The organism is Candidatus Nitrospira salsa (genome assembly GCF_965152625.1).
In genome coordinates, this window is record NZ_CBCUCO010000001.1 from 1 (window position 1) to 57671 (window position 57671).

Genomic DNA, 57671 nt, shown 5'->3' on the forward strand with positions numbered 1-57671 from the left:
TTGTCCGTCGGCGCCGGAGCCACATTCGACGTGAATGACCTGAATGCCACCGTTGGCTCCTTGGCGGGCGCCGGCACGGTCGACCTCGGCAGCGGTACTCTCTCCGCCGGCGATGCCACCAATACCACCTTCTCGGGGCTCTTGAGTGGCACCGGCGGCTTGACCAAGCTCGGCAACGGCACCATGACGCTTAGAGGCGCCAACACATACACTGGCGCCACGACGGTCAATGCAGGGATATTAGAAGTCACTGGTGCGATAGCAGGAAATACAACGGTCGCCTCTGGAGGGACGTTGTCTGGATCAGGTCAAACGGGGAATATCATTAATCAAGGGACCCTTTCCCCTGGAAGTGGAATTGGCACGCTTACAGTGAATGGGAACTATACCAATAATCCCAATAGCACTCTCGCGATCGATATAAATGGAGACGGGACTGGGGATTTGGTTGATGTCTCTGGAGCTGTAACCATCAATGGAGGAACCGTGCAGGTCGAACCCGCACCTGGCGCTTATCACCGTGAAGAGGAATATACGCTGATCACCGGTGATGGTGGAGTTGCCGGGAGTTTTGACTCAGTGTCGATGAATCATCCAAATTTCACACCCAATCTTAGCCAAAATGGAAATGATGTGATCCTCACATTAAATCGTACCAGCACAAGTTTTCTAGACAACGCCACATCAAGCAATCAACAAGCCATCGCCGAAGCACTAGATTCCAATAGTCCACAAGCCAGCGGAGACTTTGACGAGGTCATTGCGCAACTCATGAGCGTACCAGAAGAATCGGTACAAAATGCCTATACGCAAATCTCAAGTGGCGCAGAAGCTCAAGGAACACTTCCTGATCCCCTTCAATCAACTAATAGTCAATTTCTTCGTGCAATGGCGGTTCGGCCAGCCAACATGCTTCGCGCACCTTTATCTAGCAGCTTGGTTGGACGAACAACCGGAAGCCTCGCATTTGCGGGCACTCCGGTTGCGATGGAAAACAATTTCCAAGATCTATCAAATTCAGTGATAAATCAAAATTTTCAACCAGGGATAGGAACCAATCATGAAATGCATTGGGAACCTGGGGCATGGATGCAAGGCACAGGAATTTTTGGCAAGGGAGATAGCAATAGCAATACGACAGGATTTCACTATCAATCAGGCGGAGGCATGTTGGGCTTTGATCGACGGATCGGGGCAAGTTCTCTGTTAGGAATGAATGTCGGGTTCTCCAAAACGTACGTGAATTTTGATGGCATTTCTAACGAAAATCGAGTCAACACGTACCTTGTCGGCATGTATGGCAGTCACATGCGAAAGCCACTTTATATGGACGTTGCGAGCACCTTTAGCTACTTAAGAAACAAATCCAGTCGAGGGCTAACCTTCGGAACGCTCAATCGTCGGGCCAAAGCACAATTCGACGGATATCAATTTTCCGGCTATCTTGAAATTGGCAGTCGCCATCACTGGCGTAACGATTTCCTTGATCTAGAAATCCAACCACTAACCTCTGTGTCTTACGGCTATCTCCATCAGGAAGGCTATACCGAGACTGGAGCACAAGCACTCAATCTTCGAGTGAATAAATCGAGTATTGAAACTCTTCGTCCATCTCTAGGTCTTCGAGTGGCTGGAGTCATGGCATCTGGTCTTTCATTTGAAATTGTCCCCGAGGTATGGGGTCGGTGGAGTTACGAAGTGTTTAATCCCAATCGTATCGTTGATGCCAGTTTTGCACAAAACCCAAACGTCAAGTTTTCAGTGCAAGGATTTGAACCTGACCGAAGCCGCGGATTACTCGGAGCAGGACTGTCAGCAGAAGTCTTGGAGCAACAGATTTTCAGTGTGAATTACTTTACACAATTAAGTCAAAACTTGACGGCTCATTCTATCACCTTGGATTGGCGACTAATCTTTTAATGCCACGTACGTTTATCATGAGACAATCGAAGAAACATTGCTTCGTTCTAAACAGCGTTCCTTTGCTCAGATGGCCATGACACCGTATTCAAATACACCATATCGAGACGCGAGAGGCAACGCGACTCACACATTCCCAACAGTCTCAAGCCCTTCCCGCTTTTGTTTGTGATTATAGACAAGCGAGACACAATACGAGAGAATTTTGATTTCCATTCAATCTTCTTCAAGGCGTATTCTATCACCAGATCGAATGGTCCCTCCCTGCAAGACTGAGGCATACACGCCGACATTCCCCTGATTCTGTTTGAGCGCCGTACGCAGGATACCGGGATCTTTTGGAAGATCTCCCTGCGATAAGGTTGTAATCACACAACGAGCACATGGTCCGGATATTTTCAGGCGAATGCTGTCGCCAATAGCAAGCGTACACCCAATCCATGCGTTTTCCACAAAGCCCGTCAACTGTTCCGTTGTCTCGATCACGAGGTTAGGGCGAAAGCGAGGCACGGCAAATTCCCCATTGGAATAGCTCGCGCGAAGTTGGTTGAGCGTAGCCGTCGTAAGAATGTGGATCATGGCCGCGTCAAAAAACGTTCCATGAGGAAGAGCGAAATCGGTCACGGTGTCGCGATGATCACGGCCATCCACATCAGGCCAATACTCCTCTGATTGAGCAGACCAAGACGGAGGAAGTGAGGCCTGAACACCTGCAACCCTTCCCTGTTCTGTTGCCACTAGCATAACGTCTCGATTGAGCGCTTGGGACAGTTGGTGATCCACATCGTCGAGATCGCTAGTTACAGTCGTGCCGTTAGGTAAAGTGATACGGACAGGAGAAACGTTTTCAATCTCATGAGTCGTATCAGGGAATTTGGCCTGAAAGGTAAACAATGTCGGCCATTTTCTGGGGTTTTTGGCCGTGGCAATGTTTCCATCAGCGTGATCTAAAATAGCGTACGATCTATCACCCACGATCCCACGATCTGCAACTTGAGCGACAGACAATTCTTCCCCCATCATGGACTTCACGGGGTATCTCCACATTGACGCAAGAGTCCCTATTTCTGCCTGTATTGGATGAGTCAATTTCAGAGCTCCTTTCTCACAACTATTAAGTTCTAATCAAATACGTTCCCAGGAATTTCCACAAGAATATAGGCTTTCTAGCACAGAAGAACAGTTCCACGAAATATGGCTCCCTACCAAGATGAAGTCCATCTCGCAAGGAGCCAAACATCTGAATCAAGCGCAGGAATAGCCGTTACGGTAATTCGACGATATCAGGCTTCATCGACCCCAGAAGGCCAAGTAATTCCTTCTGCTCTGCTTGGGGAACCTTGAAAGTATTAAGTGCTGCAATCAAATCTTCGACCATCGCGTGAAAATCGGCGTTGGTGATACGCATTCCCTTGTGCATCGTCACCATATCTCTACCTGTGTAGGTACAGGGGCCTCCAGTCGCCATGCACACTTGATCCACAAGGTGCCCTTTTAATCGTGGAATATCTGTTGTGGCAAATCGGCCATTAATACGATTATCGTTGGCCACATTCCCCACAAATTCATCCACAACTGCCGTAATAGCGGGCTTCTGCCCTAACCGATCATATAACGATGCAGTTGTCTTGCCGACTGGAGGTTCAACCGTCGAACAGGCTGCAGCGGTTATCAAAAGACTCGCAGCTAATCCCAGATACATTGATTTCACGAATGAACGCATTCTCATTATCTCCTTCTTTCTTGGCGCATATTTTTGATTCTGCCCTGAGCCACCGACCCAGGACAGAATCAACGGTTAAGTAAGCGAAACACATCACAACATACAAAGCGTGAATCGAATATTGTTGTTCGTCAAGAAACTCCTTTCACGTCAGCCATGGATGCTCCGAAATTGATGTGAAAAACCTGATCGTCCAACAGCAACGCTGGAACCGATTTCACCCCTGCCGTTTCAGCTTCGGCGACTCGATTAGGATGTTCGGCAAAATGGACAATCTCAAGCTCATATTGCTTGCGATCAATTGCTTGGGCGACCATTCCTTCGGCCTCGACACACACCGGACATCCTGCATGATAGAAAGTGGCTTTTTTCATTGCGACGCTCCCTTGTAATTGAAAGTTAATATTTAGTATTGACTCGATACCAAATGGAGTATCACAGAATATTTTTCATTTGTCAAATATGTATCGAAGCGATACAATCAGTGCATGAGCGTATCGGAAGTCCATGATCTTCTAGAGCGATTGTGTAACCTTCTCCGGATGGAGATGAGGACGTTTGGCTTAAAATTCGGATTGCAGCCCGTGCAAATCGAGGCCTTGACGTATCTCACACAATGCAATCGCTATTCAGACACGCCGCAAGCGGTCACCGAATATTTAGGGTTGACGAAGGGAACGGTCTCGCAATCACTCAAGGTCTTAGAGCAGAAGGGCTTATTGCGTAAGCAACAAGATCAGCAGGATAAGCGGATTGTACACCTCACACCAACCACGAAAGGGAAAAAGCTGATTGAGCAATCCATTCCGGCGAAAGGCTTAGAAGCAGCACTGAAGATGACCGGTTCGAGCAAGATCCGTGAACTTAAAGAGATTCTTCGCGCAACATTGCGGGGCATGCAGCACAATAACAAACGCAAGACGTTTGCAGCCTGCCACACATGCCGCTTTAACGAACAGCATCGGGAAGGCTACATCTGCGGGTTAACACAGGAACCATTAAGTCGACAAGAAATTCAATTGATCTGCCGGGAACATCAATATCCGGCATAATGGCTTAACAGGAAACTCTGCTGAGCAGTAATCTTTCGCACCTCTTCACGCAAGATCACCAGAAACAGATGCGACACTCAGTATCGTTGTTAATACCCTCATATGACGAACGTTCAATTCGTTACGAAGTGTGTTGAAGACGCAGTGATGGCTGAATTTCTACGCCGTCATCTAACATTTCCAACCCAAAGTGCGGATTCTCATGCATCTCATGGACACTCCTTCGACCTTTGGGAGATTCATACTCAAAATGCTGTTCGACTGTTTCGTGAGGTTTCACACTTATGGTTTTCTTTATAAATTTTTTCATGCCGGCATGCCATGCCGTGAGTAGGTATTCACCTGGAGGAATATTCGAAATTTCAAAACGTCCGTCTTCTTTCGTAATGGCATAGTAGGGATTATCGATCACGACTCCCCAAGAAAACATGTAGGGATGAAACCCGCATTGCATCACAAAGATATTTCGTCCTTTTGTTAAATGAATATTTTCAATCATTGGCTTCCCAGGCAAATGCTTATGATGATTGACAAAATCGAAGGCCTGGTGGAAAGGATTCATCGGAAGTGGGCGATTAAATAACACTCTCGCACCCCGCACTCTGGCGGTTTCATACCCCTGAATGTCGTGCTGGACAGGATCCATATTGATCACGTGAATTTCATCCTGGTCACGTAAGACGTTCACAAATGGGTAGAAATCACAATCTTTCGCTTCGATTTTAACGTTCGGTAATTCAAAAGACTTCCCCTTTTTGATACCTTGCAGCATCACCACGACATCTTTAAGCCGACCGTCAGGATTCACAATAAAGTCTTCAACGATACGCCAACCCGTCCCGGTTGAGATGCGTCCACAATACACCGGATCAGGGATGGTCACTAAATTGAAGGCCATGGGTTTCGGATCGTCTCCTTTTAATACGACCGTTCCCTGAATCATCCCTCCTTGCTCCACCACCACTTCTTCATATGACCACCCTTGAGGAATCGCCATCCCCAATATGACAAACGCACCGACGATAGTCTGCAGTATTCGTTTTTTCATGATCCATTCCTTTATACTATGAACCTCCCCATCATCTTCCACCTCTGTACCACTTAACATCTTTATTCGTGGGAAGGTTTATAGATCAATTCGCCTCATCGAATCTTGTGAACAACACCTTGAAGTTATTTCATTTCCATCGGGTGCATAAGAGCCGCGGACTTTTTCCCTTCATCCATCCGAGCTTCTTTCATGCTGGATGAATCGTCCGCCTTCAAAGGAAGAATTCGTTGATCTCCCTCTGGCAATACGCGGAAGTACCCCCATTGCCCAGACTGAGCGTAAGGTAGCCTTTGATTATTCCAAATGTAATCACCAGGTAACGCATAGGGGCCACCGGCAGCAGGAATAAAGGCGTCGATGTGTTCTGACCCTCCAAATTCCACCACGCTAATCAGATCTGCCCCTGGCATAAATGGTTCGATCGGCCATTCATGTTTCTCAAGACTAAACATTCCATTTTGTTCGCTACTTGCACCAAAAACATGAATCCGAACCGGATCGCCAGCATGGGCTTCAATTAATGGTGTCACAGGGTCTTGCGGATTATCCGCTTCACAGGGTTGGAACATGCGACCCAGTGTACAGCCAGCTTCCTCACGATGCAGGTAGGGTTCTGAACGATAATTCACACCTGTCATCCCTGCGACGTTTTGCACATAGGGCATAAAGCTGGTCCCTATGATGTTATCCTCATCTTGGAAAAACAATGCCACATCTCGATAGTTTTCGCGATGTTCATTTCCTGGAATACTCCGATCAATCAAGACGTCAGCCATCCAACTATTTTTGAGACTGATGTCAGCTCCGGTTTTGGGATCTCGATACATTGAACCCTTCGGTCCGATGATAATCGAACCGAACAACCCATCTCTTGGATTCATCATTAGATTGCCACCATCCCATACGAGTGCAGCGACTTCCCCATGTGATGGGTCGGCATAATAGGTGTACACTCGACTCTCTCCAGGACCAACGGTTTGATCTCCTGGATTCATTCCCAGGTTCACGCCCAATGAATCTTTTGGATCAAAGGCTAACGCAAAGGCCGAAAATGATGCACGACTTGATTTCATCTTATTCGTCAGGTGAACCATGATACAGTCCCCGATGTTCGCTCTAAGGGTTAACGGCATTGGGTGAACCCCTTCGGCTACTTTGGTGACCTCGTCTTCTAATACGTAGACTTTACCGTTCGGATTCTGAAGATCGATGGTTCGTTCAAAGTCTACTTCAATGGACTCAGGAGCTTGGGCATTAAAATTCATCGTCGGATGATCTAGTGCTAACACCTTGAACTCTTTCTTTGGAGCATCCTTTGGACAAACTGGTAAAGACCCTTTCGGCCCCTCCGGTTCTCCTAAGCCACGCGGTAAAGCCTTCAAGTCATCTTGTTTTTCATCGAAGACACGGAAAATCCCCCAGGAGCCTTCCGAAAGTTTCGATGAACGACCATTAAAATAGATGAAATCTCCCGGTTGTCTTCTCGGACCACCGGCTTCAGGTACGACCAGGTCATACCGCTCGGCGATGCCGACGTGAATGGAATTCTTTCTGTTCGCATCACCAGCATATCGTTCGCTGAGAAACGAATGCCCGGATACGGTAAATACATGCGTTTCATTCATTAATGATTCCACTAACCGAAAGACTAGCGTGTCTCCTGTATACGCTCGAAGGAGCGGAGTACTCGGATCTCCATGAACCACACTACTAAAAATTTTCGACGGATCAGGATCGTCCGCCAATCGCAACGCAATCGGTTCAGTTCTAAAGTCAATCCCGCTTCCTGTCGTATGTGTCCCCCCATTGAGGAACGGCATCGGGGTCATATACAGATCGTCAGGCATTTGAAAGGACACCGTTTTCCCAGCCTCCAAGGCCACCTCAATCGGTTGCCCAGGAGGATTGCCTGCCGTGACGATATTGACCGAATGGGGCACCGTATCATGCATTTGAACGGCTAATTCTCGAAAACTATTGTTCACGCCATACCCAATGGGTTCTGTGGTATGGATATCAGCGATGGGACCAGTTCTGATGGGCTTTCCAGTTTTGGGGTCATGATAGGTGGCCCCCACCGGTTCAACCAATAACGAACAAAATCCCCCATGCGGCCATGTCGTGGCTCCGAACGCATGATCATGACAAAAGACTGTGCCAACGTCAGCATCGAGCCAAAACCGTTGTCGAACAAATTCAACCGTCACGATATCTTTTTCTGGATGATCATGCTCCAGCGGTTCAAAAAATGTGATGGACTGCCCTTCAATCTTTTGAATTCGACGGATTTCATTCCCTTTCACATTATCCGCCCCAACCAAGAGCAACGTATTTTCGTGATATTGAGCCGCATTGGAAACGCGAATCGATGGCTCGCCCTTCTTCACTGGTTCAAGCAAGACGGCATTCATGGGAACAGGCAATCCCTTCTTTAACGGCTTTTCTAACATGGTAAAGGGGCGTACCGACTGTTCGTACGACATCCCCGTAATGACCCCGTCGGACGACTGCGTATCGAATTGCACGAAATGAAAATGCGTATTGATTTTCGATGATTGAAAATTCGTAAAATCATCATCTTCCCATTCACTTGTTAACACGTAATCTAAGCAATCATAAATATTCGCTCGAAAGACCAATGGAAGCTTCAGGTCGTTATTCGCACGAATCGCTTCCTCTTCTTCATGAGCTACAAAGATGAGTCCCTTGGGATCAATAACCGCATCTTCGTCACCTTGTTGTGCCGTCATTTCAATTGGTGTTTCGATGAAATGTACATTGTAATAGGCTTGTCGCGCATTGTCCGGACAGAGACTCCACCGACCATTTTCTCCAGGCTTAGCCGGTTGTGTGGACGGGTTACCATTCCCATCTCTTCGTATAGGCTCCAGCCACGGAGCAGGATTATGATCAGGTGAAAACGGCACACGTTTCCCAAAATGAGGAGACATATGTGGCCATGCTAACTTTCCGGTAATCGGATCAAAGAATAACGCCCGCCGCTTTCCTGGAGTTTTAGATTTATATTTTGGGTTTTCGATTGTACTTTCTTTTTCTGCTAAGGCCGTCGTGCCATCCCAGCTCCAATCCCAAACCGATGCATCGTAGGCCATAATCTGACCACGTTCATCATCCGTGTGTCCGGGTTGACCGGGAGTCGGCAACTGCATCGACACCCAATCTTTGATGGTCACCACCACAGGATCAGCATTCCACTCACTCTTGCCTTTTTCGATAATCTTGAATTTCTTGCCAAACCAATCAAGTGTTTCCCCTACCAGTTTGTCAGATGGTACGGCTTGACGCATACGACCGCGACGGTCCGGTAGTTCTTCCAACTTTGGCATAACGTCCGTATGCACCTCAGCCGTTTGTAATGTGTTATAGACCCGCCAGTAGCCCCACATTCCTGCTACATAATGATGGGCAACGTGACAATGATAGAGAAAATCTCCAGCCCCCTGCTGACAAAGGCCAGACCCGCATTCCGTTTCCAAATCTAAGGCCTCGGCTGGACCAATGACTTCGGTATCCACACGATCGGACTTTGTACGAATGACCGGATATTTCACTGGGCCATTTTTTGCTTTGTGCCACAATGGCATTTCATCGGTTGCCCGTGGACTCCGAGCCCAACGAATCGAGCCACCGTGAGGATGGTGGGAATGAAAGATTTCAGACCCACCATGAATGAGCCGCCATTTCGCTGGATCGCCTAAATAACTCCGTGGAATCGGCGTCGGGGCATCACCAAAGGTGTAGGAACTATAGCCTAACGATTCATCTTCAAACCCAAAATATTCATGCTGTAAATGCATAAAGTTGATACCGAATGGTTCACTTCGATAGTTCAAGGCCCTCGCCCCTGGACGATAGACATCGGTCAGAGGATCTCGCTGTGGAAGAAAATCACCATGTTTATTGACTGGTCGAAACGCTTCATCTCCCACCTCATGATAGATGACGACAAACTCTCGAAAGTCTGGACCATTGGCATTATCGATCATTGCTTGCCATCCACTTTGAAGATGAGAATCCTCATCTTCTTTAACTGCAGGGAGATATGTCGATCCCTTTGGCTCAACAATCAAGGCGCCAAACAACCCCATGACCGTCAGTTCTCGATCATTGCTATAACTATGAAACTGGCGTCCTCCTTCTTGCGTGGCAGGGTGGATATACCATTCCAGAGCGATGTCTTCTCCTTCTTCAGCCACCCCATCGGGATTGGTGGTCGTGGCGGCCTGTCCCGTATCCGAGATGATCATGCTCGATCCATGAATATGGAAACTGACTTCTTCCCCAAAGTCTAATTTATTCCGCAACTTGACTTTCAGGCAATCGCCTTGATTTGCGCGAATGACCAAAGGTTGAATCCACCCGCTCTGCAACCCATTGCTCACAGACCCCGTTGGAAATCCTTCTTCTTCCCGGGCTGCAGCATTAGACTTTTCTTCTTCCCGAACTTTTTTAATATTCTCGGTAAGGACATACATATACCCAGGATAATAATCCAGCCATTGATTCAAGGTAATCTCAACATTAATGGCCGAAATATCAAAATCCCTGACCGGCGCACTGGCCGGACATCGACCTGCCTGTCCTGAGACTGGCTCCCCCTTGTTATCTGAGGCAAGAAGATAATCCGTCCCACCGGCTCCGTACTGATGCAGCATGGACATCGTGTTATACGAGCCGTTTGCATTTCCTGCATTCCGATCCATTTGCATTTGATGATTCATTTGGTTCATTAACCGTTGGTGTTGCTTATCAACTTTTGCCGCTCGGTCTGGTCGTCCCTCCATGGCATCTTCAACAATTGTTTGCCCTTTGAGTTGTTCAACCCAATCATTTGTCGCCGTTGAAACTGGTTTGATATTTGAAACATGCTTCCCTATGTCTGGATGATCAGCCGCAACACTCACTTCTCCAATTACAAAAAATAAGCCTTCCCCCGCCAATAAAAGTGCTAACCCCACACAGCAGGTTCGTACGAATCCTTCAAAGCAAGGCATTGATTGACCCTCCTAATAATAAAAATTTATGCTCGATAAATTTTCACGTCGCATCATGATTCAAAATTTCTCATAACAACATTGTCAGCACAAATAGACATCTACGATAATGCTCTTCACAAGAAACACCGTTCATCGTTTCCCGCTTGGTGTACATTTTCGCAATGAGCCTCTATGACTCGTGAGTTCCATGCATGCCTTACGCCAAAAAACATATTTTCCCAGCATGAAAGATTTTCCTAGAAATACAAATGATTTTTCTCTTCCATAAATGCCATATCGTAAAACGCGACATCTTCCACGAAATAACGTGGTGGCAAATCGTCATATTCCACCTGCTTTCGTGGGAAGATTACGAATATTGAGTGGGATAAAAAACAACGGCAGGGTAAATCATTGGATAAGCTTTGAGAGGGAATGAATCTATGACCTCTGACTCAAGAACCGCTGAACTGGAGTGATCCCGCAACGCCTATATTTATAATACTGACACAAGCACACATCCAGGGCCATTAATTGATGCCAGTATAGGGGAATGCAAAACTTGATCTTTGTGTATGAACAAACCGCTACGGATAAGAGAAAGCAAAAAAGAATTTCGAGAAGTCATCAAGAGATGACGACGAATAATAAGGTCCCTCCTCAATTCATTTTATGTCCGGTTTTCTCATAGTGACACCGCGGCCTTTGATGACAGTCCATCATGACAAATATTGTCCTTACATGAGAATGACCAAACTGGACGACACCAATTTGGTCATTCTCAACAACCGTTCTATCTCTACGGTCTTATTAAGAAGACACACTCACCTTCACTTCTCTCACCGAAATACCCTTTGTAATTCTCATCCGGGCTTTATCGTAAATCGGCTCTGGCATACATTTCCTATTTTGCATGATCATGGGATCAAGAACTTCTCCGCAATTGATACACCGCCAAGCTCTAATAAACACTTCTCCCGATTCATTCATATGATCCATCAATATTTGTTTTTGCATAAACCCTGCACATCGTCGACAATCCATCACTTCTCCTGATAGAAATTATATAAAAAAATGGGAGGCCGGGCGACAATGATAAGGAATAAACCTTTCCAATGCCGGTAGATGGAAAGCGTCGGCCGGCCTCCAACCCTCAGTGGCTGTTCAATATCCTTACAGCCAGTTAATGCGTTCGGCCGGGCGGACATAGATGGGCTCTTCCACCTGCTGCCGCACCGCCTCTTTGCCCGACTTGTTGAACCCCAACACGGTGTCGTTATACATCTCAAACTTCTTCCCGTGGATCTGGGTCTCAAACACTTTCGGGCCCGGGATCACATCGTACCGGAACAGAATCTGCTGGCTCGCCCGCCACAACTGCAGCACCGCCAACAACTCCCGACTCGGCACCAGGTACTTCTCAATCGCGTTATCCACCCCTGGCCCAAACATCTGCCGCGTATACCCCCGCGGGGCTTGCCGCGGCGGAATGTAGAACCCATTCGGCTCCGTCCCCCACTGCGGGTACAACGGCAACGCCACCTGCTCCACCCGGATCGTGTAGTACAACGGGTTCCAGCGGTCTTCCGCCCACAACCCATCTTCCCCCACCTTCACCAAGCTCTGCAGCCGGATCTTCCCGACACACGCCGACATACACCGCGTTTCCATCGGCTCCCCACCCGTGAGCGGGTCCTTGCCTTCCACCCGCGGGTAGCACGCAATACACTTCTCCGTCACCCGCGTCGTCCCCCGGTACATCGGTTTCTTAAACGGACACTGCTCCACACACTTCTTATACCCTCGGCACCGGTTCTGGTCGATCAACACAATCCCGTCTTCCGGCCGCTTGTAGATCGCCTTCCGCGGACACGCCGCCAAACACCCCGGGTACGTACAGTGGTTACAGATCCGTTGGAGATAGAAGAAGTACGTCTCATGCTCCGGCAGACTACTCCCCGTCATCTTCCACGGCTCTTCTTTCGTGAACCCCGTCTTATCAACCCCTTCGACTAACGCCCGCATCGAGGTCGCCGTATCTTCATAAATATTCACAAACCGCCACTCTTGGTCCGTGGGGATATACCCGATCGCCGCTTGCCCGATCTTCGCCCCCGCGTCAAAAATGGTCATCCCTTCGAACACGCCGTACGGCGCATGGTGCTTCCGCCCCACCCGCACGTTCCACACCTGTCCCCCGGGGTTGACTTGCTCAATCAACTGCGTGATCTTCACGTCGTAGAACTGGGGATACCCGCCGTAGGGCTTCGTCTCCACGTTGTTCCACCACATGTACTCCTGGCCCTTCGAGAACAACCACGTCGACTTATCCGCCATCGAACACGTCTGACAGGCTAAGCACCGGTTGATGTTGAATACAAATGCAAACTGCCATTTCGGGTGCCGCTCCTCATAGGGATACAGCATCTTTCGGCCTAATTGCCAATTATACACCTCTGGCATGATTTCCTCCGTTAGTTACATGATCCAAAGCTCGTTAATTTAGTGGTCATAAAATTCTTACACGTTTAGACAATCAAAACATCGGCCTGCCTCACGAACAGATTCCAGTTATCGACGCCTATCAAAAATTTAAGCCAATCCCTCATACTGAACCTTGCCGACTGTTAATGCATCTTTGACAATTTGCACTAATCCATCGAGCTCCACGGTTTTGGTCACCACGTCCCATACGCCTGCGTTTCTGGCCGCCTCTTCATTCACGACCCCTCGGTCTGCTGTTAAAATAATCCCCACGGTTTTTGGTCTTTGACTTTTGATGATTACTAACGTTTCCAAACCACTTATTCCTGGCATCTTATAATCTAAAAGAATGACATCAGGATATGTCTGGTGTAATTCAATGAAACGTAAGACAGATTCTCCAGACCCAAAGTCTCGTACCAGAAAATGTTGACGAGTGAGTCGCGTCACGATGCCATGTCGAATCACATCCTCATCTTCGACAACAAACACGCAAGACTTTCGCATGGTTCATTACTCTTGCGTATCAATTTCTATGGTCATAAAGATTAATGATTCATACCTTGACCATCATAAGATTGAAAAAGAGAGGAGCCAGAAGAGAAATGCCTATTCGTGACACACAACATTGAAAATAGGATTCTGGCCCCTACACTTTTTATACTTTAATTCTTATATGATCACCTTTGAGCCATTTAATCATGAACTCATTCTCCTGACCCGGTGTAAACCCGGTCCGGACCGGCTCCCATGGCCCCCGGCCGCCGATACCGCCGTCTTCCGCTTTCGTAATCCGTATCAGACATTCTTTCGGCACCGTATTGACCGCATGATGATCAATTTCAAAGCCCCATTTGAACTTCCACTTGTTGGCACTCTTGCCCGGTAACGAATCGAGCTGATGCATCGGCATCAACCAACTCCGCGTAAACGACTGCTGCGCCCCATACCGGAAGTTTGATTGATACCCCGTATCCGTGGCAATCGCGCGACCATCCGGTCGTGTTTCATGCCCTTTCACCGACTTCGCCGTCGACACAAACGGCGCATGCTTCGCCATCGTCACGTGATACGGGAAGGCCGGGTTATACTTCGCCCGAATCATCAACCGCGCCACTTTGTAGTACGGGTCACTCGGTTTCCACCCTCGATACGGCCGATCCACCGGGTTCCCATCGACGTAGACATAGTCCCCGTCATTGATGCCCCGATCCTTCGCTGCTGCCGGGTTGATGTGCATCTGATGTTCCCCAATCCCCGGCGTCCGTTTGTCCATCCGGTACGCATCCCCGAAGTTCGACTCATACATCTGCACCCAGTCGTTCACCGACCACTGACTATGCACCCGATGCCGGGTCTTGGGCGTCACACAATAGAACTGATACCCTTTCTCCCACAACGGATTCGAGTACCGCTTGATTTCCTGCCACGGTAACTTGATATTCCGCACTGTCTTATCATCGTGATGCTGCGCGGTGATCGGAATCCCGTAGTCATCCGGCCGAATGTACGGATTCGACGACATGATCGCATTCGGCAGATATGGCGTCGCTTCCGTGCCTTCTCGATGTGAAATAAAGTTCTCTCCATACTCAATAGCTTCCGGCTCCACCCGATAGGTCTCCAGCCGTCCGCTGCGCGTCCACTGCGGCTTACTCTCATTGATTTCTTCCCACAGGGGAACACGGGGATAGGTCCGGCACATCACCATCCAACCCTTCTCCGACTTCAACATCGTATCGGCGTTATAGCCGTAGGTGGTCGTCCCGGCATCGAGCAACCGCTGCGCATACACATCCACCCGGTTCTCATAGACGAACTTGAAGTAATCCCGGAACCGCCCGTCGCCAGTGATCTCCGCCAGCTTGGCAGCTACACCTGCGACCGTATCCAAATCATTGCGGCTGTCATAGAGCGGCCGAATGCCCCCTTTCCATATCTGCATCCATGGATTGGATACCGTCGCCGTCATCTCCGGATAGGTAAACTCCATCCATCCATTCACCGCAAACGCCACATCGGCATGATTCACATCGGAGGTCATTTCAATGTCCTGGGTGACGATCGTCTCAATATGCGGATCAACATTCTTCACCATGTCATAGTGATGCTTGGCATTATTCAGAATATTCACGTTGGCTACCCATCGGAATTTACTCGGCGTCGGCATATGCGTCTTTCCGGTAAACACCCGGCGGCCATACTTGGGCGTATTCACAATCAACGCCGTATCGCCATGGTTCCAATACGTTGTCTCTTCACCATAATAATATGAGTGATAGACGATTTCTTTCCCGTGGGCATTCGGATCGGTCGTGATATTAAAAGGATCCTCTCCGGTATGAACACCGGCTCCCGCACCTGACCAGGGTGTCGAAGCCCAAATGCCAACCTTATAATTTCCAGACCAGGTGTGACAGCCACTGCCAAATTTCCCCATGTTTCCTGTCAACATCAACACCATGGCGGCGGCGCGTCCCATACTCGTCATATGGAAATAATGACACACCCCTTCCCCATTATGAATCGCGGCCGGTTTGACGGTTCCGTAATCTCGCGCCCATCGCACAACAAGGTCCTTTGGCGCTCGATTAATCTGATGTACCGTATCTAAATCATAATCCTGTAGGTGTGCCTGATACATTTGGAAAATTGGCATCACATCCACTTCCCGCCCATTGAGCAATTTCACGCGAAACGTCCCCATCAAAGCCGGATCAATCCCGCTTTGCTTAAAGTGCCAGCCCACCAATTCTCGATGAATCGGCACGGCTTGATTCCTATTGAGATCCCACACCATAATTCCACCTAAACGGGCCACGTATTCCGGCTTTAAGGCTTGGATTTTCCCTGAATACGTTTGGGAAAAATCTGGGAATTGATAGTCTGTAATCACTTCACGTGGATCCAAGTATTGCAAGGTATCCGTCCGCACCAACAAGGGCAAATCAGTTGCGGATTTAATAAAACTGTCATCCTGCATATTTTCATCTAAAATAATTTTACATGCTCCCAAAAACAACGCTCCATCAGTTTCCGGTCTCACAGGAATCCAATAGTCAGCACGTTGTGCCGTCGGGTTGTATTCTGGCGTGATCACCACAATACGGCCACCTCGTTCAATGCACTCCAACTTCCAATGGGCTTCCGGCATCTTGTTTTCGACAAAATTCTTGCCCCAACTCGTATTGAGTTTTGAGAAACGCATATCGTTGAGATCGCAATCGATGGACTGCGTACCAGACCAAAAAGGCTGTGACGGATCTTGGTCACCATGCCAAGTGAGATTATTAAAATACCGTCCACCTTGAGCCTTATCTGGCCCAACTTTTCGAACCCAACTATCTAACAACGCTCCGCAACCACCGTTCATCCGAGTGATCCCCATTTTCCCGATGATCCCTAAAATGGGCATCCCCGCCCGGAACTTCATACATCGGACTCCAGAGCCCTTTGACATTTCAATCGTTTCTGGTGCATAGCCCTGTTCGCGTAATCGCCGGGCACCGGCTTCTCCACTATAGCGCTTCGCAATGACGATCATGGCCTTGGCAAGGTAGGTAAACGCCGTGTCCCAGGACACCCGCAGCATGTCATCCAAATACCGCGCATTGAACTTATACTTCGCCATCACGTCCGGGGTGAACTCCGGACTCCCGGCATCCATCCAGGCTTTCCAGCCGCGACGGACCAACGGCCCCTTCAATCGATACGGTCCATAGATCCGCCGATGATACGTATACCCCTTCAAGCACATCCGTGGATTGTGCGCAAACGTTCCTCGATTGCCGTAGAGATCTTCATAGGTTTGATGGTCGTAGTTCTGCTCCACCCGCATGACGATCCCGTTGCGGACGAAGGCCCGAATCCGGCAGGCATGCGTATCGTTGGGCGAACAACACCAGGTAAATGAGGAATCATAGCGATACTGGTCGTGATAGACCCGCTCCCACGACCGGTCCGGATACTCGCCCAGAGGGTTGCCCACTTCAATGACCGGCTGCAAGGCCGTTAAGGCTAACGCCTTATCCGCCAATGCCACCGCGGCCACCGTGCCGGCAGATACCTTCATGAACTGACGTCTCGATAAATGCATCTTCCCTTCCTCCTTTTGGATTGTGTACCGTTCAATTTCTCAAAACCACGAAATGATAAAATTACTCTGAAACATGATGAATCACTGACCGCTAGTTCCTTTCCATGACGTGGGGGAGTTATAAAATTTTTCATATAGACAAACGATATCCATTGTGAAACAAACTCCTCTTGATAAAAATAAATAATGATTCGATTCAGCCATATGGGTCGTCACACTTCTACGATTATGGGTACCTTCTAGTCTTCATGATCTCTCCATCCAAATCTCACTTGATATTGCATCAGATTAGACCGTGCATTTTCCTTGATTAACGTTTCCGGCGGGCACGATAAGACGTTGGCCATCCCTAAAAGCAGCACACCTAAAAACCCAATCAATCCAAGAACGATTTCAATCTCCGAACTTCCAATTGGATAATCAATCATGATTGACCTCCTGTAAATAATGATGAGAGACATTCATGGTGAACTTCAATTCCGAATAGAAGGCTGCGGGACAAGATCAGGCACAGGCACAGCTTCCTGAGCCGTCACTTTCTTATGACCGAACGCGGCCAACCAGAACACAAACAATATCGATATCCAAAACAACAACACATTGAACGAAATCATGTTGGCAGCAAATCCAATGGTATGGGTGTACGCCCACGGAGAGTTGTCACGCATCACTTCATTCACATGCCAAAACAATCTGACCGATGAACGGATATATCCCATCAATGCCATCATCCATGTAAATTCGGTCGCCAATGCAATCAAGGCATATTGAGAACGTGCCGGCATATCGCCCCAACGAATCGCACCGGCAACTTTGGCTCCCTTCAACATGGCAATATTCATTGGCATCATTAAAAATAGGCAAGATAAGGTGGTGACCACCTGCGGGACCGATAACCCAATCCTGACGTTGGCCGGAATGTAGTATCCATATATCGCTAACCAAATAATGTTGAGACTGGCCATGACAAAGAAGCAGGTCATAAAGGTATTTCCGAATTTCCGCCAAGAGACGGACGGAATCATATTGCCTCGCTGATACCAGATAAAACTGATGATGGTCACGATAATGAGCATATTGATGCCACCGTTTTTCGCGGACATCACCCCGTAGTTTCCCAGCACTGGATGCTGCTGCCCTCCCATTGCTTTCAACTCGGCAGGAGTCATGACAATCGTGTGCGGCGTGATAAATACCAACAGACCCACAATTGAGATGAACACGAGATATTTGATATACCGCTGAAAGCGTTCGGCACCGGGCATACGGCCAAAACATTGCCACAAGTAGTAACTCGCACTCAGAAAGAGTGCGCCAATCATTGTGGCTTGAATTATAAATAGCCAAGCGAGCAAGCCTCCCATCAAGGTAATCCCCATCTGCTGACGATAGGCATAGACTTCACGCATCAACCAATATCCGGCGAAGGGCAACGGTATGAGGAAAATCACCGCGATAAACATCGCGACATATCCCATCCAATCGTAATGCGCACGTTCGTCGTCGCTTTTCGCTGACAAAAATCGATAGGCGGCATAGGCGGCGACCACACTCCCACCAAACGCCATATTTCCAAGGATTCGATGAAAATTCAGAGGATTCCAAAGAGCCGTGTGAATCGCATGCCAGATGTTTCCAAGAAATCGTCCCTGCTCATCCACGCCAGCAGGCGACATCATGAATGCAATCCATGAATTCGCCAAAAACATCAGAACGGTCCCGATCACGTTCAAGACGACAGCAATCGTCAGATGAATCCATTTCAGAATTCCCTCTTTCATCCGATCCCACCCATAGTAGTAAATGTACAGCGTTCCACTTTCGGCCACGAACAGAAGGGCGTAGATATGCATGACCGGACGAAAAATACTGGAGAGATACCCGAAAAAAGTGGGATACAGCGTGAGAAATGTAAAGAGGAGAATTCCCCCGAGAATGGCGGTCAATGAATAGGCGGTCAGGCTGATTCTGATAAAATCATAGGCTAAGCGATCATATTTTTTCGCCATTGCCTTATCTTTTGTCACCATTCCGACAAACTCAATAATCATGCAAAAAATGGGAACTGCCAGGACAAAACTGCCGTAATACAAATGCTGTTGATTGGCAACCCATATCAGCACCCGACTTTCAAAGTTGTACCGCGGATAATCTCGTTCATTATTTTCCGCTAAGGGAGCTGGCTCTCCAGACACGACCCCTTCGGTTTTGTAATACACATCACGGGACATTTCTTGACTCTCTTCTTCGGCATCAACCCCTTCCCCGGCTGCCTCTTGCGCCGCGATAACTTCAGCAGGTGGACCACCAGCCGCACTGCCACTACCTCCTCCGGCCAATACAGGAAATGCCATCAAGATAGGGAGGAGCAATAAACCCAGCATGGCACCCAACACCATAATTGAGCCATTTCGCTTTAACGTTAACCGTCTCATCTACTACCTCCTTCAGCACCACTGCTCGCAATAAATATGTTCAGCATCATTCTTCATTACCATTCATTCAGATGCAGATTTCTCAATTCTGGTTCGAACACGCGGTCATCTATCGTTATGTATGTATTAAGATTGCTTTCTTTCGTGGATCTCATATTCCTGCTCATTGCATGCGCTGTACCTAAACCCATTTCATAAGCACCAAGAGAAAATCGCTCGAAAATACAAGGGAAATGACTGTTTGTTGTGTAAACAAGTCCACAATGCAGATCATCGCCCACCAATTACCGTGGTGGGCTCGTGGGCGTTAGCCGCGGGGGCTAGTGGTTAATTGTTCAGATTGAGTGAGGTCAAAACGAAGACGGTGGAAAAACAGAGGAATGATGAAAGGTGCTCCGCAGCCATATCCGATTTAGACACGGTGACCTGAAGCGACTCGACGACTTATCTCTATAAGAATTGATAGAAAAATGGCTCCCGATCAACACAAATCAGGAAGCACCATGCTGAGACATAGCTAGATAGATTTACAATGAATTCTCTATGACGCTCATGTAACGGGACGTCATGAGCGATTTCATGACAGAGAAGGGCACTCCGCAGATATGTACGCCAACCGAAGCAGCTTTAATAACATGCTGAGGGTCTTGCACGCTGGCGAGGAATACTCGAGACGTGATTCCATAGTGACGAAACAGCGTCGCCATCTGACCAATCACATCTATCTCACACACACTGTTATCGCCAAGACAGCCCATAAAAGACGACACATACCACGCTCCTGCATGAGCAGCTAGCAATGCGTGATTTACAGAACAACAAAGCGTCACATTAACACGTATACCCTCAGCAGCCAGCCTTTGGGAGGCCTTGAGCCCATCTGAGGTGAGTGGACATTTGACGACAATATTCTGATGAACACTTGCCAATTCTTTTCCTTCTTTGACCATGGCCTCTGCTTCGACACTTAAGCCCCCGACGCAAATCGGCACATCTACGAAACGACAAATTTCCTGCAATCCCTCGTAAAGACTATAGGCTTTGGTTTCTTTCGACATGAGATACGCATTTGTCGTAATCCCATCAAGAATTCCAAAACTTGCGGCTTCTTGAATTTCACGTATGCTGGCGGTTTGAAGATACGTCTTCATACACTTTGCCGTTCAAATATCGCAATGACGCCCAGGCTAGAAAAGTAGAAACCGCGTCACGGACAGATGTGGTCCAGTTCCAGGAAACTCATCAACTCACACACATTAGTATAGGCTTGAATGGAAGGAAATGATCTTCTCCGGATATCTTCAAATAGATGATGAATCACGCAACAACGGGGGTTAAACTTCAGTTACTGTGCTATGCACGTCTTACACCAAAGTGGTCGCGAACACGACACAGCATAAATTCTTGAAAAATCGAACGGATAGGCATTTCACGAGACAGACCACACTCGTTACCGCATGTATTCCACGAACAGGAGTGGTGGATTCATGAGATTTGCCCACGTTTTCACGTGGCAACCTGTCTTATGAAATCGTATCGAGCAAGGAAATAACGAAAGGGGATGCTGAATCACGTGTGCGTTGTGATTTTGCTGGTCGCTGGATGCGACTGAAGACAGGAGGATTCGTTCATCAACGTATCACAATGACTCGATCCCTGCGATCAAAGTGATTGGGCTCTTGATCCACGATAAGACGTGCACAGAATCCGTCAGCTATCTCGCGAAAGACAGTGCGTCACAAACACTCAATGAAGCGATTTGACTCGCTTTTGCAAAGCCAGATGACAATCTTGTGGACATGACTGCAAAGATTATACACAATACACATCGCACACGAACTAGAGCCCATCTCAACAGGCCCAACGATCTATGAACGGACGTAACCAACTACTATTTTGTATACTAAATTCTGACTACTATTATGCAGGTAAATAGTCACGAGAAACATCAAGATGACAAGTCATCACGGGCAGGGATCAAGACTGTCACGCAAGCAACATTGATCGAATATTGTCTGAAGTCTTGAAAACAGGGTTTATCCTATGTCACACGACAATCAAGATACCAACAAGAACGCTCCTACAGAAATGGATAACTGGCTGCTTGGTCGTGGGGAAATGGCGGAACGGTTGCGTACGTTTGACTGGTCATCTACCCCGCTTGGAGCAATCGAAACATGGCCTCAGAGTCTAAGAACCGCACTCCTTATCATGCTCCGGTCACACTATCCCATGTTTATTTGGTGGGGGCGTGAACTCACCAATATATACAATGACGCGTATATTCCTATGCTCGGGGAACGTCACCCGCATGCGTTGGGTCAGTCGGCATCATCCGTATGGGCTGAATTGTGGCCGGTGCTCGAATCCCAAACCGAGCAAGTGCTCAACGAAGGACGTGCCACCTGGAATGAGTCAATTCTTCTTTTGAGGAAACGGTACGGCTTCACGGAGGAAACATATTTTACTTTTTCTTATAGCCCCGCGCCAAACGATATAGGCGGTGTCGGTGGCATCTTCTGTGCTTGCACCGAAGATACTGAACGTATATTGAGTCAGCGACGGTTGAAAACTCTGCGCAATCTTGGCGAACGCACTCTAGGGATCACAGAAGCCACTGAAGAAGTCTGTCGCATTGCAGCCACCACGCTCGCTGAAAATCCTCACGATTGTCCTTTTGCACTGATCTATTTGCTTGACGAAGACAACAAATATGCGAGGTTGTGTGGAGCAACCCACCTTGCTGAAGGAACCAACGCCAGTCCAGTACACGTTGGCATTGGCAGTAACGAGGACATTTGGAAGTTCTGTCACATTATGGATTTGAGCCAAAGCCAGGTCATAGAGAACCTGGAAGATCATATTGGTCAATTGTTGCCCATTTCTCCATGGGGAAAAAACAGAATCCAACGTGTCTACGTGCTCCCATTGGCGAAAGCGGGTGACCAGGAGATTCCTGCCGGCTTTTTGGTCGTTGGTATCAGTCCTCATTTGATGTGGTCTAGCGACTATATCAGCTTCTTCGAACTCACTGCCGGCCATGTCGCCAACGCTATATCAACTGCTCGTGCTTATCATGAAGAACGCAAACGGGTCGAGGCGCTGGCGGAATTAGATCGTGCGAAGACAGCCTTTTTTAATAACATCAGCCACGAATTCCGCACCCCTCTTACGCTCATGCTTGGCCCTTTAGAAAGCCTACTCAGTCAGAGTGCTTGTGATCTTTCGTCCTCATCCAAAGAGAAATTGCAAATGGTTAACCGCAACGGCGTGCGGTTATTGCGGTTGGTCAATAGTCTGTTGGATTTCTCGCGCATCGAAGCCGGACGTGTGCAAGCCACCTATACACCCACCGACCTCGTCATCTTAACCAAAGATCTGGCCAGTTCATTTCGATCGACCATTGAACTGATGGGATTACAATTTGTCGTAGACTGTCGCCAATTGTCGGAACCGATCTATGTGGATCGAGACATGTGGGAAAAGATCGTCCTCAATTTGATCTCGAATGCATTGAAGTTTACATTTAATGGAAAAATTGAGGTCCTGCTTCATCAAGTCAAAGACACGGTTATGTTGGTGGTCAACGATACGGGTGTAGGGATTCCTCCGGAACAAATATCCAAGATTTTCGAACGATTCCATCGAGTAGAGAATGTGCACAGTCGTACTCACGAAGGAAGTGGTATCGGGCTCGCACTTGTTCAGGAACTGGTCAAGCTACACGGGGGCACCATCCACGTGGGAAGCCGTCTCGGTGAAGGCAGCTCATTCACAGTATCGTTGCCGTTAGGCATGAAGCATTTGCCTGCCGACCAAGTCGATGCGAGCAGCACCATAGCCTCCCCCGTCTCGAGTCCATCTCTCATCGTGGAGGAAGCATTGCAATGGTTGCCAGCTCAACCACGTGCAGAATTCGAAGCGTCATGTCTTCATGTTCCTACAGAAGCTCCTAATTTTGAGGAATCAGCGCATGACGCTCACCCGTCGTACGCGACAACTCAACATTCTCGCCCACAGGTTTTACTCGCCGATGATAATACAGACATGCGGGACTATGTACGACGACTGTTGAGTGACCAATATGAGGTGATCACAGTCTCCGACGGTAAGGCCGCTCTGGAAACCGTTCGTCGAAATCCTCCCGACCTTGTCATCAGCGATGTGATGATGCCGCAACTTGATGGATTCGGCTTTCTGAGAGAACTGCGTAACGATCCCGCCATTCAAACCATCCCAGTGATTCTGCTTTCTGCTCGAGCAGGAGAAGAATCTCGAATGGACGGTTTGGCACAGGGTGCAGACGATTATCTCGTCAAGCCCTTCAGTGCCCGAGAACTACATACGAGGGTGGACACAACTCTGAAGATGCATCAAATGCGATCACAAGTGCAGGCAGAATCTAAAAAATTTCTTGCGTTGGCCGAAAACGTCAACGAATTCGTCTGCATGTTTGACATGGAGTACCGACCATCCTATGTCAACCCGGCTGGCATGGCAATGCTTGGGCTCAATAACGTATCGCATGTGCAACAGACACTCATGAAAGACTTTTTCTTCCCTGAAGATCATGCGTTTCTTATCAACGATTTTTTCCCACATGTCTTACATGATGGACGAGCTGAAGTGGAGATCCGTTTCCGGCATTTTCAAACCGGCGAAGCCCTGTGGATGATCTATAGCGTCTTTTGCCTTTATGACGCCAATGGCCACCCAATCGGGTTGGGAACGGTGAGCCGCGACATTACGAAGCGAAAAGTCGCAGAGAAAGAGATCGTGGAATCGAAGAAAAAGTTAGAGGAAGAGATTCTGCATCACACTCAAGCGTTGCGTCGTTCCCAGGACAATTTACGCAAGCTTGCCTCGGAAGTCATTGTCGCCGAGCATCGTGAACGGCGACGTTTGGCCTCTGAACTACACGACTATCTGGCGCAACTGCTTGTGGTATCACGAATAAAGCTCGGAGAAGGGCAACACTTGGAGTCATCCCTCCCCATCAAAACGCTCCTTCGTGAAACCGATCAGATGATCGAAGAATCGTTAGCCTATACTCGTTCGTTAATCGCCGAACTCAGTCCTCAAGTGCTCTATCAATTTGGGCTCGTGCCCGCTCTGAAATGGCTTGCCGATCAGAAAATGAAAAAATATGACCTCGCCGTGACGGTTGAGAGTGACGTAGAGTCCGTCCTTTTACCGGAAGAGTCTCTCATTCTTCTCTATCAGACTGTACGCGAACTTCTCATTAATGTCGTCAAACATGCTGGTGTGACGGCAGCGATTGTGTCTATCCAGAAACCGTCGATTGATCGCTTGGTGATTAAGGTCAAGGATCAAGGAAAAGGCTTCTACCTAGATGATAGCAGTATGCAACAGAGTCTGACGAAATTTGGGATTTTTAGCATCCGTGAGCGCCTCGAAGCGTTGGAGGGACAATTTATTCTCGACTCGGTGATAGGGCAAGGCACCACGGCAACATTACTCATCCCCCTAGAGAAGACACACAAAGCACACCCACGGTCGAGTCCCGTGATGTCCGCTCCCCGATCCCACAAGGCATTTCCTGAATCGAAGATGATTCGTGTGATCCTCGTTGACGATATGGCGATGATCCGTGAAGGTCTACGAAACGTTCTGCAGAGTTACGCGAATGTGCAAGTCATTGCAGAAGCCGTCAATGGCGAAGAAGCCGTCGAATTGGCGAACATTTTGAACCCCGATGTCATGATCATGGATGTCAACATGCCTGGGATGAACGGAATTGAAGCAACGCGGCTCATCCGACACATCTCCCACACGATCAAAGTGATTGGACTTTCGATCAATGATGATACGAGCATTCGCAACTCGATGTTGCAAGCCGGAGCCGTCAATTATCTCGCAAAAGACAGTGCGTCACAAACACTCTATGAAGCAATCTGTGCCGCTTGTGCAAACCGAAATTTCGAACAAGCAAATAACGAAACGGGACAGACTTAATCAAGTTCCCGTGGTGACTTGGGCGGCCGGTGAATACCAAGCTTTTTAATACGGCTGCGCAGACTGCTAGGCGCAAGACCCAATCGTTCTGCCGCACCACCGGAGCCCTCAATTCGCCAATGAGTCGAGGCGAGCGTCTGTAATATGTGTTGACGTTCAAAATCCATTAACCCCGAAACCGGCTTAGCAGGAGGGGTTGCGGGTGAAGGCATGAGGAGACGCTCATCGATGTGCAATGATGAGTCATGTGAGAGAATCATCGCTCGTTCAATGAGATTTTCAAGTTCTCGGACGTTTCCAGGCCAAGGGTATCGGATGAGTCTTTCCATCGACTCTGGAGCAATCTCTTCACAGGGGCGCCTGAGTTTCACGCGATAATGCTCAAGAAAGTGCTGTGCCAACCCAGGGATATCTTCCGGACGGGACCGGAGCGGAGGAATTGTAATCGGGAAAACATGAAGCCGATAGAACAGATCAGCTCGAAATCGACCTTGCTCAACAGCCGCGGCCAAATCAGCATTGGTTGAAGCAATCAAACGTACGTCGACGGGAATTGGTTGTTTGCCTCCGATACGATCGACCATGCCATCTTGAATCACTCGCAACAATTTGGCCTGAGTCTCCAGCGGCATTTCTCCAATCTCATCTAATAACAACGTTCCACCATGTGCTAATTCAAAACGCCCTTCGCGACGAGCCTCTGCACCTGTAAACGCACCACGTTCATGACCAAAGAGCTCACTTTCCACTAACCCTGCAGGGAAAGCCGCACAATTCACTCGGATAAATGGCTTGCCTCGACGAGGACTCCACTCATGAATGGCTTGAGCCAGTAACTCTTTCCCGGTACCAGTTTCCCCGGTGATCAAGACGGTCGTAGTTGTCGGTGCGGCCTCTTGAGCAATCTCTAATACATGTTGGAAGGTTTGACTCTCTCCCACCATCGCACCAAAGTGCTTTGTGAGCTTGAGTTCTTCGGCCAGATATAAATTTTCTCGAGCCAACTTCCCATGAAGTCGCTTGATCTCCTCGTATGCTTGAACATGATCAATCGCATACGCAATTTGCATTGCGACTTGCGTTAAAAACTCAAGGTCATCTGGACTCGGTTCGCCGGAGTCAACGCTGCCAAGATTAAGAATGCCTAAACATTTTTCATGAACGAGTAGGGGAAGATTGATCATTCGCCCAAGCCCCTCTTCCACGTACCACGGATCTTCAAGAAAAACTTGTTCTTGCTTGAGATCAGGACGAATATGTACCGCCTTATGCTCGTAAGCCCAACCCATGGCACTTCCTGTTCGTGAAATTATCGTATCACCCTGCAAGACAACTTTTGGAATATTCGTGGCTACAATATAGAACCGGAAACCATCGACATCCCGGTCATAGAGAGTCACACTCGCCCGCGCCCAGGGCATCACTTGATTAATCTGTTCAGTAATAGCCTGCCAAAGACTGTTCGTGTCCCGTTGCGAATTAAGTACAACCGCAACCTTGAGTAACGCCCGATAGCTGGTTTCAATTCGATTCATAGGAGATCCGTTTGGATAAAGTAAGGCCGATTCAACCATAGAAGAAATGCCTCTGTCGAATAGAGGAAACCTCAATTGGAATTGCGTTAATGAAATCTTGTCCAGCCTCTACAACGTTTCGCTATGCCTAGCCTATGACATTATGGAAAGGAGCATGACAAGTATTGAGAATGTGCCATGCCAATATGCTCTAATCGTAAACTTTCCTTATTGCCCAATATACCACCCAACACCAGAACGTTCGAGGATACTGGTCAATCGAACGAAAGCGTTAGAATAAAGCAGGATACCTACGGCGATCAATAACACTCCGCTGACAATCGATACACCCTTGATATATCGCTGAATCTTCTTGAAATGAGATAAAAATCGTTCCAAACTCACGGCTGCAGCAAAAAGTGGCACGCCCAAGCCCAAAGAATAGAAAGCCAGGAGCGTCAGGCCATCCAAGTACGTTTCTGAAGTACTGGCATACAATAAGATCGTCCCCAAGATGGGGCCGATACAGGGAGTCCAGCCTGCGGCAAAAGCCACACCAATCAGAAACGAACCTCCATACCCTAGTGGACGTGTATGGAAGTGCAGACGTTTTTCAGTCGCCAACCAACCAACATTAAACAGACCCAGGACATACAGTCCCATAAGAATAATTAGGACTCCTCCAACCTTCCGAAGATACTCCTGATATTCAAATAACCATTGACCGAACAGACTCGCCGATGCTCCCAAAACAACAAAGATGGAAGAAAATCCTGCGATAAACAGCAAAGAATTCAGGATAATAGATTTTCGAAACTGTTCGCATTCTGTGGGCTTTTGAAGCTGTTCAACGGATAGACCAGTAACATAGGAAATGTACGACGGCACAAGTGGAAGCACACAGGGGGACAGGAAGGACAAAAGTCCGGCTCCAAACGCGGATAACAAGGTGACTTGTGGAATCTGAGCAGTAGATTCAATCATGCAAATTTACTCTTCCCTTTTCATCGCAAGCTTTCCAGAAACGCTTGATACTGAGGATTCTGGTTGAGCCGAGCTCCAAAGTGCGCCAAGGTCAGATCACCGTGTTCATTCATCACGACAAATGTCGGAGTCGCGCTCACACCGAATTTCTGAGCAATTTGATCCTCCTGATCATAGGCGGTAGGGAAAACAAACGTTTCAGGATTGTCCTTCACGTAATCCTCGACATTGGCACGTGTATCCGCAAAGGCAATGGTCAAGATACGGAGTTGATCCGGCTTGTTCTCACGATAAAATTTTGCCAGCAGCGGTAATTCCAGTTGGCAAAAATGGCACCATGGCGCCCAAAATACCAAGAGCGTCGGTTGGCCACGTAATGAGTCTTTGCTATAGCGTTGTCCATCCAGCATCACCAATTCAAATTCCGGAGCTTTCACGGGCGGAGCTGCATCGACTGCAGAAGTCAAGAAAACCAAACTGCCGAGGGCAACCATGAGGCGTAAGACTATTTCACGAATCCAAATGCCCACGGGTTCCTCGTGGGAGCCTGCTTGGCTCCCACGAGATGAGGGGGTTAGATTTACTATCTGCTTAACACGATCATTCATCATCATTCCCCCTTACGGTTTGATGTATACATATCCCTCACGTTGCAGATCAGCAATACGCTTAACGGCAACTGGATGTTCAGTGGGGATAAATCCAGCAACTAACTTTTCCAACGGAGTTCCAAACAATTTCATGGAGACCTGACACATCTCAGCGGTTGCTCCTTTATCCAGAACCATCTTAATCTTGTCTTTCAGATCTTGATCAGCATTGGCATTTTCAAAGAGTTTCAACGCTGGTCCGTGAACCACTAACACCACATCAATGTTATCGGGACCCCCTTCAGCCTCAATATGTTTATTAATGAGCGCCAACGCGTATTTCGCAACGGCTGGATCGGGGCCGTTGACTTGATAGACGACCTTCATTTTATCCTTGCCGCCTGTTTCACTCGCCTGAGTCACGCTGGCTCCAATGAGCAGCGAACACACCAGGGTTAGAACCATTGCGAAAAATCCTACAAAAGATTGTGGGTGCTTGATAAACATGATGACCTCCATTGGATAAACATGATGGTGAACGAAATTGCCGCCGCCTCATGAATGAATCATGTTGATACTATAGCCTTGAAGAAGATGGACCGGTAGGTGAGAACGCCGGGAGAAGCAGAACTTTTATTCCCGTATACCGCTAGGGGCGAATGCCCCTATTGGGAAAATCGGCGGGCAAATAGCGCAGCAGCTTGCGAGCGGCGAGTGACGTTGAGCTTTTGAAAAATATTCTCGAGATAGTGGCCAACAGTCTTATCACTTAAGTCCAGAGTTGCCGCGATCTCTTTATTGGTTTGCCCATCTGCGACAAGTGTCAACACTTTCATTTCTTGGGAAGATAATGCTTCACTCTTGTCTTCGGACCCTGGACTAGAAAGCTTTTTAATGTTGTTCAACACACGTTGCGTGACAGCAGGGTCAAGGATGGATTGTCCAACTGCCACGGTTTTAACGGCTTTAATCAATTCATCCCCTCCGATCTCTTTTAAGAGAAAGCCGTCAGCTCCGGCCATAATGGTCGCCATCACGGCCTCATTATCAGCAAAGGATGTCAAAAAGAGCACTCGCGTGTTCGGACATGAGCTTCGAATTTCACGGCAGGCTTCGACACCACTACCGTCTGGCAATCGAACGTCCATTAACACCACGTCAGGTTGAAGTCGTATGGTTTCTGTAATGGCTGACGCTTTGTTTCCCGCCTCGCCAACTACCTGAATTCCATCGGTCTCGCCAAACAATGTTCGCAGACCGAGACGAAGCACCTCATGATCATCCACGAGTAGAAGACGGATGGAATTATGCTGATGTTGAGACATGGCTTCCTTTCTTCGGGATCTCAAAGATAATTCGAGTGCCCCTACCCCTTTCCGATAATACTTCAAGCCGAGCGCCAAGTCGCCTCGAGCGAGCAGCCATGTTTCGCAAACCATACCCATGCTTCTCGTCATCAGCAGGGTTAAAACCAAAACCGTCATCTTCGACTGCTAAGCGAACAGCTTCATTCTGAATTTCAAGAGACACCAATCCTGATTTGGCTCCAGCATGGCGAAGAGTGTTACTCATCGCTTCTTTAATAATATAGAGGACGTGCATCCTCTCTTCTGGAGTCAGGAGTATCGTCGCGGCTTGATCGACCTGCAAACGAAAGTGAAAGGGTGCAGAGTGGTTTATCGTACGCACCAGTGAAGCCATCGCCTCTTCCAAGGGCAGATCATTCTCAGGCTCAAGTTCTATACCGCTAATATAACTCCGTAAATCTCGTATCACTAATTTGAGATCCGCAGTCACATCACCAATTCTGCTGATTGCTTCTTTTGGATTCTTAGGAATGAGTCGCTGACACCGTTCGAGACTGAGCCCGAGTGAAAAAATCGACTGGATTGCGCCATCATGAAGATCCTCTGCCAGCCGTTCTCGCTCCTCCAACACTTCACGCAGTTGCTGCTCGTTTCGACGAACCGATTCTTCAGCCTGTTTAGTCTGAGCCAATGAAATCTTCAAATCAGAAAGGGTGGCGAGATAATCATGGCCCACATACCCCAAGACTAAAAGGTAGGCCATAAGACGAAGCCAGTGCCAGAACCACCATGACCCATCCCAGATCGTCGAGTAGGTGAACATCATTTCGGCAAGACCGAACATGAGCGCCAGACATGCAAATATCACATCTTCTGATTGGCGGGTTCTTCTATAATCCCATAAGAAGTGTACGGCACCAGCAAGGAAGAGCATGCACGCCACGCTTTTCGGTGCGATAGCCGTTGGGGTAAATTCACCCTGGCGAAGAAGAACGGGAAGTTGTTCCGGAAATCCGAGTATCCATGTTCCAATACCAAGAGTTCCTCCAGCAACCAACCACAGCATCAATGATTCGCTTATTCGATTTTTCTCTGATGGTCGAAGCCAGACGAGCGCACATCCAATTCCTCCAAAGAGACTTGCCATATTACGTAGAAGGACAAAGCCGTTCCCTGGTGTCGAAAGAGCGTGAAACACTTCAAGGATTCCCATTGCAAGAAAGCCGCCGGCCACCACATGAAACTTCTTTCTCGTATGTTCCTTGGTGCTATGGAGTAGCACGAGTGTCATGGCTATGGCGGTCAGCCCACCAAGGGCCTCAATCGTAGAGTGAAGCGGTTCATGTTGCCAGCGCCAACCAGGCAAAAAAACTGGAAGGGTTAGACTGATAAAGAGTGCAGCGACACTGCCACTTCCAATGAACAGATAGAGTGAGAACGGTCTCATTGCCTTCCTTTCCGTCACCTATCTTCCCAGTCGAGCAAGGTTTTGTCTAGATTCAGGCAACATGCCAGAAGATCAAGTCCGTCAGCAGACTAACTCTGAATTTGTTCTTCCCAGCTGACGTGTACTAGCCATCGGTTTGATATGGCTCATGAAAATTCGGCATCAAGAGAAGTAGCGGAAATGAAGCAGAAAAATGAACCAGAAAATCGTACGGCCAACCCACCAATCTGTGAACAAAAAAATGGGGCTGTCTCTGCTAGCCACCCTCAGTGTCATAACCAGCTCTCGTCAAAACACGGCGAATGGGTGCAAATACTGTGGGCGAATCAGAGTAGGCTACTACTGATACCGGTGGGCCTGCCTGCAAGCGCCGAAGAGATTCTCCATCTCCACACTGGAAACCTGTTCGCATTGCCCATACACCCCCTCTGCTCCTTCTTCCAGAGCATTATGAGCTTTAAGAATCGTGCGGATTGAATCCACGATTATTGGTGTGAGTGTTGGCATAAGCAAAGTGCCAATCGCACCATGATCGAACCGAAGTTTGGCAACTGCGGGAAGAGGAGTGCCGCCGCGCAATCGTTGAATTGTTGGGAAAAGTACCTTTTCTTCCATCGCAATATGCCGAAGGAGGGCACGGCCGAAATCCTTATACGCATCGTGGTCAATGGTAGGCTGTTCACCGATGGTCCGTTGTAAAAGGTCATCTATCCGCACATGATCTTCGGCGAGAAAATGTTCCACACTTCCCATTTTCAACGGTTTCGCGAAAAGATGAGGCAACAACTCTCTCAAGCGTTCAGAGTAAACCGCTAGAAACAGCAGGGAATTACAGGTGGTAATCTCCTGCAGCTTCAGGTTGATAAAGAATTTCTTCAATTTTCAGTTTTCGTGTTCCTGCAGGCACCTTCCACTCAACAATGTCTCCAACTCGATATCCGAGAATAGCCGTTCCGACTGGTGCGAGAATAGATACCTTACCGTTCTCAGCATCTGCATCACGAGGAAAAACTAATGTATACAACTGCTCCTCCTCCTTACTCATCTCTCGAAGCCGGACACGTGAGTTCATGGTAACAACATCAGACGGAATCTCCTTCGGTTGAACGACATGAGCTCGGTCTAATTCTTCTTTTAAACCATCCAAATGTTGGCTCTCCTTTTTGTTTCCTCTGAAAGAGAGACCGACTTCCAAAAGCTCACTGAGTCTGTACAAATCAAATTCTGTAATATAAATGTCTCGATGTTCCATAGTATGACCCCTTTTCTAATCAACTGTTAGCGGCAATATCGAAAAATAGAACCAGACTCCAAATGATATGATGACAGGCGATGCAAAATGAACCGCTTTTTCAATTTTGTGTTTCTGTTTCCCAAAGATCAGGTGTTTCAGCAAAGGTCTACCTCTGTTTCTCTTGTTAAAACACCTAAAATCCAATGAAAATTGATCGCAGAACGTCACATGAATGATTGAGTGGAATAGATCACGGTTGTATCAACTCATGTCAAATCTGTATTTTATACAGTAGCAAACACTTATAACAGACGATCGCTGCGGCAGATTTTATCATGACAAGGACACCTATTCATATTCATCTGGACCCAAATGAAAGAACCATTGACTGAACACGGAATAATAAATCTATCGATCAGGAGCGGTACAACCCGGAACAGACCATGAGGATATTGATTGTCGAAGATGATACGGACCTATCTCAATTTATTCGTAAAGGACTCCAGGAAGAGGGACACGCGATCGACCAGGCGGCCAATGGCGAGGACGGACTTCAACTTGCCTGCTCTTACGCATACGATCTTCTCATCCTCGATGTCATGCTGCCGAAGCTGGACGGGCTAGAAGTGTGTCGCCAGCTTCGTGCGAAAGGAAATACGACACCAATTCTCCTGCTCACGGCCCGCGCGTCACTTCAGGATAAGGTGACAGGGTTCGATCTGGGAGCCGATGATTATCTGACCAAACCCTTTGCATTTGCAGAATTGCTTGCTCGGATACGCGCCTTGCTTCGACGCGGTGGGCCTCAAATCCTCAGCCGACTAACAGCGGCTGATTTAGAGCTTGATCCTGCAACGCACCGAGTTTGGAGAGCCGGGCAAGAAATTTCGTTAACCAATAAGGAATATGCACTTTTAGAGTATTTGTTGCGAAACAAAAACCGGGTCTTAACACGAACCACAATTATCGAGCATGTCTGGGACATCAATTACGACCCTATGACGAATATTGTTGATGCACATATTCGAGCCTTGCGAGCAAAGATCGATCGAGACTTTTCACCGCCCCTTATTACAACAGTTCGCGGAGCAGGATATATGTTGGAGACCTCGGAAGAACCCGCATGAAATCATTTCGAAGTCAAATTCGACATTCGGCGCTCGCGCTCGTCATTGGCTTGCTCACCGTGTTTACCGTGCTGGTCTATTGGGGCTTTGAACGGGCGCTCAACCAGTATGTGGATAGCCGTTTAGTGGATCTTGCGAGAACTCTGGGGAAATTAATCGATGACCAGCCAAATCTTCTCCAGACATCTCAACAAGAAATAAGCAACTTTGACCTCGGCAAAACCTCAAAGGAAAGACAACGCACACTACGCGAAGCCTCGCATTTTATCCTCGTCCTGTCTCCTGATGGAACGTTAATTTGGAAGGGCTCAGCTGTGATTGACCGACCACTCATCACGGATATATTGCTCGCAAAGGTGCAGAAAGGTCAGGTGGTGTATGATACCGTTCACTCTCTCAACGAACCTCCAGTTCGACGGGTCTCAATCCCTGTGCCAGAACACAAAGGGCCTCACTATATACTCCAAGCTGAAACCTCCCTTCGATTCTCACAAGAAGCACTAAGTAGCCTTCTGCTGCTCTTGGCAGTCTTTTCAGGTATCACGATTGCCCTTGCGTGGCTAGGGAGTAATTGGATAGGCCGAAAAGCCCTGTCCTCCGTCAAGATCCTCAGTTCGACAGCAGAGAACATCTCTGGACCACCGTTTCGAACGCCATTAATCCTCAATCCTCCATATCAAGAATTTATGCCGTTGACGAAGGCATTTAATGGCATGCTCGAGCGACTTCAAAAAAACTTCGAAGAGCAAAGACATTTTGTCGATTATGCAGCCCATGAAATGCGAACGCCATTAACCGTTCTTCAGGGCAACATTGAGGTGACACTCCAGAAAGCTCGAACGGTTGAGGAATATCGAGACGCGTTACTCACGAATTTGGAACAGGTTGAGCGGTTAGTGATGTTGACTCGCTCACTTTTGATACTGGCCAAATTTTCTGGTGATCATTCTGCCGTCCAACTTGTACCACTTGAGCTTGAGCCTATTTTACAGGATCTCATCAATGATCTCATGGTACTGGCTGAAGACCAACAGATTTTGCTCACACTCGAATCTCAGTCTGTACCTAGCGTGTTGGGAGATGCCAACCGGCTCAAACAATTGTTAATCAATTTGCTCGATAATGCCATACGCTATACTCCCCCTGGAGGAACAGTTGTGGTTCGTATGGACATAAAGGAACAGAACGTGGCCATTGCCGTTGAGGATTCCGGCCATGGGATTGAATCGAAACACCTTCCGCATCTTTTTGATCGATTTTACCGAACTGATTCCTCTAGAGTGAGAAATTCCGGAGGAACCGGCCTTGGCCTGCTCATTGTGAAAGAGATTGCTGCAGCTCATCACGGAACCGTGACAGTCCACAGTGAGGTAGGTAAAGGTTCTGTGTTCACCTTGCTTCTTCCGATCCTCAAAGATTTGCCATAAGCCTCTGACAACTTCTTACAACTTCCATTCTTGTTTTTCCTCGCTCCGAGGCTACAACACCGCTGTTAGAGCCAGACTGTTGCTTGAGTGAGATTCGAAAAGATGAAGATTTCTTCATGTTCTGTTCATAATGCGTTCATGTGAATTCGATACAGTAGGCCTGTGGCATGGTGATTATTTCACAGCAAAAAAAGAAAGCGACGACACGAGCAACAATTTTTAGAAATGAGGCAACAACGATGGGTGAATTACATTCGTTACTTTATAGCAGTATGACTCTGTTGAGTACGGCAATCATTATCATCGTTTGGGCCGGAACCCTGCCTTCGTTGTCTCATACCGGTCCCATGGTGTTTTCTCTAATAAGTCATTGGCCTGCTGCAAAAAAACAACCTGTGCCTATAGGGAGACGAAGCGAGGGCGAGACCAAGAACATTTTAATAACGACAAGACTCTCTATGTTAAAAGGCGTTAAATACGAAAGGATGCATGACTTAAGAGCATGTTAACGAGTAACAGAACGAGAATAAATATGCCCAGGCACCAAAAGAAGAGACTCAGGACTCAGATCTATGTCCACGAAAATCAAAGTGGGGATCATTGCGTACCTTACAAAACTCTTATTGGGCATGGAATTGGAAACAGGGTGATCATTGCCGATACGGGAGAGCAAGTCTATTGCGATCAAGATTTTGCCAGTGTGAATACGGCTGTCCATGAAGCAAAGCGAAAAGCTTGGGCCACAATTGAGAAAAAGTTTCCTGAAATTGACAAACAGGAAATCATTTGGAATGTGGTGCACGAACAGGCTGCTAATGGTAGGAGCAAATGAAAGAGGTGTGAAAGACCCATCAGGCATTCCTCTAAATCGAAGACGTCGTGATGACGGCCTGTGTGGAGTTTTCGCTTGCGCAGGAAAATGCAGACCAAGTGAATCTGTCCTACTATAGATGGTCATCGAATTTCCATTAGAAAAGTCTGGAGTCATTTATACTATCCAAAGTCGAACCTGAAAGAAATTTATCGGACGAATCAACTAACGGTTAAACAGCTGCCAATTCAAGAGAGAAAATGAAAATTTCTTCTATCAAGAGGCTTCTACTTTCGACCAATGACCTCGTCTTTATCAAACCCGATTTCTATTGATGAAGAATTCTTCATCATTTGTTCATGTTCCATTCATGTTGTGTGTGTATAGTTTAAATAAGCGATAACCGAATTCCATTACACAAACCTCATGACAAGGAGGGCAAAGTGAAAAGAGTCTATCGACAATCTCAGCTTTGGTCTGTCATTTTGGCTGGAGGTAACGGCACACGCATGCAACCGATGATTCAGCGGTGGTTAGGGAAACCCCTTCCGAAGCAATATTGTACATTTGTCGGGACCAGATCCATGTTTCAGCATACTGTCGATCGAGCCGTCAGACTTACGAAACCAGAGCAGACGTATACCGTGGTTGCCAAGAGTCATGAACTGGAAGTCTGGTCTCAGTTAGATGGAAGAGCGTTTGGCAAAGTCTTGGTTCAGCCCAAAAATTGTGACACCGGACCAGGAATATTTTTACCCCTGACCTACATCCGTGCAAAGGACCGAGGTGGCACAGTGGTGATCTATCCGTCTGATCATTTTGTCTATCCTGAAGAGCGATTCTTAGAAACCGTTGAACTCTCCGCATGGATGGCCGAATGGATCACACATCGTCCAATTCTCTTATCCGCTCCTGCAGACCGATTAGAGTTGGAATATGGGTGGATCCTTCCTGGTCAAATTCATCCGACCATGAAAGGGCATCCCCTCAGAACTGTAGAAAAGTTTTTGGAAAAACCGAACTTGAATCAAGCCCGTGAGGCCATGGCGGCCAATGGGACATGGAATACCTTAGTGATGGTGTCAAAGATCGAGGCAATCTGGAGTCTCGGATGGAAGTTGGCTCCAGACATGATGGTGTTATTCGAACGACTTGGAGAGGTCATCGGAACATCAGAAGAATCAAAGGTTCTGAATACGATCTATGCCGTCATGCCGAACAAGAATTTTTCATTCGATTTACTCCAACAGGTTCCCCAGGACATCATGACCATAGAATTGCGTGATGTCCTTTGGAGTGATTGGGGACAACCTAAACGAATTGAGGAAACATTACAAAAGGTGAAAAAGGAGCCTGCCTTTTCAAGGGATTACCTAGCCGCTGTGTAATCGACAGACAGATGAAGCTGAAGCCTTGATCAGCGGCTTACTGCATCCGCGAACAGGAATACTGGGTTGAATTACAGGTCTAGTGAAGTTCAATAAGGTAAGCAGAGCTTCTCTTGCAGTTGGATCTGAACGAGCCGAAATAATAACCATCAAACAAAGGAGGTACCAAATGTTTGTAGAAGCCACGATCGCTATGCTGAGTGTCATGTTCATGTTGTGGGGAGCGGCAGTTTGGGCGTCCTACAAGGAAGATCCTGATGAACGACGACCTTTATCTGTTGAGAAATGGTCGTTATCGAAAGATCAGGTTAAAAAAGCTGCCTAACTAAGAAGTCATAGGGGTTTGGGCGCTTATGCATCAAAGATCGTCTGTCATGCCCGTACAACCGGGCATGACAGACAGTCCAAGTGCAACGAGGTCTCAGTGTTCGCGAGAAGGCTAGTTGAGAATAAAAAGGGGAAATGAAAATGAATAACACGTCTTGGAAACCTCATGGACCTTACAAAGGGATGTATGAGAATTTTCACAAAGCAAGTCGAGATGCAACTGACTATGATTTTGGAAATGGCCCGCCAGGGAATCTGCCTCCTCCAACTGTGAAGAAGTCGAATCCTTTGAATTGGTGGTCTTTAGACCGACCTAAACGATTAGTCGCCGCCGTATGCGTGATCGATTTCTGAATGACATTCTGATTCTCAGGAACAGATTGCAGGAATCAGCTACATCGGTACCATTGATCTCAGTTCCCTTGGCTGAGGGCGAACGAAATCGAAGAGGGCTGCGCAAGGAAATGGATTATGAACAATCAGAACTGAAGGAAGCCTCGAAACAGGCATGCGCTCAAATCGCGTAATCAATTTAAGTAGAACATTTTCGATCTCGAGGTCTCTTAAGATTCAAGATCTCAACTAGCTACATACCCCCCTCTTCAATACGAATATCCGTTTTGTGGACGCCAGCGTCGCTGAGCATGTTTCGAACACTCTCCACCATTAACTGGCGGTCCAACAACATAGTAGAGTGGAGATTCAATCCCTGCTAAATGTCTGCTCAGCAATTCATAATCCAAATATCCAGTTTCTTCTGACCAGGATTGACTGGGCTTTTCCTGGTTGGTCATCGTGAGGATAAAAGTGTAGTTTGAATTTTTTCTTTACAGATCTTGGAGTTCATGAAGAAAAGACGCATCTTCCGGACGACGGTTTGAATAAAAGAGCACGAGACGATGAGGCAGATGGTTTGCCGCAGCATGGACACGGATACTCCGAAACGGCGGCGTTCGTGTTTTTTCAAGACGTATGTACCTATCAAATCCAGGATTAAAAAAGAAGGGATTAGTTGGGAATGGTTTGTGGAAAAACTTGATCACTATGTTCCAATCAATAGCTTTCGACCTCGGAATAATATCCCTTTTCTAAGATCTCCCAAGGAATTCTTCTTGTCATGGCGAGTGACAAAAGAAACCTCTAAGCTTCGATCTTCAACACAATTCTTGGCTTCAAGCCTTATTTCATTTTGAGATGGGCTTTGAGAATAGCTGAGTTCTGGATGTCAGGATTATCTTTCCCAAGGTCAAATGCATCTTGGAAATGCTGGGTGGCGGCTTTATGGTCTCCCATGTTATCCAATGCAAGGGCTAAATTGTAATGGGCTTCAGCCGATTTTGGATCAGCTTCGACAGCTTCCATAAAATGATCATGCGCTTTTTCCCAATGCCCTTTATTATAATGTTTTATGCCTTCTGTATTATGGCCTGCTGCACCAGATTCGGCCACTGTCTGAAGAGGGGGGACCGCTTTTTTCCCCATATCGGCTGAGACGTTTATTCCGACAAACACCAAACACACGACGATAGCTGAAATTCCCAATAATCGTTTCATGGCAACCTCCTTATGGTAACAACCGCACGCTATTATGTGAGAACACCATCACCCATCAAATCCCTTCAGCGTTTACAATAGACGGTTTGTATCGAGTTCGGCAAGACGTAGAACAATCCAAGAGCAAAGAGATCGACAAATTGCGGTGCCGGTATTCCTTATTATTCTTCCTCAGGACCGTTTCGATCTTTTGTTTCCTGATCATGTAAGAAGTGCTAAGAGAAATTTCCCTTGTTATTCCTTGCCTGCCACAGTAGCTTTAATTTGGTATACCGTACCGTAACGATAGTACCTCGTATACGGTTCGCACACTACCCACCATATACTGCTTGACCAACAACATAGTCGACGGAAGATTCAACCTCATTTAAATATCGGATCAGCAACTTATGGTCCAGCTTATCCTGACCAGGGCTCGTCGGACCTTTTCCGGTATTGATTATCGCATGAGGAAATCCGGCTTGACTTTTAGAGAACATGTATGCAGTCAGGAAGAACCCAACATGACGAACACAAGTACTGCATTCGTTTCGTCAATGAACATTTTCAATCATGGGGTCTACAGACCAATGGACAAAGTGCACAGAAACGAGCACCATCCAAATTTTGGCTCAGGATAGAAAATATAAATTAGATGATTAACTGAGATCTAGACCTTGATTATTGGAGGGTAGCAGTGGACCCCATCTATTGGACAGCTATTTCCAGATGCTAAGTGAAATCTTCTGCGGTATATTTTCTTCAACGAAAGGAGCAGAAGATGGCTAGACGATCTCGACGTAATCATTCCCCGGCGTTTAAGGCGAGGGTGGCCTTAGCGGCGGTCAAGGGGGAGCGTACCTTGGCCGAGTTAGCGGAGCAGTTTGCTGTCCATCCCAATCAGATCCAGGATTGGAAGAAGCAGTTGGTCACGAAGGCCGAGAACGTGTTTGGAGCTGGGATGGTAGAAGCCGCTACACAAGAGCAGGTACAACAGAAGTTACATGCCAAGATTGGGCAGTTGACGATGGAGAAGGATTTTTTAGCACACGCGCTCGGGCACGGCCGATGAACGAGCGCAAAGCCATGCTGACCTCTCAAACAGGGTTCTCGGTCACCCGCCAGTGTCAGTTGCTGGCGGTGCCCCGCTCCAGTGCCTATGCCCGTGCTCAGCCGGTGTCATCTGTAGACCTTGCGTTCATGCGGCTTCTCGATGAGCTGTATCTCAAATGGCCCTTTTATGGGAGTCGGCGTTTGTGTGATGCGCTGCAACAACGAGGGCATCGTGTCAATCGCAAGCGGGTACGACGCTTGATGCGGCAGATGGGGTTGCGAGCGATCTATCCGAAGCCCCGGACCAGTCAAGCTGGCAAGGGACATAAGATCTATCCTTACCGACTGAGAGGGCTTCTGATCACGCGTCCCAACCAGGTCTGGGCGAGTGACATTTGCTATATTCCGATGGTGAAAGGGGTTCATGTATCTGACGGTGATCATGGATTGGTATTCGCGGCGGGTCTTGGCTTGGCGCATCTCGAATACCCTCGACACTGAGGCCTGTGTCGAAGCCCTAGAAGAAGCTCTGGAGCGCTACGGAACACCAGAGATCTTCAATACAGACCAAGGGGCACAATACACGAGTGAGGCCTTCACGACAGTCCTCCAGGCCCATGGGGTGACCATCAGTATGGATGGGAAGGGCCGTTGGGTGGACAATGTCTGGGTGGAACGACTGTGGCGCAGTGTAAAGTACGAGGATGTCTACCTGCGTGCGTATGAGACACCAGCCGCGCTGCGAGCTGGCTTGACGGACTATTTCATGTTCTATAATACGGAACGCCGTCATCAGGCATTGACCCGACAGACACCCGATGCCGTATATTTCGCGCAAACACAGATTGAACCAGCAGCGTAAGGAGAGGCAGAACTTTCACATATCGGGCTGTCCAAAAATTGGGGGCCACTTCTGGCTGGCGGAGCCCACTATTCTTGAGCGGGCTCCTTTAATCGAGAGAGGAATGTATGAGGGATCAGGAATCTTGTTGATGGTCATCCTGAGAAGCGAGCATTTCATGTGCTTGATTTTCGTGCCAGACAACTTTGTCTGCAGTCTGCCTTAGCTCATTAATCAAATTACCTTTCCATAGTCGCAGTCCTTGACGCTTAAATCCTTTTGTATCCAGGTAAGGTTTTTGAGAAAATTTATCGATTTTCGTTTGAATTTCGTCAATTTTTGCCTCGAGATTTTCAAATGTTTCCTTGGCAGCTCTAACTTTTTCGACATGATTCTCTGCCGTCCATGATTGCATGGTTTGAAGTTTATCCGCGTCATATGGCACAGCGTTATCGCTTGTCGCCCAGGCTACGGAATGACCCATCGCAAAGCCTACTACCAAGATGAAACTAAGAATTGTTGCTTTCATATCTATATACTCCTTTCGTTCTTCTTCTCAACTTCATAGGATTTTTGCTATATACTTAACCTATCTGCCTTATTTAGTAATACAATATGAGTACCAGATAATAATATTAACAAAAACAACAATTTATGGAATAATAAAATAAAACATACTGTAATCATGTTACATCTAAAGTTACATTAATGTAGCACATATGTATCACATGTAACGTGCTGTTTCTTGTCAGAAATCAGGACTGCTAATAAGGAAGGCTACTTGATTCCAAGGCGAGAGAGCCGACGATAGAGGGTGACTCGACTGATTCCAAGAAGTTTGGCCGCGGCACTCCTATTTCCACCAGTTTTCTCTAACGCGGAAAGAATAGGGTCGCCCTGCTCTTCTATCGGCGCGTTCTTCCCTCGAGTAATTTGAGGCAGGTCATGCTGATCCAGAACTTCTGGAGGAAAATCATGAGGCTGTAAGGTAGGCCCACGAGAACGAATCACGGCAAATTCGATGGCATGTTGGAGCTCTCGAACATTTCCCGGCCAATTATGGGCGACAAGCAGACGCACAGCTTCGTGACTAATCTGATTTACCGGACGTCCGGTGGAGGCCCGACATTGCCCCAAGAAAAAACTGGACAAAAGCGGAATATCTTCTCGCCGTTCACGCAACGGGGGCAGAAGCACTCGACCGACCCGAATGCGATACAGAAGATCAGCACGAAACGCTCCAGCTTCAACATCGTTTGCTAAATGATGATGTGTGGCAGCTATGACTCGAACATTGACTTTTCTGAGCTTTGATTCTCCCAAACGCGTCACTTCTCGCTCTTGTAAAACACGAAGCAAGCTCGTCTGAATCGATAAGGGAATGTCGCCGATTTCGTCCAGAAATAGCGTTCCCCCTTCGGCCGCTTCAAACAGACCCGTTTGATCTGATACGGCTCCCGTAAACGCCCCGCGTTTATGCCCAAAGAGTTGACTCGCCACAAGGGACTCCGTGAGACCAGCACAATTGACGGCCACAAAAGGCATGTCTTTTCGGTGACTGGAGCGATGAATGGCACGAGCCACCAGCTCTTTTCCTGTTCCAGTTTCTCCTTCGATCAACACCGTCGAATCGACACGCGCCAGTTCATGAATTTGCTGAAAAATAGCCTGCATCCCTGGGCTTTTCCCAATCAAGTCCTGAAATTTTCCACTTTCACCGAGAAGTCGGCGCAAGTCTTCCACTTCCGACGCATCATACAGATAGAAAATTTTCTGGTGTGGGTCCCGTGGATCGTCACAAATATCGACATTCGCCCAACAAATGCGACCTCCAGGCACATTCGGCATTTTCACCAAAGTACTTTCACGTTTATTCGGAGGTTGCTCCACGACTTCTTCAAGTCGAGAGAGGTATTCCGTGTCTCCAAATAGTTCCCTCCAATGTTTTCCCACATATCGTTCCGAACGTTTTTGACACAACTGTTGAGCCGCACGGTTGAGAAAAAGAATGTGACTTGAACGATCCGTAAGCGCCACACCAATGGACAGTTGATTCATCATGGCTTGAAGATCATCATGGCTTTGTTGGAGTTTTCCAATAACCTGTTCAAGACGTGCTTCGATCTCCGTCCGTTGTGCGATTTCTTCAGTCAACAACTTGTTCGCCTGATAGAGTTCACTCGTCCGCTCCCTCACACGCGCTTCCAACTCATCATGCGCCATTCGAAGTGCGGCCTCTGCCTCTTTCAATACGGAGATATCTTTGGCAAACGTGGCAATTCCCGTTGGTTGCCCTTCTTCATCCGTGAGAAGCGACAGGGTGATGAGAACAGGAATACGCTTCCCGGTCTTTGATTGCCGAATACCTGAAACATTCCGAACAACCTGCCCCTTTTTGCAACACATTCGATGTTCTTGCACGTTGCTCTGATACTCGACGGGAATAAGAACCGTAATAGGTTGTCCAATCAATTCATCGGCATCCCATTCATACGCACGTTCCGCTTCGGGATTCACAGAGGTAATAATCCCTGCCAAATTTTCAATAATAATTGGATCCGTCGCATCCCTATAGACTTTAGAAAGCCCACGCAGTGCATCATTTGATCGCTTTCGATCCAAATGAATCGTCAACATCTCAGCCAAAGAATCAATGAGATTTCGCTCTTCAGCAAGGAATGGTCCCTCAACCTCCAGAGGGCGCTCTTCGAGATACACCACTTCTAAAGAACCAAAGATGTTCCCCTGACAAACGAAATCGGCATGTTGGACCCAAGAAGTGGCTTGATAATTTGGAGTGGCGATTTCAAGCTCACCCAAACGTATGCGGGCAGCCGTAATATCTGGATATTGCCAGGAGTCGGGAAGCAAGGACACGATCTTCGTCAAGAGTTCTTCCGTCGACCCGCCGTCTTCTTGAAAGAGACGAGCTGTCGCATGGAGGGCTGTGAGCTCTTTAACACGCTCGCCTAAATGATGAAGCGCTTGCTGAAGCTGTTCAGCGGTTACTGAGGCCTGGTCACCGGATGGGAAGCTTGACATAATATGGGAAATAGAAAAATATAAAAAAGGTCATATGGAGTGCTCAAGTTTACAACAAATACACCTATAAGTTCACAACAAAAACCGTGAGATCTCATCAATTTCGCTAGGTCCTGCGCACCCTTAGGTCAAGAATCTCTCATCATCCTTCCCGCATGATGAACGTGAAAGACTGACGAGACATAGACATTCTTTCATCATGAGCAATTTTTTTGTCCGTTGAGCCAAATTTTCTGGCTCGTTATAAGGGTAAAGGAAATGGCAAATGGTGCTCTGACATGAAATCGGCTTGCCATACATAACTGTATTTGCAGAGAATTTCAGTTTATAGTAACGATTTTTCCTGTGGGCGCTTCAATAATTACCGAGGCGTAAGATCTTACTGACCCTGAACAGAAATGCATGTCAACATGAGCTTGAAAACATGGCTTACAAACACGAATTTGTTTTATTTTCACTCTGTGACAGAGTTAAACTTACTAACTTAATGATTTGATGAACGTTTCCATTTTTAGCTTACAGGTATTTATTATGAGGAGGTTTTGAGTCAATGAACACTTTCCAGGCATCGATTTCCCATTCCGTAACATTTAAAGCATGTTTCTTTTCTCTTTTGTGTCTGCTGATGACAGCTGGCTATTCAGATACACTCCTGGCTTCAGAATCATTAGTGAAAGCGGGCTGGATCGAAGAAGTACGTATTTTCCCGGGAAACTTACGGATGGTTGCTAAACTCGATACCGGTGCAGAAAGCGCATCCATTCATGCTGAGAATATTGACCGTTTCGAACGTGACGGGAAACCGTGGGTTAAATTTACAGTCATAGATCGAACGAATAAAAACCTGGTCCTTGAGCGTGAAGTCCAACGAATCGTGAAAATCAAACGACACAAACAGAAAGCAGCAGAACGACCCGTCGTTCTGTTAGATATTTGCCTTGGCGACACCCATAAGGAAGCCGAGGTAAACTTGGCTAACCGTAGTAATTATGAATATGAACTCTTGATTGGGCGAGTGTATCTCAACAATCATTTCACTATCGATCCTTCGTCGAAACGGAACCTTGAACCAAACTGCAAAGATTCTGCATCTGAGTAAATCCTAACGACTGAAAATCTTAACAAATTTTTTCTGCGCTTCCGCTCCTCACAATGAAGAATGAGGACCCTCTAACGTGTAATACATATCAAAGATCAAAAATTAAACAGAAAAGGCTCCGGCATTCATCTGCCGGAGCCTTATAATTTCCACGTTCTCTATACAATTTAAAATTTAAGCAAACGCCCCTGACATTACTTAATCATGCAATCTTTGCGTAATTCTTTCCGTGTTATGCTGCGTAAAGTTTCACCCCTTGCGTTTCTTTACTTCGCAGCCATCTGTACAGAAAGGGCTTCTCGTATTTCTGCAGATCCGAACTGAGCCAACTGCATGAGACCTTCATCGGACATTTCGTCCTCAGCACCAAACATTGACTCATAATTTGATTGCGCAAAGCCAGTGAACTCATCATGCCCTTGAGCAGGAACGTCTAACAACGCTTCCAATGATGAGAGATACTCTCCACCCCCTTGAGCCACATCTTGCTGTAAGTTCAAGGCATTGTGCTTTGCAAACATTCGAGCTCTTTTCACGCGACCATTGGCCGCGGAATGACTATTACCTGAGGTGCTAGAGACAATATCAGTTGTTGCATGCGTCACAGCATCAGTGATATTCACGGTTGTGTCAGTCGTCGCCTCAAGAATCAAACAGGCATTCAAGCCGAATCCCATTACACACAAGACACTCAGTAAGAATAATTTCTTCATTATGAACATAACCGTCCTCCCCATTAGTTATGAATGAATAACACTCGGATTATGAATACGTACAGATCATTTGGTGCAAATGGTGCAAATCCAATACTTTGCAACTTGAATAGAATGTCTCCACCCCATAACGTTAGCTTAAACGAGTCAAGACGTACAAGTAACTTACCAACCTCCCACGACTCGCACATTGGATAAAAAGAACAATACTTCCTGGCTCTTGTCTAGAAGAAATCTTTTACTTGAGCTATCGTTCATGAACTCCCGTATTCAGGAAAAATGAAAATCTGTGACTTTCTAACGAAAATTATGAAAAGTCACTCTTTGTCCATATGAATCAATGGGGGGCACTGCTTGCGAAACGTGTAAGACGGAATAAAAATTACCCTTAGGCAAAACTTGATATTCATGTCGATCATTCCTGAAAATTCGGTTCTCTGAGAGAGGAAAAAGCCAAGTTGACCATCTTCTGTAACATGACGTAGACTTCAAGCCATGGTGAGTCGTGATTCCGCGAATCACTGAACCCTCTATCTGACAGGAATCCACCTCATTTCAGTGAGAGGACCTTATCCATCCACTTCATAATCAAGCGAGGCATATTATGGCACTGCGGTTAGGCGATGAAGCTCCGAATTTCACGGCAGAAACCACGGAAGGTAGCATTAATTTCCATGAATGGCTTGGTGACGGGTGGGGCATTCTCTTTTCTCATCCAAAAGATTATACGCCAGTATGTACCACTGAGCTTGGGGCCATGGCGAAACTCAATGATGAGTTCAAAAAGCGCAACGTCAAGGTATTGGCCATTAGCGTCGATCCTCTTGATTCTCACAAAGGTTGGGTAAACGATATTAATGAAACCCAAGGCTGTACCGTTGGCTATCCAATTATTGCAGACCCTGAAAAGAAAGTGGCGAATCTGTATGACATGATTCATCCCAACGCGTTAGATAACATGACGGTTCGTTCTGTTTTTGTGATTGGACCGGATAAAAAGCTCAAACTAACGTTAACGTATCCTGCATCCTGCGGACGAAATTTTGACGAGTTGCTTCGAGTGGTCGACTCTTTACAGTTGACAGCCAAACATAAAGTGGCGACCCCAGTGAATTGGAAGGATGGGGAAGATTGCATCATTACACCGGCTGTCACTGATGCTGAGATCCCATCTCTCTTTCCAAAGGGCCATCGCGTTGTGAAGCCTTACCTGCGATACACTCCACAACCAAATAAGTAGGAAATGATGAAACAAAAAAAGAGCCGCTGTTGAGCGGCTCTTTTTTTGCGTTTACCACTTGTGGAAGCGCTTTATTTTCTCAAGAACTTGTCACATGTGACAAGTTCAAGAAACATCGCTAGAGATATTTCAACCATTTCCCTACTTATTGTTGATGGGTCTCGAACAGAGAAACCTTCATCTGATAGACACGACGACACGGGCGACATCTGAATTGAACAGAATCTGTCTTCACATTCACCTGACTCACACGCAAATCAACTGCGTGGTCAGCCATACATTGCTCTAAGCTCTGAGACGCACCGACCTCGGTAAACGGTTCATCGCCAATTTGACTTTGACATACGGTCACCTGAAGGCGATGTCGCATATGACAGTTGGCACACACGATACCAACCTTTTCTGGAAGGGCAACCATTTTCACGCTCAACGACAGTGGATGCACGGCAAAGCACTGCTGAATAAATGCCGGACTTTTAAAAATAGGCATCGTGCTTTCCTCGCAAACTTGTCGTTCGTTTTCTACCGTGCACAAATCGGCTTTTCGTCATAACGTTCTTAGAGACAATGCCTTTGCGATCATGTTGGTACTTACTGACTCCCAAATGGATCTTCTGCTTTTTTCAGTTGACAAAACTTGCGAGTCCACTCTCTGAGTATACGTTCCTCATCAAACAACAATTCATAACGCAAACACACAATACGTTCTCTCGGAGCACCGCCCTGGTCCCCCTTCCCGACTAAAGACGCAACGGCATCACCAACTTCTGCAACGCCGGACCCAAACCCCTTTAATCCGGAAGGATCAAGTTCACCTTCTGGAATGGCTACCCGATAAATCCATGTGGTGTTTTTGTCCAAGAGTGAATGTTCGACTATATGCGGTTTCCCAAATTTTTCACGTACCTCAAATTGCGTCTGTTCATCGACGGCATCATCGAAATATCGGTCACGCCAATGGCTGCAGCTTGTCAGGAGACATCCGACTAATACGACAACACTGCATTCCAAGAGCGTAGGTATTTTTTTTGAGTTAACGAATATACCAGGCATCAACTTTGCGTCACAGCTTTGGGTCTTTCTTGTTTTCAGACGCTCGCATAAACGATCGAATTAACGCAAACAATTGGGCGACCATCCCCGTCACGATAAGCCCTAGTGCGGTCGGCAACCACATGGAATCAGGATAATCAAGACCGTGCATCCCCAAAACAAACCCGAGAGCAATACACACAATCCCGACAGATCGCGCGATTAGAACCTCTGGTCGTTGTCCAAGCATACCATGTGGCTTTCGACAATGTAGAAGGCTTACCCTTTCGTCAACTTCCGGTAGCGGATACGATGTGGCTGTTCAGCGGACTTACCTAGACGCTTTTTTCGATTAGCCTCATAGTCGGTATAATTCCCTTCAAACCACACCACCTGACTATCACCTTCGAACGCCAGGATATGCGTCGCAATACGGTCGAGGAACCAGCGATCATGGCTGGTGACAACCGCACAACCCCCAAATTGCTCCAACCCTTCTTCCAAGGCACGAAGCGTATTCACGTCAAGATCGTTCGTGGGCTCATCAAGCAAGAGCACATTAGCCCCTTCTCTCAGCATCCTGGCCAAATGAACACGATTACGTTCTCCTCCGGAAAGATCCTTCACTTTTTTTTGTTGATCAGAACCCGCAAAGTTAAACCTGGACACATACCCTCGCGAATTGACTTCGGCTTTTCCTAACATGATGGTCTCTCGATCATCGGAAATCACTTCCCACACCGTGCGATTGCCATCAAGCGTTCGATCCTGATCAACATACCCAAGCGTGACTGTCTCGCCAATCGTAAAATCTCCAGCATCAGGTTTTTCGGCTCCCATGATCATCCGAAACAGCGTGGTTTTTCCTGCGCCATTCGGCCCAATCACTCCCACAATCCCACCTCGAGGCAGCGTAAATGAAAGATCTTCAAAGAGATTCTTGTCGCCAAATGCTTTGTGAAGACCTTTCGCTTCGATGACCACATCTCCTAACCGTGGCCCCGGGGGAATATAAATTTCGAGGTCCTGACTTTGTCGATCTTGCTCTTCACTTACGAGTTCTTCATAGCGCGTCACCCGTGCTTTGCCCTTAGCCTGTCGGCCTTTGGGGGACAAGCGAATCCACTCCAACTCCCGCTCAAGAGTTTTTCGTCGTTTAGACTCAGCCTTCTCTTCTTTTTCCAAACGACTTTGTTTCTGTTCAAGCCACGACGAATAATTGCCTTGAAAGGGCATACCCTGTCCACGATCTAATTCCAAAATCCACCCCGCAACATTATCGAGAAAATACCGATCGTGGGTCACCGCAATGACCGTGCCCTTATACTGTTGCAAATGCTGCTCTAACCATTGCACCGATTCTGCATCAAGATGGTTGGTGGGCTCATCGAGCAGCAAAATATCTGGCTCTTGAATCATCAGTCGACAAAGTGCCACACGACGACGCTCCCCACCGGAAAGTTTATCCACTAGCGCATCTGACGGCGGACAACGGAGTGCATCCATCGCAATCTCGAGTTCATGCTCAAGCTCCCATCCGTTTGCGGCTTCGATCTTTTCTTGCAATTGCGCTTGTTTCTCGATCAACTTTTCCATCTCGTCAGGAGACAGCTCTTCAGCAAATCGATTACTGACCGTTTCATATTCCCGGAGAAGTTCAATGACCTCGGCCCGACCTTCCTCGACAACTTCTTTAACCGTTTTACCGGGGTCAAGTTGAGGTTCCTGTTCAAGCAACCCCACGGAATAGCCTTTCGAAAATGTGATCTCGCCAAGATAATCAGAGTCGAGCCCGGCAATGATCCGAAGCAGCGTACTTTTTCCCGATCCATTCAGTCCCAAGACCCCAATTTTGGCTCCATAATAAAATGACAAGTAAATGTCTTTAAGAACCTGTTTTTTGGGTGGGTGAACACGACCCACGCCAATGAGCGAAAATATGACCTGCTTATCATCAGTACCCATCTCATTGTTTTCCTTTAACGGTTTCTGGTTAAGAAACGGATTCAATGCTCCGGGCCCCAACCTTACCAAAGGCCGTGGCGATATCACAAACACGGCAGATCTCTCTTTACAGCAACTCTATCGCGTCGAAGACATACTTTATGGTACTTCAGGGTGAAGGACTGATTGTGCAAACGTCAAAATGAAACTTTCAAAATCACGAGTAGGGCTTTTCCCTAACTCATCACTTTTCATTTTGCAATTTGCACTTTAACATGCCTTTTCCGTGAAGATTATTCACCAACATTCCAGGACTATTCAAAAAAAGCTCTTGACCACTTGTCGTTCTTCCGATACATAGAAGTATGCCACTCCCTCCCATCAATTTTTGTAGTCAATGCGGTTCAACGGTAGAACAGAAAATTCCTCAGGGTGAGGACCGGCTCAGAGCGGTCTGTCCAAACTGTCAAACCATTCATTATCAAAACCCAAAAATTGTGGCAGGCTGTATTCCAGAATGGGAAGGACAGGTCCTCATGTGTCGTCGCGCCATTGAGCCTCGCTTAGGGCTTTGGACGTTCCCTGCCGGGTTTATGGAAATGGGAGAAAGCTCTGAAGAGGCTGCGGCTAGAGAAACACAAGAAGAGGCATTGGCTGACGTCCAGATTACGTCGCTCTATGCAGTGTATTCGTTGCGCCGTGTCGATCAGGTCTATATCATCTATCGCGGAGAACTACGGAAACGTGAATTCGGCGTCGGAGAAGAGAGCCTCGAAGTCCAACTTGTTTCGCTCGATGATATTCCCTGGGAACAGCTTGCCTTTCCCGTGATTCATGAAGCTCTCACCCGTTATGTGCACGATCGCGAGCAGAAAAGATTTGGAGTGCATTTCGGATCCATCGCGCCCATGACACAAATGCCTGCTTACGAATCTCCTCCTCAATAAGACCGTCCTTCAGCAATTATCACCGTGTGCGACCAGAATGTTGCTCAAGTGCCAGTAAGGACTGCTTAATAGGTAACCCGCCTCCGTAACCCACTAACTTCCCATTGGCTCCAACGACCCGATGGCATGGAACGATGATGGAAATCGGATTTTGTCCATTCGCAGCTCCCACAGCCCGTGAGGCACGAGGGTTTCCAATTTGCTTTGCGATCTCTCCATAGGAAACCGTTTTCCCATAGGGAATCCTTCGAAGAGCCTTCCACACGCCTTGCTGAAAATTCGTTCCCTCCGGAGACAGCTTCACCGTAAATCTTGTCAGGCAACCCTTAAAATACGCTTCCAACTGAGAGATAACGAGTTGAAACGGTTTCCGATCTTTTTCCCATTGCGGATCAATCGCTTGAGGATGCCGACCATCCTGAAAGCTGAGAATCTTCAAGCCTTGCTCATTCCCGACCAACAACAGTTCGCCAACCGGACTCCGAAGAAGTTCATAGAACACTGTTCGCGTCTTCTTCACACTAACGCCTCTTGCCTATGGAAAGTTTCGACAATACTTGCCGACGCTCCTCTTGAAGTTTCTTTCTGGCCTGAAGCGGATCAGAAATGATTCGCTCAGACGGAGGGACCAGAAATGTCTGGCCTCTCAATATCCCCGACTCTTTGACTTTGTGAGCCAACGTTCGGCCACGCCAGGGATTATACAGCGGATCACCCACAAGCACCATTTGCCAACTCATATGGCGAGTGGAAAGATAGAACGCTTCAACCAATGAATAATGTCCTGTCAGCAACAATCCGAAGAAATCCGTCGGCAATGGAAAGGCATCAAGATAAGGCTCTCCAATTGGTCCAAGCGTCGCGGTGATACCTCGTTCCAATGCATTTTTACACCACCCACGCTCCATCGGATCACGAAGACTGACCGCTTCGCCTGACGCTATATGATAGCCAATTGAACCAGGGTTAAAGCTAAAGGCATCTTCATAATGCCTGAGGCGATACCAGCCAACATACAGTGCAACACCAGGAGCCTCACCCGACTGGCTAAATCGTTTTTGCGTGTTTTCGAGTATGACTGGGTATGAAGAATTTTTTTGCACCGCGTTGCTGAGCCTGCGTATATCTCGATCATAATGGCCATAGCTCAATGGTTGGTCGGAATCCATTCCCCGTGCATCAAAATAGGCGTTTCCTTTCAACCCCTCCTGTTCTGCCAGGATCGCATGATCAATCATTTGCTTGACTAAATTTGGACTCGGTCCATCAAGACGACTTACTAACATGACGGGAAGACTCAATGACGGCTCTTGAGCCCGCACAGGATACCATGCATACAAGGGGTTCGGAATTTTTCCAGACGGATGAGCGAATGTTCGATCCCACCACAGTAAACTCAATTCACTATCAACGCTCGCATCTGCTGAAGCAAAACTGAATCGTTGTATTTCTTGATTCGCAAAACGAAGAACGCCACTCACACCAAAATGTTTTTGAACGACCTGATAAGCACGCTCTCTGCCTTTATCAGACGGAACATCCAACAATAACGATACAAGGTGTTCAGCCGAACGAAGCTGAGCACGAATGTTTGTTAGTGGTGCGTCCATTAACGTCGCGGTCTTTTCTGACAAGTGCTGTAAGATCTGAACTTTTCCTGCCAACCCATTTACTCGTTGAATGGCTCTCCCGAGGACAAGGTCATGAGCTTTCCTACTATTTGCATCTTCTAATTGCTCAAGACGATGATACGCCTCTTGAATAGCCTGATTGACTCGCTGAATCAATGAATCAATAGCTCGTTGATCTATGGTGGAATCACTGGGTTGAGCTGACGATTGTGAAGGAACTGATTGGGACTCCTGAGTTGCAATGTGCTCGATATCGTTCTTGAGCTCTTGAAGAAACTCGACAGAAGATTTCCTCCATGCCTTGGCATCTTCTAACCATATCTTTTCTTGTGATGAAGGACGTGGAGCTCTGACACGAAGGGGAATACCGTACGTTGTCACGATCACTCGGACTTTGGAGGCGAGGTTTTTGACTTTGAGAGCGGCTTGAATAGGCTGAACAATGGCCTGTTCATATTCTTCTCGACTGATCGTTTCTTTTGTCGACGTATCCAGTTCAAGGATATGGGATGCGGGTATTCCTCGTTTCTGAGCGTAGTGTCTCGCAACGGAATCGCTTCCATGACTATTCTCATTCGACACAATCACAATCTGATTTGGGCTCATTTCAGCAAAAGCCGGTTCCTGTAGAAAGGCCATCACCATACAGGTGAATAGGCCCATCCACCAGAGTGCATTGAAAGAGTACCTTAGCAGCGTTTGCAGACTCGTTGCTCGAGAATCGTATCTCGTATGTCGCGAAAAGTCAGGAGAGTTTTTACAAGATGTGAGAGAGAAATGACATATCACGGACTTGGCCTTACTAGCTCGTCTTACATTCTACACGTTAGAACATTGCTGAATATCGTGTGTGGTGTCACAATTGTTTCGGTAGTACCTTGAGCTTTGTCTGAGTAACTTCTTTTGAATACTCATAAAGTTTAGGTTATTTTTGGTAATTAATCTTATCACATACCTGGGGAAACGCAGATGATTCCATCCACCATCCAGGTCTTCATCTGTTCTCGCAAAACTTCAGTGAACGCTCCATTCAGGTAACTACCTTGAATATCAGGAATAGACCAACTCATACCCCCTCAAAAGGCAGGATTGAGAGGGGGAGGGGTCGTCTCCGTACAGTACCAGCGAGTGATGCGTAGAGCCGACACCCTGGAGGACGACACGTGTCTTTATTTTTTTTAGAAACAAAGGAGATATGCGAAAGTCAAGAATCTGGATTCCCATCATGGCGTTAATCATAAGGGCTCGGTTTGGCAGCACCCGCGTCAGCAGTCACAATCTCTGGATCTGGAGATGGGGTCCTCAACAAAACTACCATCAATAATACCATCACGGAGTCGCGGTTCACGGAAGTCATGGTGACCGATGTGAACGGAGTCAGTGGCCTCTTCACCGCGCCCGATCCATTCATGGCCCCATTGACCAGCGATCCCACAAGCGCACTCTCACAGGCCTTTGCTAGTTTAGGTGTGCCCAACCCCGTGGATTTTTCCACCTTAGTCACCACCACCATTGATATTTCCAATTTTCAGCGAGTGGAAACCGTCGTGACGTTCAGCGAGACCTCAGGGACCGTCTTTATCGGTGACCTAGGTGCCCCCTGTGATATTATAGTCCTGACAGGGCAACTCAATGTCACGACGACCAACACGACTCATATCATCGATGCCTTCCGACTGAATGTCACGCAAGACCTCAACGGTGGTGGCGGGCCCGGGCCTGGTCCAGCTCCCATCCCCGAACCCTCGACAATGTTACTGCTCGGTTCGGGCCTCGCAGGCTTAATTGGCTGGCGGCGATGGCAACACCCCCATGCTTCGTCATAGACGCTTTCGCTCCCATGCGTCAGAATGACAAAGGGCCTGACATTAGATGATGTCAGGCCCTTTCATTTCCAGGAGGCATGAGCGTTAGAGCAGAAACATCGTGTTGAGACATTCGAGAACATCGGCTTTGGTCTTTGCATGGACCAATCCATCAAATTTGTGCAGCCGTTTTTTTGAAACAACTCGTATTTGATCAAGCATGACCTGCCCTTTGGTTTTCTTGTGGGTGATAGGGACACGGAACGGCCACGTTTTGATTGTTGTCGTCATAGGAGCAACGATGACTGTTTGTAACCCCTGATTCATGCTATCTGGTGAAATAACAACACATGGCCTTGTCTTTTTCATTTCTGCCCCAACTGTGGGATCAAGGTTGATCCAATAGACCTCAAAGCGTTTGGGATAAGTGGGTTTTACCATTCCCAATCTTCCATGATATGTAGATCTTCCACCCCTTCCATAAACACTGGTTCATGTTCTTCAGGCGGATCCTGCTGTATCGCATCTAGCCAATCGGCCCTTGGATGTTTGACGGCTTTCACGATAATACAGTCATCTTTGACATGCAGATCAGCTATTTTTCCAATACCCGCCTCTTTCAACGCATGCGTGGGGATGATAATCCCTTTTGAATTCCCGATATCGCGGACAACCACATTCATAAAGTGCCGCCTCCTTTCTCTCACGAATGTTATAACATCATTATAACTTACCATCCTGACCATGAAAAGGAGCAGATTTAGCTTGATACCGACCTTGCACCAATAATTCTTGACATAAACTCTACAAAATGCAACCATTGGTTACTGCCTAAGCTTTTATCTTATGGATTTTAGACTGATTAAGTTATCTCATCTCCTGTTCAAAAACCTTGCTGAAACGATGGATCGTCAAATTGTCTGCTTTTCTATCCCCAGGTTTTCAATCTCTCTCGCTCGCCTAGAAAACCCTTCCTTACAAAAACAGCCGGTTGCTGTCGCCGGTTCACAATCCTCTCGAGCACCCATTACTGAAGCCTCACAAGAAGCCCAGCATGATGGTGTCTTACCTGGCCTCCTTGTCAGACAAGCTCGTCAACGCTGTCCATCACTCCATATTCTTCCCCCTCGCACGGCTTACATCCGTCAGGCCCACCACGCGCTTGAGAACACCATCCGTCAATTTTCCCCTGTCTGGGAACCAATTCAGCCTGGACATTTCTTTTTTGATCTTACTGGTACAACTCGTCTCTTTGGGTTGGCCTGTGATGCCACCATGCGAATCAAACGAGAAATCACACAACAATATGGCCTTGTCGGAGTGGCCGGACTTGCCAGCAACAAACTCGTCGCACGCATTGCCTCAACGATTGTCGGTCCTCCACAACTATGTGACATTCGACATGGCTCTGAAGAAGCGTTTCTTGCACCCCTCCCCATTGATACCTTACCGCTCAGTTCTCATCACATAAAGACGATGTTGCCTGTCTTGGCTGATTTAAACCTTCACACCGTACAAGATCTGGCAGACATTGAACTGGATCAGCTTGAAATCATATTGGGCTCACAAGCTCGCGACATTCATGCATGGGCACATGGAACCGACACGGCTCCTGTTTTATGTCCACCTCAACAACCACAGATCAGCGCCACCGCCACACTGGCCCCAGCCGAGATCGATCTTGCTCATCTCCACGGAACTCTGTACGAACTTCTCGAACGAGTATGCCCTCAGTTACGAACCCAGCAGCGGATGTGCCATCACATCACACTCGATCTGCAGTATTATGACGGCTTGGAACTGACAACATCTCATGCCATCCAATCAGGGACATACTGGGAAATTGATCTTTTCCCTTATGTCACAAAGCTTCTAGCACGGAGTTTCAAACGCCGGATCCGAGTGAGCCGTCTCACTCTACGCGCTGGACAACTGACCAGAGCCGTCGAACAAGGCGAATTGTTTTGCGAAGAAGCCAAGGCTGAACCGTTTACACCCCAAAAATCACACCGTCTCACACAATCGCTTGATCATATTCGAACACGATTCGGTCCACAGGCCATTTGGTGGGGAAAGACGCATGCCACCCTTCATCCATCTTCACGTCCACTCTAATTACTCACCCATGTCCGGGGTTTCCTCATTAGAGGATTTGTGTGCAGCGGCACATTCTCATGGGGCTCAGACACTCGCACTCACCGATACCAATGGATTGTATGGAGTCGTTCGATTTATAGAAGTGGCTAGGCAGACAGGACTGAAACCAATTCTTGGGGCTGAGCTAACTCACAAACAGCATCGTGCCACATTACTGTCCACATCCATGACTGGATACACGAACCTTTGCCGATTACTGTCAGATCGCCATTGTAATGACACCTTTGATTTCATCGAAGCCGTAGCCCAACATCATCATGATCTTCTGGTGTTATCTGATGACATGCCAGCACTCATCGCGTGGAAAAAACGAAAGCAGAAGAACCTCTACGTTGAACTCACACCTGGAATCATGATGCATCAGGCCCTGGCATTTAGCCGGCGATCAGGCATTCCACCCGTCGCAACCAATCGCGTACATTTCGTTCAGCCTGAAGAATTCTCTCTCCATAAAGTGTTACAAGCCATTGCGCTCAAGACAACCCTCTCACAGTTACCATCAGCGACATGCTGCTCACCCAACCACTGGCTTGCTCCCGCTGCAGTGTTAGAACCGCAGTATACACATGTTCCGCATGCGCTCCTCAATGCACGCCGTATTGCGGATCGCTGTCACACAGAATGGAACTTCAAAGATACAGTACAGCAAGCGTTTCGTGATCAAACGGACCCACAAACGTTCTCCACACTTCAAGCCAAAACATACGAAGGGGCTCAACAACGGTATGGAAAGGTTTCTGACGA

The 57671-nt window shown here is 47.5% G+C and carries 49 protein-coding genes and 1 pseudogene (1 of these 50 running past the window's edge); 16 read left to right on the forward strand and 34 right to left on the reverse strand.

The features are described from left to right. Window positions 1-1920, forward strand: a 1920-nt coding sequence (locus ACWQXP_RS00005; RefSeq protein WP_454060778.1) for an autotransporter domain-containing protein, incomplete at its 5' end; no start/stop codon positions are given. A gap of 216 nt (window positions 1921-2136) precedes the next feature. Here the strand turns inward: ACWQXP_RS00005 and ACWQXP_RS00010 are convergent. From ACWQXP_RS00010 to ACWQXP_RS00020, 3 genes are all read right to left on the reverse strand, one after another. Next, a complete protein-coding gene (locus tag ACWQXP_RS00010; protein ID WP_454060779.1) occupies window positions 2137-3009 on the reverse strand; it encodes an MOSC domain-containing protein in 873 nt (290 codons plus the stop codon). A 175-nt stretch (window positions 3010-3184) separates the two neighbouring features. Then, entirely contained in the window at window positions 3185-3643 is a 459-nt protein-coding gene (locus tag ACWQXP_RS00015; RefSeq protein WP_454060780.1) for a group I truncated hemoglobin, read from the reverse strand. A gap of 131 nt (window positions 3644-3774) precedes the next feature. Beyond that, window positions 3775-4017: a thioredoxin family protein gene (locus tag ACWQXP_RS00020; protein ID WP_454060781.1), complete on the reverse strand. Its 243-nt coding sequence runs from the start codon at window positions 4015-4017 to the stop codon at window positions 3775-3777. 114 nt (window positions 4018-4131) lie between these two features. On the opposite strand from ACWQXP_RS00020, the gene ACWQXP_RS00025 reads away from it, so the two are divergent. Continuing rightward, the gene (locus ACWQXP_RS00025; RefSeq protein ID WP_454060782.1) at window positions 4132-4695 is read left to right on the forward strand and encodes a MarR family winged helix-turn-helix transcriptional regulator; all 564 of its coding nucleotides are present in this window, start codon (window positions 4132-4134) and stop codon (window positions 4693-4695) included. A 121-nt stretch (window positions 4696-4816) separates the two neighbouring features. Here the strand turns inward: ACWQXP_RS00025 and ACWQXP_RS00030 are convergent, their stop codons facing one another. The 9 genes from ACWQXP_RS00030 to ACWQXP_RS00070 form a co-directional block, all read right to left on the reverse strand. Continuing rightward, on the reverse strand, window positions 4817-5743 hold the full coding sequence (locus ACWQXP_RS00030) for a carboxypeptidase-like regulatory domain-containing protein (protein ID WP_454060783.1): 927 nt from the start codon (window positions 5741-5743) through the stop codon (window positions 4817-4819). A 125-nt stretch (window positions 5744-5868) separates the two neighbouring features. After that, on the reverse strand, window positions 5869-10761 hold the full coding sequence (locus ACWQXP_RS00035) for a multicopper oxidase domain-containing protein (protein WP_454060784.1): 4893 nt from the start codon (window positions 10759-10761) through the stop codon (window positions 5869-5871). 792 nt (window positions 10762-11553) lie between these two features. Next, window positions 11554-11787, reverse strand: coding sequence for a hypothetical protein (locus ACWQXP_RS00040; RefSeq protein ID WP_454060785.1), 234 nt, complete (start codon window positions 11785-11787; stop codon window positions 11554-11556). A 129-nt stretch (window positions 11788-11916) separates the two neighbouring features. Continuing rightward, complete coding sequence (locus tag ACWQXP_RS00045; protein ID WP_454060786.1) at window positions 11917-13206, reverse strand: 4Fe-4S dicluster domain-containing protein; 1290 nt, start codon at window positions 13204-13206, stop codon at window positions 11917-11919. 129 nt (window positions 13207-13335) lie between these two features. Beyond that, window positions 13336-13734, reverse strand: coding sequence for a response regulator (locus ACWQXP_RS00050; RefSeq protein WP_454060787.1), 399 nt, complete (start codon window positions 13732-13734; stop codon window positions 13336-13338). 151 nt (window positions 13735-13885) lie between these two features. Next, window positions 13886-17323, reverse strand: a complete 3438-nt coding sequence (locus ACWQXP_RS00055; protein WP_454060788.1) for a molybdopterin-dependent oxidoreductase — start codon at window positions 17321-17323, stop codon at window positions 13886-13888. A 239-nt stretch (window positions 17324-17562) separates the two neighbouring features. Then, a complete protein-coding gene (locus ACWQXP_RS00060; protein WP_454060789.1) occupies window positions 17563-17751 on the reverse strand; it encodes a hypothetical protein in 189 nt (62 codons plus the stop codon). Between the two features lie 45 nt (window positions 17752-17796). After that, entirely contained in the window at window positions 17797-19758 is a 1962-nt protein-coding gene (locus tag ACWQXP_RS00065; RefSeq protein WP_454060790.1) for a cytochrome ubiquinol oxidase subunit I, read from the reverse strand. Between the two features lie 527 nt (window positions 19759-20285). After that, complete coding sequence (locus ACWQXP_RS00070) at window positions 20286-20909, reverse strand: transaldolase family protein (protein ID WP_454060791.1); 624 nt, start codon at window positions 20907-20909, stop codon at window positions 20286-20288. Window positions 20910-21801: 892 nt separating this feature from the next. Between ACWQXP_RS00070 and ACWQXP_RS00075 the strand changes: the two genes are divergently transcribed. Further along, window positions 21802-25734 (forward strand): response regulator, encoded by a 3933-nt coding sequence (locus ACWQXP_RS00075; protein ID WP_454060792.1) that lies wholly within the window; start codon window positions 21802-21804, stop codon window positions 25732-25734. Here the strand turns inward: ACWQXP_RS00075 and ACWQXP_RS00080 are convergent. From ACWQXP_RS00080 to rnk, 8 genes are all read right to left on the reverse strand, one after another. Next, entirely contained in the window at window positions 25731-27269 is a 1539-nt protein-coding gene (locus tag ACWQXP_RS00080) for a sigma 54-interacting transcriptional regulator (RefSeq protein WP_454060793.1), read from the reverse strand. The two genes, ACWQXP_RS00075 and ACWQXP_RS00080, sit on opposite strands and share 4 nt — an antisense overlap. A gap of 207 nt (window positions 27270-27476) precedes the next feature. After that, a complete protein-coding gene (locus tag ACWQXP_RS00085) occupies window positions 27477-28232 on the reverse strand; it encodes a cytochrome c biogenesis CcdA family protein (protein ID WP_454060794.1) in 756 nt (251 codons plus the stop codon). A 20-nt stretch (window positions 28233-28252) separates the two neighbouring features. Then, window positions 28253-28762: a TlpA family protein disulfide reductase gene (locus ACWQXP_RS00090; RefSeq protein ID WP_454060795.1), complete on the reverse strand. Its 510-nt coding sequence runs from the start codon at window positions 28760-28762 to the stop codon at window positions 28253-28255. Window positions 28763-28852: 90 nt separating this feature from the next. After that, window positions 28853-29329, reverse strand: a complete 477-nt coding sequence (locus ACWQXP_RS00095; protein ID WP_454060796.1) for a DsrE family protein — start codon at window positions 29327-29329, stop codon at window positions 28853-28855. 158 nt (window positions 29330-29487) lie between these two features. After that, window positions 29488-30147 carry a response regulator transcription factor gene (locus ACWQXP_RS00100; RefSeq protein WP_454060797.1) on the reverse strand — a complete coding sequence of 220 codons (660 nt, stop codon included), beginning with the start codon at window positions 30145-30147 and terminating at the stop codon, window positions 29488-29490. Beyond that, window positions 30128-31576, reverse strand: a complete 1449-nt coding sequence (locus ACWQXP_RS00105; RefSeq protein ID WP_454060798.1) for a sensor histidine kinase — start codon at window positions 31574-31576, stop codon at window positions 30128-30130. The genes ACWQXP_RS00100 and ACWQXP_RS00105 overlap by 20 nt, the downstream gene beginning before the upstream one ends. A gap of 339 nt (window positions 31577-31915) precedes the next feature. Beyond that, the gene (locus ACWQXP_RS00110; RefSeq protein ID WP_454060799.1) at window positions 31916-32359 is read right to left on the reverse strand and encodes a hemerythrin domain-containing protein; all 444 of its coding nucleotides are present in this window, start codon (window positions 32357-32359) and stop codon (window positions 31916-31918) included. Between the two features lie 46 nt (window positions 32360-32405). Continuing rightward, window positions 32406-32828 carry a nucleoside diphosphate kinase regulator gene (rnk, locus tag ACWQXP_RS00115; protein WP_454060800.1) on the reverse strand — a complete coding sequence of 141 codons (423 nt, stop codon included), beginning with the start codon at window positions 32826-32828 and terminating at the stop codon, window positions 32406-32408. Window positions 32829-33253: 425 nt separating this feature from the next. Between rnk and ACWQXP_RS00120 the strand changes: the two genes are divergently transcribed. From ACWQXP_RS00120 to ACWQXP_RS00145, 6 genes are all read left to right on the forward strand, one after another. Beyond that, window positions 33254-33937, forward strand: a complete 684-nt coding sequence (locus tag ACWQXP_RS00120) for a response regulator (RefSeq protein ID WP_454060801.1) — start codon at window positions 33254-33256, stop codon at window positions 33935-33937. Continuing rightward, window positions 33934-35364 (forward strand): sensor histidine kinase, encoded by a 1431-nt coding sequence (locus ACWQXP_RS00125; RefSeq protein ID WP_454060802.1) that lies wholly within the window; start codon window positions 33934-33936, stop codon window positions 35362-35364. The genes ACWQXP_RS00120 and ACWQXP_RS00125 overlap by 4 nt, the downstream gene beginning before the upstream one ends. 532 nt (window positions 35365-35896) lie before the next feature. Next, window positions 35897-36196 (forward strand): hypothetical protein, encoded by a 300-nt coding sequence (locus tag ACWQXP_RS00130; RefSeq protein WP_454060803.1) that lies wholly within the window; start codon window positions 35897-35899, stop codon window positions 36194-36196. Between the two features lie 422 nt (window positions 36197-36618). Further along, window positions 36619-37563 (forward strand): sugar phosphate nucleotidyltransferase, encoded by a 945-nt coding sequence (locus tag ACWQXP_RS00135; protein ID WP_454060804.1) that lies wholly within the window; start codon window positions 36619-36621, stop codon window positions 37561-37563. A gap of 169 nt (window positions 37564-37732) precedes the next feature. Then, window positions 37733-37888 (forward strand): hypothetical protein, encoded by a 156-nt coding sequence (locus tag ACWQXP_RS00140; protein ID WP_454060805.1) that lies wholly within the window; start codon window positions 37733-37735, stop codon window positions 37886-37888. A gap of 143 nt (window positions 37889-38031) precedes the next feature. Next, window positions 38032-38244: a hypothetical protein gene (locus tag ACWQXP_RS00145; protein WP_454060806.1), complete on the forward strand. Its 213-nt coding sequence runs from the start codon at window positions 38032-38034 to the stop codon at window positions 38242-38244. Between the two features lie 825 nt (window positions 38245-39069). On the opposite strand, the gene ACWQXP_RS00150 is transcribed toward ACWQXP_RS00145, so the two are convergent. Further along, complete coding sequence (locus ACWQXP_RS00150; RefSeq protein ID WP_454060807.1) at window positions 39070-39444, reverse strand: tetratricopeptide repeat protein; 375 nt, start codon at window positions 39442-39444, stop codon at window positions 39070-39072. Window positions 39445-39755: 311 nt separating this feature from the next. Next, the gene (locus ACWQXP_RS00155; RefSeq protein ID WP_454060808.1) at window positions 39756-39923 is read right to left on the reverse strand and encodes a hypothetical protein; all 168 of its coding nucleotides are present in this window, start codon (window positions 39921-39923) and stop codon (window positions 39756-39758) included. 281 nt (window positions 39924-40204) lie between these two features. Here ACWQXP_RS00155 and ACWQXP_RS00160 point away from each other — a divergent pair. After that, window positions 40205-41338: pseudogene (locus ACWQXP_RS00160) on the forward strand (IS3 family transposase). Between the two features lie 115 nt (window positions 41339-41453). On the opposite strand, the gene ACWQXP_RS00165 reads toward ACWQXP_RS00160, so the two are convergent. Together ACWQXP_RS00165 and ACWQXP_RS00170 are read right to left on the reverse strand one after the other, a co-directional pair. Beyond that, entirely contained in the window at window positions 41454-41846 is a 393-nt protein-coding gene (locus tag ACWQXP_RS00165; protein ID WP_454060809.1) for a hypothetical protein, read from the reverse strand. A 248-nt stretch (window positions 41847-42094) separates the two neighbouring features. Beyond that, a complete protein-coding gene (locus ACWQXP_RS00170; RefSeq protein WP_454060810.1) occupies window positions 42095-44359 on the reverse strand; it encodes a sigma 54-interacting transcriptional regulator in 2265 nt (754 codons plus the stop codon). A gap of 550 nt (window positions 44360-44909) precedes the next feature. Here ACWQXP_RS00170 and ACWQXP_RS00175 point away from each other — a divergent pair. Continuing rightward, on the forward strand, window positions 44910-45458 hold the full coding sequence (locus ACWQXP_RS00175; RefSeq protein ID WP_454060811.1) for an ATP-dependent zinc protease family protein: 549 nt from the start codon (window positions 44910-44912) through the stop codon (window positions 45456-45458). Window positions 45459-45724: 266 nt separating this feature from the next. Here ACWQXP_RS00175 and ACWQXP_RS00180 read toward each other — a convergent pair whose 3' ends face one another. Further along, on the reverse strand, window positions 45725-46171 hold the full coding sequence (locus ACWQXP_RS00180) for a DUF3015 family protein (protein ID WP_454060812.1): 447 nt from the start codon (window positions 46169-46171) through the stop codon (window positions 45725-45727). Window positions 46172-46775: 604 nt separating this feature from the next. Here ACWQXP_RS00180 and ACWQXP_RS00185 point away from each other — a divergent pair. Next, on the forward strand, window positions 46776-47411 hold the full coding sequence (locus ACWQXP_RS00185) for a peroxiredoxin (RefSeq protein WP_454060813.1): 636 nt from the start codon (window positions 46776-46778) through the stop codon (window positions 47409-47411). Between the two features lie 145 nt (window positions 47412-47556). On the opposite strand, the gene ACWQXP_RS00190 is transcribed toward ACWQXP_RS00185, so the two are convergent. From ACWQXP_RS00190 to ettA, 4 genes are all read right to left on the reverse strand, one after another. Then, window positions 47557-47901 (reverse strand): hypothetical protein, encoded by a 345-nt coding sequence (locus ACWQXP_RS00190; RefSeq protein ID WP_454060814.1) that lies wholly within the window; start codon window positions 47899-47901, stop codon window positions 47557-47559. A gap of 101 nt (window positions 47902-48002) precedes the next feature. After that, on the reverse strand, window positions 48003-48464 hold the full coding sequence (locus ACWQXP_RS00195; protein WP_454060815.1) for a hypothetical protein: 462 nt from the start codon (window positions 48462-48464) through the stop codon (window positions 48003-48005). 10 nt (window positions 48465-48474) lie between these two features. Further along, window positions 48475-48693, reverse strand: coding sequence for a hypothetical protein (locus ACWQXP_RS00200; RefSeq protein ID WP_454060816.1), 219 nt, complete (start codon window positions 48691-48693; stop codon window positions 48475-48477). 29 nt (window positions 48694-48722) lie between these two features. Further along, window positions 48723-50408 (reverse strand): energy-dependent translational throttle protein EttA, encoded by a 1686-nt coding sequence (ettA, locus tag ACWQXP_RS00205; RefSeq protein WP_454060817.1) that lies wholly within the window; start codon window positions 50406-50408, stop codon window positions 48723-48725. A gap of 359 nt (window positions 50409-50767) precedes the next feature. On the opposite strand from ettA, the gene ACWQXP_RS00210 reads away from it, so the two are divergent. Then, window positions 50768-51334: an NUDIX hydrolase gene (locus tag ACWQXP_RS00210; protein ID WP_454061121.1), complete on the forward strand. Its 567-nt coding sequence runs from the start codon at window positions 50768-50770 to the stop codon at window positions 51332-51334. Between the two features lie 19 nt (window positions 51335-51353). Here the strand turns inward: ACWQXP_RS00210 and ACWQXP_RS00215 are convergent, their stop codons facing one another. The 3 genes from ACWQXP_RS00215 to ACWQXP_RS00225 form a co-directional block, all read right to left on the reverse strand. Next, window positions 51354-51854, reverse strand: coding sequence for a methylated-DNA--[protein]-cysteine S-methyltransferase (locus tag ACWQXP_RS00215; RefSeq protein WP_454060818.1), 501 nt, complete (start codon window positions 51852-51854; stop codon window positions 51354-51356). Between the two features lies 1 nt (window position 51855). After that, window positions 51856-53610, reverse strand: a complete 1755-nt coding sequence (locus tag ACWQXP_RS00220) for a TIGR03790 family protein (RefSeq protein WP_454060819.1) — start codon at window positions 53608-53610, stop codon at window positions 51856-51858. Between the two features lie 302 nt (window positions 53611-53912). Next, window positions 53913-54035, reverse strand: coding sequence for a hypothetical protein (locus ACWQXP_RS00225; protein ID WP_454060820.1), 123 nt, complete (start codon window positions 54033-54035; stop codon window positions 53913-53915). Window positions 54036-54215: 180 nt separating this feature from the next. Here ACWQXP_RS00225 and ACWQXP_RS00230 point away from each other — a divergent pair, with 180 nt between their 5' ends. Further along, window positions 54216-54791: a PEP-CTERM sorting domain-containing protein gene (locus tag ACWQXP_RS00230; protein ID WP_454060821.1), complete on the forward strand. Its 576-nt coding sequence runs from the start codon at window positions 54216-54218 to the stop codon at window positions 54789-54791. An 84-nt stretch (window positions 54792-54875) separates the two neighbouring features. Here the strand turns inward: ACWQXP_RS00230 and ACWQXP_RS00235 are convergent, their stop codons facing one another. Beyond that, window positions 54876-55211, reverse strand: coding sequence for a type II toxin-antitoxin system PemK/MazF family toxin (locus ACWQXP_RS00235; protein ID WP_454060822.1), 336 nt, complete (start codon window positions 55209-55211; stop codon window positions 54876-54878). Continuing rightward, window positions 55205-55453, reverse strand: a complete 249-nt coding sequence (locus ACWQXP_RS00240; protein WP_454060823.1) for an AbrB/MazE/SpoVT family DNA-binding domain-containing protein — start codon at window positions 55451-55453, stop codon at window positions 55205-55207. Before ACWQXP_RS00240 ends, ACWQXP_RS00235 begins: the two co-directional genes overlap by 7 nt. A 163-nt stretch (window positions 55454-55616) precedes the next feature. On the opposite strand from ACWQXP_RS00240, the gene ACWQXP_RS00245 reads away from it, so the two are divergent. Continuing rightward, window positions 55617-56885 (forward strand): DNA polymerase Y family protein, encoded by a 1269-nt coding sequence (locus ACWQXP_RS00245; protein ID WP_454060824.1) that lies wholly within the window; start codon window positions 55617-55619, stop codon window positions 56883-56885. After that, on the forward strand, window positions 56851-57671 hold the beginning of the coding sequence (locus ACWQXP_RS00250) for a DNA polymerase III subunit alpha (RefSeq protein WP_454060825.1). It continues 2311 nt past the right edge of the window; only the first 821 of its 3132 coding nucleotides appear in the window; its start codon is at window positions 56851-56853; its stop codon lies beyond the right edge, outside the window. The genes ACWQXP_RS00245 and ACWQXP_RS00250 overlap by 35 nt, the downstream gene beginning before the upstream one ends.

What these genes read in the sequence shown, in the direction of transcription:
- ACWQXP_RS00100 (WP_454060797.1), bottom strand. Translation starts at nt 30,147, where the DNA reads ATGTCTCAACATCAGCATAATTCCATCCGTCTTCTACTCGTGGATGAT.
- ACWQXP_RS00130 (WP_454060803.1), top strand. Translation starts at nt 35,897, where the DNA reads ATGCCCAGGCACCAAAAGAAGAGACTCAGGACTCAGATCTATGTCCAC.
- ACWQXP_RS00145 (WP_454060806.1), top strand. Translation starts at nt 38,032, where the DNA reads ATGAATAACACGTCTTGGAAACCTCATGGACCTTACAAAGGGATGTAT.
- ACWQXP_RS00175 (WP_454060811.1), top strand. Translation starts at nt 44,910, where the DNA reads ATGAACACTTTCCAGGCATCGATTTCCCATTCCGTAACATTTAAAGCA.
- ACWQXP_RS00040 (WP_454060785.1), bottom strand. Translation starts at nt 11,787, where the DNA reads ATGGATTGTCGACGATGTGCAGGGTTTATGCAAAAACAAATATTGATG.
- ACWQXP_RS00140 (WP_454060805.1), top strand. Translation starts at nt 37,733, where the DNA reads ATGTTTGTAGAAGCCACGATCGCTATGCTGAGTGTCATGTTCATGTTG.
- ACWQXP_RS00015 (WP_454060780.1), bottom strand. Translation starts at nt 3,643, where the DNA reads ATGCGTTCATTCGTGAAATCAATGTATCTGGGATTAGCTGCGAGTCTT.
- ACWQXP_RS00060 (WP_454060789.1), bottom strand. Translation starts at nt 17,751, where the DNA reads ATGATTGATTATCCAATTGGAAGTTCGGAGATTGAAATCGTTCTTGGA.
- ACWQXP_RS00240 (WP_454060823.1), bottom strand. Translation starts at nt 55,453, where the DNA reads ATGAATGTGGTTGTCCGCGATATCGGGAATTCAAAAGGGATTATCATC.
- ACWQXP_RS00075 (WP_454060792.1), top strand. Translation starts at nt 21,802, where the DNA reads ATGTCACACGACAATCAAGATACCAACAAGAACGCTCCTACAGAAATG.
- ACWQXP_RS00035 (WP_454060784.1), bottom strand. Translation starts at nt 10,761, where the DNA reads ATGCCTTGCTTTGAAGGATTCGTACGAACCTGCTGTGTGGGGTTAGCA.
- ACWQXP_RS00045 (WP_454060786.1), bottom strand. Translation starts at nt 13,206, where the DNA reads ATGCCAGAGGTGTATAATTGGCAATTAGGCCGAAAGATGCTGTATCCC.
- ACWQXP_RS00195 (WP_454060815.1), bottom strand. Translation starts at nt 48,464, where the DNA reads ATGCCTGGTATATTCGTTAACTCAAAAAAAATACCTACGCTCTTGGAA.
- ACWQXP_RS00180 (WP_454060812.1), bottom strand. Translation starts at nt 46,171, where the DNA reads ATGAAGAAATTATTCTTACTGAGTGTCTTGTGTGTAATGGGATTCGGC.
- ACWQXP_RS00165 (WP_454060809.1), bottom strand. Translation starts at nt 41,846, where the DNA reads ATGAAAGCAACAATTCTTAGTTTCATCTTGGTAGTAGGCTTTGCGATG.
- ACWQXP_RS00170 (WP_454060810.1), bottom strand. Translation starts at nt 44,359, where the DNA reads ATGTCAAGCTTCCCATCCGGTGACCAGGCCTCAGTAACCGCTGAACAG.
- ACWQXP_RS00020 (WP_454060781.1), bottom strand. Translation starts at nt 4,017, where the DNA reads ATGAAAAAAGCCACTTTCTATCATGCAGGATGTCCGGTGTGTGTCGAG.
- ACWQXP_RS00200 (WP_454060816.1), bottom strand. Translation starts at nt 48,693, where the DNA reads ATGCTTGGACAACGACCAGAGGTTCTAATCGCGCGATCTGTCGGGATT.
- ACWQXP_RS00065 (WP_454060790.1), bottom strand. Translation starts at nt 19,758, where the DNA reads ATGAGACGGTTAACGTTAAAGCGAAATGGCTCAATTATGGTGTTGGGT.
- ACWQXP_RS00055 (WP_454060788.1), bottom strand. Translation starts at nt 17,323, where the DNA reads ATGCATTTATCGAGACGTCAGTTCATGAAGGTATCTGCCGGCACGGTG.
- ACWQXP_RS00245 (WP_454060824.1), top strand. Translation starts at nt 55,617, where the DNA reads ATGGATTTTAGACTGATTAAGTTATCTCATCTCCTGTTCAAAAACCTT.
- ACWQXP_RS00070 (WP_454060791.1), bottom strand. Translation starts at nt 20,909, where the DNA reads ATGAAGACGTATCTTCAAACCGCCAGCATACGTGAAATTCAAGAAGCC.
- ACWQXP_RS00190 (WP_454060814.1), bottom strand. Translation starts at nt 47,901, where the DNA reads ATGCCTATTTTTAAAAGTCCGGCATTTATTCAGCAGTGCTTTGCCGTG.
- rnk (WP_454060800.1), bottom strand. Translation starts at nt 32,828, where the DNA reads ATGGAACATCGAGACATTTATATTACAGAATTTGATTTGTACAGACTC.
- ACWQXP_RS00125 (WP_454060802.1), top strand. Translation starts at nt 33,934, where the DNA reads ATGAAATCATTTCGAAGTCAAATTCGACATTCGGCGCTCGCGCTCGTC.
- ACWQXP_RS00235 (WP_454060822.1), bottom strand. Translation starts at nt 55,211, where the DNA reads ATGGTAAAACCCACTTATCCCAAACGCTTTGAGGTCTATTGGATCAAC.
- ACWQXP_RS00025 (WP_454060782.1), top strand. Translation starts at nt 4,132, where the DNA reads ATGAGCGTATCGGAAGTCCATGATCTTCTAGAGCGATTGTGTAACCTT.
- ACWQXP_RS00030 (WP_454060783.1), bottom strand. Translation starts at nt 5,743, where the DNA reads ATGAAAAAACGAATACTGCAGACTATCGTCGGTGCGTTTGTCATATTG.
- ACWQXP_RS00185 (WP_454060813.1), top strand. Translation starts at nt 46,776, where the DNA reads ATGGCACTGCGGTTAGGCGATGAAGCTCCGAATTTCACGGCAGAAACC.
- ACWQXP_RS00085 (WP_454060794.1), bottom strand. Translation starts at nt 28,232, where the DNA reads ATGATTGAATCTACTGCTCAGATTCCACAAGTCACCTTGTTATCCGCG.
- ACWQXP_RS00095 (WP_454060796.1), bottom strand. Translation starts at nt 29,329, where the DNA reads ATGTTTATCAAGCACCCACAATCTTTTGTAGGATTTTTCGCAATGGTT.
- ACWQXP_RS00225 (WP_454060820.1), bottom strand. Translation starts at nt 54,035, where the DNA reads ATGAGTTGGTCTATTCCTGATATTCAAGGTAGTTACCTGAATGGAGCG.
- ACWQXP_RS00150 (WP_454060807.1), bottom strand. Translation starts at nt 39,444, where the DNA reads ATGAAACGATTATTGGGAATTTCAGCTATCGTCGTGTGTTTGGTGTTT.
- ACWQXP_RS00155 (WP_454060808.1), bottom strand. Translation starts at nt 39,923, where the DNA reads ATGTTCTCTAAAAGTCAAGCCGGATTTCCTCATGCGATAATCAATACC.
- ACWQXP_RS00080 (WP_454060793.1), bottom strand. Translation starts at nt 27,269, where the DNA reads ATGAATCGAATTGAAACCAGCTATCGGGCGTTACTCAAGGTTGCGGTT.
- ACWQXP_RS00105 (WP_454060798.1), bottom strand. Translation starts at nt 31,576, where the DNA reads ATGAGACCGTTCTCACTCTATCTGTTCATTGGAAGTGGCAGTGTCGCT.
- ACWQXP_RS00050 (WP_454060787.1), bottom strand. Translation starts at nt 13,734, where the DNA reads ATGCGAAAGTCTTGCGTGTTTGTTGTCGAAGATGAGGATGTGATTCGA.
- ettA (WP_454060817.1), bottom strand. Translation starts at nt 50,408, where the DNA reads ATGGGTACTGATGATAAGCAGGTCATATTTTCGCTCATTGGCGTGGGT.
- ACWQXP_RS00220 (WP_454060819.1), bottom strand. Translation starts at nt 53,610, where the DNA reads ATGGTGATGGCCTTTCTACAGGAACCGGCTTTTGCTGAAATGAGCCCA.
- ACWQXP_RS00120 (WP_454060801.1), top strand. Translation starts at nt 33,254, where the DNA reads ATGAGGATATTGATTGTCGAAGATGATACGGACCTATCTCAATTTATT.